At 67.3% G+C, this 57,671-nt stretch carries 46 protein-coding genes and 2 pseudogenes (1 of these 48 running past the window's edge); 18 read left to right on the top strand and 30 right to left on the bottom strand.

Annotation, left to right across the window (positions count from 1 at the left end; all coding sequences use genetic code 11):
* Nucleotides 1-238 carry the end of a glycogen/starch/alpha-glucan phosphorylase gene (locus tag AC5Y3P_RS16615; protein ID WP_500047052.1) on the top strand. The gene continues 2,198 nt to the left of window position 1, outside the view, so only the last 238 of its 2,436 coding nucleotides appear in the window; the start codon falls outside the window, past its left edge; its stop codon occupies nucleotides 236-238.
* An 18-nt stretch (nucleotides 239-256) separates the two neighbouring features.
* On the opposite strand, the gene AC5Y3P_RS16610 is transcribed toward AC5Y3P_RS16615, so the two are convergent.
* Both AC5Y3P_RS16610 and AC5Y3P_RS16605 read right to left on the bottom strand, forming a co-directional pair.
* Nucleotides 257-859 carry a hypothetical protein gene (locus AC5Y3P_RS16610; RefSeq protein ID WP_500047017.1) on the bottom strand — a complete coding sequence of 201 codons (603 nt, stop codon included), beginning with the start codon at nucleotides 857-859 and terminating at the stop codon, nucleotides 257-259.
* Nucleotides 860-967: 108 nt separating this feature from the next.
* The gene (locus tag AC5Y3P_RS16605) at nucleotides 968-2,389 is read right to left on the bottom strand and encodes a DUF2252 domain-containing protein (protein ID WP_500047016.1); all 1,422 of its coding nucleotides are present in this window, start codon (nucleotides 2,387-2,389) and stop codon (nucleotides 968-970) included.
* A gap of 412 nt (nucleotides 2,390-2,801) precedes the next feature.
* Here AC5Y3P_RS16605 and AC5Y3P_RS16600 point away from each other — a divergent pair, with 412 nt between their 5' ends.
* The 6 genes from AC5Y3P_RS16600 (at nucleotide 2,802) to AC5Y3P_RS16575 (ending at nucleotide 11,504) form a co-directional block, all read left to right on the top strand.
* Nucleotides 2,802-3,665, top strand: coding sequence for a type IV toxin-antitoxin system AbiEi family antitoxin (locus AC5Y3P_RS16600; RefSeq protein ID WP_500047015.1), 864 nt, complete (start codon nucleotides 2,802-2,804; stop codon nucleotides 3,663-3,665).
* Nucleotides 3,666-3,721: 56 nt separating this feature from the next.
* A complete protein-coding gene (locus AC5Y3P_RS16595; RefSeq protein ID WP_500047014.1) occupies nucleotides 3,722-5,137 on the top strand; it encodes an NCS2 family permease in 1,416 nt (471 codons plus the stop codon).
* A gap of 57 nt (nucleotides 5,138-5,194) precedes the next feature.
* On the top strand, nucleotides 5,195-7,102 hold the full coding sequence (locus AC5Y3P_RS16590; RefSeq protein ID WP_500047013.1) for an ABC transporter ATP-binding protein/permease: 1,908 nt from the start codon (nucleotides 5,195-5,197) through the stop codon (nucleotides 7,100-7,102).
* Nucleotides 7,103-7,385: 283 nt separating this feature from the next.
* Nucleotides 7,386-8,969: a serine/threonine-protein kinase gene (locus AC5Y3P_RS16585; protein ID WP_500047051.1), complete on the top strand. Its 1,584-nt coding sequence runs from the start codon at nucleotides 7,386-7,388 to the stop codon at nucleotides 8,967-8,969.
* 43 nt (nucleotides 8,970-9,012) lie between these two features.
* Nucleotides 9,013-10,440 carry a neutral zinc metallopeptidase gene (locus AC5Y3P_RS16580; RefSeq protein WP_500047012.1) on the top strand — a complete coding sequence of 476 codons (1,428 nt, stop codon included), beginning with the start codon at nucleotides 9,013-9,015 and terminating at the stop codon, nucleotides 10,438-10,440.
* 2 nt (nucleotides 10,441-10,442) lie between these two features.
* Entirely contained in the window at nucleotides 10,443-11,504 is a 1,062-nt protein-coding gene (locus tag AC5Y3P_RS16575; protein WP_500047011.1) for a DUF4333 domain-containing protein, read from the top strand.
* A 254-nt stretch (nucleotides 11,505-11,758) separates the two neighbouring features.
* Here the strand turns inward: AC5Y3P_RS16575 and AC5Y3P_RS16570 are convergent, their stop codons facing one another.
* Nucleotides 11,759-12,955, bottom strand: a complete 1,197-nt coding sequence (locus tag AC5Y3P_RS16570) for a cytochrome P450 (RefSeq protein WP_500047010.1) — start codon at nucleotides 12,953-12,955, stop codon at nucleotides 11,759-11,761.
* 139 nt (nucleotides 12,956-13,094) lie between these two features.
* Between AC5Y3P_RS16570 and AC5Y3P_RS16565 the strand changes: the two genes are divergently transcribed.
* Nucleotides 13,095-13,736: a TetR/AcrR family transcriptional regulator gene (locus AC5Y3P_RS16565; RefSeq protein WP_500047009.1), complete on the top strand. Its 642-nt coding sequence runs from the start codon at nucleotides 13,095-13,097 to the stop codon at nucleotides 13,734-13,736.
* A 12-nt stretch (nucleotides 13,737-13,748) separates the two neighbouring features.
* On the opposite strand, the gene AC5Y3P_RS16560 is transcribed toward AC5Y3P_RS16565, so the two are convergent.
* The 4 genes and pseudogenes from AC5Y3P_RS16560 to AC5Y3P_RS16545 all read right to left on the bottom strand — a co-directional run bounded on the left by AC5Y3P_RS16560 (nucleotide 13,749) and on the right by AC5Y3P_RS16545 (nucleotide 17,786).
* Complete coding sequence (locus AC5Y3P_RS16560; RefSeq protein WP_500047008.1) at nucleotides 13,749-15,536, bottom strand: hydantoinase B/oxoprolinase family protein; 1,788 nt, start codon at nucleotides 15,534-15,536, stop codon at nucleotides 13,749-13,751.
* Nucleotides 15,533-16,174 carry a hypothetical protein gene (locus tag AC5Y3P_RS16555; RefSeq protein ID WP_500047007.1) on the bottom strand — a complete coding sequence of 214 codons (642 nt, stop codon included), beginning with the start codon at nucleotides 16,172-16,174 and terminating at the stop codon, nucleotides 15,533-15,535. Before AC5Y3P_RS16555 ends, AC5Y3P_RS16560 begins: the two co-directional genes overlap by 4 nt.
* Nucleotides 16,175-16,238: 64 nt before the next feature.
* A pseudogene (locus AC5Y3P_RS16550) lies at nucleotides 16,239-16,460 on the bottom strand (hydantoinase/oxoprolinase N-terminal domain-containing protein); the annotation flags it as partial.
* A 57-nt stretch (nucleotides 16,461-16,517) separates the two neighbouring features.
* Nucleotides 16,518-17,786 carry a multidrug effflux MFS transporter gene (locus AC5Y3P_RS16545; protein ID WP_500047006.1) on the bottom strand — a complete coding sequence of 423 codons (1,269 nt, stop codon included), beginning with the start codon at nucleotides 17,784-17,786 and terminating at the stop codon, nucleotides 16,518-16,520.
* A gap of 125 nt (nucleotides 17,787-17,911) precedes the next feature.
* Between AC5Y3P_RS16545 and AC5Y3P_RS16540 the strand changes: the two genes are divergently transcribed.
* Nucleotides 17,912-18,397 (top strand): MarR family winged helix-turn-helix transcriptional regulator, encoded by a 486-nt coding sequence (locus AC5Y3P_RS16540; protein ID WP_500047050.1) that lies wholly within the window; start codon nucleotides 17,912-17,914, stop codon nucleotides 18,395-18,397.
* Here AC5Y3P_RS16540 and AC5Y3P_RS16535 read toward each other — a convergent pair whose 3' ends face one another.
* Nucleotides 18,398-18,946 carry a class I SAM-dependent methyltransferase gene (locus AC5Y3P_RS16535; RefSeq protein WP_500047005.1) on the bottom strand — a complete coding sequence of 183 codons (549 nt, stop codon included), beginning with the start codon at nucleotides 18,944-18,946 and terminating at the stop codon, nucleotides 18,398-18,400.
* Nucleotides 18,947-19,134: 188 nt separating this feature from the next.
* Here AC5Y3P_RS16535 and AC5Y3P_RS16530 point away from each other — a divergent pair, with 188 nt between their 5' ends.
* A complete protein-coding gene (locus AC5Y3P_RS16530) occupies nucleotides 19,135-19,755 on the top strand; it encodes a TVP38/TMEM64 family protein (RefSeq protein WP_500047049.1) in 621 nt (206 codons plus the stop codon).
* Between the two features lie 40 nt (nucleotides 19,756-19,795).
* On the opposite strand, the pseudogene AC5Y3P_RS16525 reads toward AC5Y3P_RS16530, so the two are convergent.
* The 3 genes and pseudogenes from AC5Y3P_RS16525 to AC5Y3P_RS16515 form a co-directional block, all read right to left on the bottom strand.
* Nucleotides 19,796-20,053 (bottom strand): annotated as a pseudogene (locus AC5Y3P_RS16525) (dihydrofolate reductase family protein); the annotation flags it as partial.
* A 23-nt stretch (nucleotides 20,054-20,076) separates the two neighbouring features.
* Complete coding sequence (locus AC5Y3P_RS16520; protein WP_500047004.1) at nucleotides 20,077-20,958, bottom strand: universal stress protein; 882 nt, start codon at nucleotides 20,956-20,958, stop codon at nucleotides 20,077-20,079.
* A 134-nt stretch (nucleotides 20,959-21,092) separates the two neighbouring features.
* The gene (locus AC5Y3P_RS16515; protein WP_500047048.1) at nucleotides 21,093-22,322 is read right to left on the bottom strand and encodes an alpha/beta hydrolase family protein; all 1,230 of its coding nucleotides are present in this window, start codon (nucleotides 22,320-22,322) and stop codon (nucleotides 21,093-21,095) included.
* A gap of 304 nt (nucleotides 22,323-22,626) precedes the next feature.
* On the opposite strand from AC5Y3P_RS16515, the gene AC5Y3P_RS16510 reads away from it, so the two are divergent.
* Nucleotides 22,627-23,139 (top strand): hypothetical protein, encoded by a 513-nt coding sequence (locus AC5Y3P_RS16510; protein WP_500047003.1) that lies wholly within the window; start codon nucleotides 22,627-22,629, stop codon nucleotides 23,137-23,139.
* 14 nt (nucleotides 23,140-23,153) lie between these two features.
* Nucleotides 23,154-23,816, top strand: coding sequence for a hypothetical protein (locus AC5Y3P_RS16505; protein ID WP_500047002.1), 663 nt, complete (start codon nucleotides 23,154-23,156; stop codon nucleotides 23,814-23,816).
* 5 nt (nucleotides 23,817-23,821) lie between these two features.
* On the opposite strand, the gene AC5Y3P_RS16500 is transcribed toward AC5Y3P_RS16505, so the two are convergent.
* The 4 genes from AC5Y3P_RS16500 to AC5Y3P_RS16485 form a co-directional block, all read right to left on the bottom strand.
* A complete protein-coding gene (locus tag AC5Y3P_RS16500; protein ID WP_500047001.1) occupies nucleotides 23,822-26,170 on the bottom strand; it encodes a VWA domain-containing protein in 2,349 nt (782 codons plus the stop codon).
* Between the two features lie 38 nt (nucleotides 26,171-26,208).
* Nucleotides 26,209-27,228 carry a PASTA domain-containing protein gene (locus AC5Y3P_RS16495; RefSeq protein WP_500047000.1) on the bottom strand — a complete coding sequence of 340 codons (1,020 nt, stop codon included), beginning with the start codon at nucleotides 27,226-27,228 and terminating at the stop codon, nucleotides 26,209-26,211.
* A 159-nt stretch (nucleotides 27,229-27,387) separates the two neighbouring features.
* Complete coding sequence (locus AC5Y3P_RS16490; RefSeq protein ID WP_500046999.1) at nucleotides 27,388-29,043, bottom strand: nuclease-related domain-containing DEAD/DEAH box helicase; 1,656 nt, start codon at nucleotides 29,041-29,043, stop codon at nucleotides 27,388-27,390.
* 102 nt (nucleotides 29,044-29,145) lie between these two features.
* Nucleotides 29,146-30,366, bottom strand: coding sequence for an oxygenase MpaB family protein (locus tag AC5Y3P_RS16485; RefSeq protein ID WP_500046998.1), 1,221 nt, complete (start codon nucleotides 30,364-30,366; stop codon nucleotides 29,146-29,148).
* A gap of 76 nt (nucleotides 30,367-30,442) precedes the next feature.
* Here AC5Y3P_RS16485 and AC5Y3P_RS16480 point away from each other — a divergent pair, with 76 nt between their 5' ends.
* Nucleotides 30,443-31,075: a TetR/AcrR family transcriptional regulator gene (locus tag AC5Y3P_RS16480; protein ID WP_500046997.1), complete on the top strand. Its 633-nt coding sequence runs from the start codon at nucleotides 30,443-30,445 to the stop codon at nucleotides 31,073-31,075.
* 67 nt (nucleotides 31,076-31,142) lie between these two features.
* Here the strand turns inward: AC5Y3P_RS16480 and AC5Y3P_RS16475 are convergent, their stop codons facing one another.
* From AC5Y3P_RS16475 to AC5Y3P_RS16465, 3 genes are all read right to left on the bottom strand, one after another.
* The gene (locus tag AC5Y3P_RS16475; protein WP_500046996.1) at nucleotides 31,143-31,349 is read right to left on the bottom strand and encodes an alkylphosphonate transporter; all 207 of its coding nucleotides are present in this window, start codon (nucleotides 31,347-31,349) and stop codon (nucleotides 31,143-31,145) included.
* Nucleotides 31,350-31,579: 230 nt separating this feature from the next.
* A complete protein-coding gene (locus AC5Y3P_RS16470; protein WP_500046995.1) occupies nucleotides 31,580-32,029 on the bottom strand; it encodes a PASTA domain-containing protein in 450 nt (149 codons plus the stop codon).
* An 18-nt stretch (nucleotides 32,030-32,047) separates the two neighbouring features.
* Nucleotides 32,048-33,448 carry an NAD(P)/FAD-dependent oxidoreductase gene (locus AC5Y3P_RS16465; RefSeq protein WP_500046994.1) on the bottom strand — a complete coding sequence of 467 codons (1,401 nt, stop codon included), beginning with the start codon at nucleotides 33,446-33,448 and terminating at the stop codon, nucleotides 32,048-32,050.
* An 87-nt stretch (nucleotides 33,449-33,535) separates the two neighbouring features.
* Here AC5Y3P_RS16465 and AC5Y3P_RS16460 point away from each other — a divergent pair, with 87 nt between their 5' ends.
* The 4 genes from AC5Y3P_RS16460 to AC5Y3P_RS16445 all read left to right on the top strand — a co-directional run bounded on the left by AC5Y3P_RS16460 (nucleotide 33,536) and on the right by AC5Y3P_RS16445 (nucleotide 41,111).
* Nucleotides 33,536-34,237: a TetR/AcrR family transcriptional regulator gene (locus tag AC5Y3P_RS16460; protein ID WP_500046993.1), complete on the top strand. Its 702-nt coding sequence runs from the start codon at nucleotides 33,536-33,538 to the stop codon at nucleotides 34,235-34,237.
* Between the two features lie 58 nt (nucleotides 34,238-34,295).
* Entirely contained in the window at nucleotides 34,296-35,654 is a 1,359-nt protein-coding gene (locus AC5Y3P_RS16455) for an MBL fold metallo-hydrolase RNA specificity domain-containing protein (RefSeq protein ID WP_500047047.1), read from the top strand.
* A gap of 150 nt (nucleotides 35,655-35,804) precedes the next feature.
* Complete coding sequence (locus AC5Y3P_RS16450) at nucleotides 35,805-39,011, top strand: SNF2-related protein (protein ID WP_500046992.1); 3,207 nt, start codon at nucleotides 35,805-35,807, stop codon at nucleotides 39,009-39,011.
* Nucleotides 39,012-39,134: 123 nt separating this feature from the next.
* A complete protein-coding gene (locus tag AC5Y3P_RS16445; protein WP_500046991.1) occupies nucleotides 39,135-41,111 on the top strand; it encodes an OPT family oligopeptide transporter in 1,977 nt (658 codons plus the stop codon).
* 51 nt (nucleotides 41,112-41,162) lie between these two features.
* Here the strand turns inward: AC5Y3P_RS16445 and AC5Y3P_RS16440 are convergent, their stop codons facing one another.
* From AC5Y3P_RS16440 to AC5Y3P_RS16395, 10 genes are all read right to left on the bottom strand, one after another.
* Nucleotides 41,163-41,753, bottom strand: coding sequence for a DUF2510 domain-containing protein (locus AC5Y3P_RS16440; RefSeq protein WP_500046990.1), 591 nt, complete (start codon nucleotides 41,751-41,753; stop codon nucleotides 41,163-41,165).
* 369 nt (nucleotides 41,754-42,122) lie between these two features.
* Nucleotides 42,123-42,863 (bottom strand): DUF6398 domain-containing protein, encoded by a 741-nt coding sequence (locus AC5Y3P_RS16435; RefSeq protein WP_500046989.1) that lies wholly within the window; start codon nucleotides 42,861-42,863, stop codon nucleotides 42,123-42,125.
* A gap of 108 nt (nucleotides 42,864-42,971) precedes the next feature.
* On the bottom strand, nucleotides 42,972-44,138 hold the full coding sequence (locus AC5Y3P_RS16430) for a Wadjet anti-phage system protein JetD domain-containing protein (RefSeq protein WP_500046988.1): 1,167 nt from the start codon (nucleotides 44,136-44,138) through the stop codon (nucleotides 42,972-42,974).
* 5 nt (nucleotides 44,139-44,143) lie between these two features.
* Complete coding sequence (locus tag AC5Y3P_RS16425; protein ID WP_500046987.1) at nucleotides 44,144-47,527, bottom strand: ATP-binding protein; 3,384 nt, start codon at nucleotides 47,525-47,527, stop codon at nucleotides 44,144-44,146.
* Nucleotides 47,520-48,098: a DUF4194 domain-containing protein gene (locus tag AC5Y3P_RS16420; RefSeq protein WP_500046986.1), complete on the bottom strand. Its 579-nt coding sequence runs from the start codon at nucleotides 48,096-48,098 to the stop codon at nucleotides 47,520-47,522. The genes AC5Y3P_RS16425 and AC5Y3P_RS16420 overlap by 8 nt, the downstream gene beginning before the upstream one ends.
* A complete protein-coding gene (locus tag AC5Y3P_RS16415) occupies nucleotides 48,095-49,543 on the bottom strand; it encodes a DUF3375 domain-containing protein (RefSeq protein WP_500046985.1) in 1,449 nt (482 codons plus the stop codon). The genes AC5Y3P_RS16420 and AC5Y3P_RS16415 overlap by 4 nt, the downstream gene beginning before the upstream one ends.
* A gap of 54 nt (nucleotides 49,544-49,597) precedes the next feature.
* Nucleotides 49,598-49,996 (bottom strand): TA system VapC family ribonuclease toxin, encoded by a 399-nt coding sequence (locus tag AC5Y3P_RS16410; protein WP_500046984.1) that lies wholly within the window; start codon nucleotides 49,994-49,996, stop codon nucleotides 49,598-49,600.
* On the bottom strand, nucleotides 49,993-50,223 hold the full coding sequence (locus AC5Y3P_RS16405; protein ID WP_500046983.1) for an antitoxin: 231 nt from the start codon (nucleotides 50,221-50,223) through the stop codon (nucleotides 49,993-49,995). The genes AC5Y3P_RS16410 and AC5Y3P_RS16405 overlap by 4 nt, the downstream gene beginning before the upstream one ends.
* Before the next feature lie 128 nt (nucleotides 50,224-50,351).
* On the bottom strand, nucleotides 50,352-50,630 hold the full coding sequence (locus AC5Y3P_RS16400; RefSeq protein WP_500046982.1) for a hypothetical protein: 279 nt from the start codon (nucleotides 50,628-50,630) through the stop codon (nucleotides 50,352-50,354).
* A 78-nt stretch (nucleotides 50,631-50,708) separates the two neighbouring features.
* Nucleotides 50,709-52,352, bottom strand: coding sequence for an SIR2 family protein (locus tag AC5Y3P_RS16395; RefSeq protein ID WP_500046981.1), 1,644 nt, complete (start codon nucleotides 52,350-52,352; stop codon nucleotides 50,709-50,711).
* Nucleotides 52,353-52,603: 251 nt separating this feature from the next.
* On the opposite strand from AC5Y3P_RS16395, the gene AC5Y3P_RS16390 reads away from it, so the two are divergent.
* Nucleotides 52,604-52,786 carry a hypothetical protein gene (locus tag AC5Y3P_RS16390; RefSeq protein WP_500046980.1) on the top strand — a complete coding sequence of 61 codons (183 nt, stop codon included), beginning with the start codon at nucleotides 52,604-52,606 and terminating at the stop codon, nucleotides 52,784-52,786.
* A gap of 170 nt (nucleotides 52,787-52,956) precedes the next feature.
* On the opposite strand, the gene AC5Y3P_RS16385 is transcribed toward AC5Y3P_RS16390, so the two are convergent.
* Together AC5Y3P_RS16385 and AC5Y3P_RS16380 are read right to left on the bottom strand one after the other, a co-directional pair.
* On the bottom strand, nucleotides 52,957-56,019 hold the full coding sequence (locus tag AC5Y3P_RS16385) for a DUF3427 domain-containing protein (RefSeq protein WP_500046979.1): 3,063 nt from the start codon (nucleotides 56,017-56,019) through the stop codon (nucleotides 52,957-52,959).
* A 187-nt stretch (nucleotides 56,020-56,206) separates the two neighbouring features.
* Nucleotides 56,207-57,671, bottom strand: a 1,465-nt coding sequence (locus AC5Y3P_RS16380) for a PDDEXK-like endonuclease domain-containing protein (protein ID WP_500046978.1), incomplete at its 5' end; no start/stop codon positions are given.

Raw genomic sequence — 57,671 nt, 5'->3', positions numbered from 1 at the left:
GGTGCTGCGCCCAATCGTGGACAACCTGATCCACCACGACCCGTTCCTGGTGATCGCCGACTACCGCTCCTACATCGACTGCCAGGACCGCATCAGCGAGGTGTGGACCGACGGCGACAAGTGGTCATACATGTCGATCCTGAACACCGCACGCAGCGGCAAGTTCTCGTCGGACCGCGCGATCGCCGAGTACTGCGATCAGATCTGGCAGGTCGGGCCGATGACGGCGACGTTCTAGACGCCACCGCGCAATCGGTTAGCGGCGGCTGTCCTTCTTGGCTTGCCGCCGCGCACCGGCCGCCGCGGACGAGGCCGCCCGCTTCTTGCGTACCGGCGACTTCTGCGGCGGCGCTACCTTCTTGGCGCTCACCTTCTTGGCCGGAGCCTTCTTCGCAGGGGTCTTCCTGGCCGTCGTCTTCTTGGCCGTGGTCTTCTTGGCCGGAGCCTTCTTGGCTGCCGTCTTCTTGGCTGCAGCCTTCTTGGCCGTGGTCTTCTTGGCGGCAGTCTTCTTCGCAGGAGCCTGTTTCGCAGCCGTTACCTCGCTGCGCTCCAACGCAATCCGCTCTTCCTTTAGTTCACGGGCGGCGTCCTTGGCGGCCGCGCTGAGCTGCCGGCTCACCCGCGACAACGCGTCTTCGAAGGCCTCGGCGCGAGCTGCGTTGCGCTCGTTACCGGGTCGGGCCTTGCCTCGCGCGCCCTTGGCCGCAACTCGTTTGGCGGCCTGCCGTCGGTACACACCAACATGCTTGTTGCGGGCGGTGCGGACCCGCCCATGCAGGGCCAGCAATGCATCTTCATCAAGTCCGCTCAAGGCCGCAGGAGCCGTTGCCCGGATCAACTCGTGGTCTGACTCGTTCAACGAGCTCAGCAGCTTCGGTGTAATCACACGACAGTCATATCGTGTTTTGCAGCATCTTTGGGGTCTTCGGCAAACTTCGGGTAGCGAACTCCCCAACGCCCGGCGCCGTCAGGCGCCGCGTTCGACCGGCACCCGACCCCGCTCGACGGCTTCGACCAGCACCGCGTGATCGGCCTCGGTTTGGTCGGCGTACAACCGCGCGAACACGCACATCGCATCATCGACACGCCCCGACCGGCCCAGATATCCCGCGATCATCGAGGCGCCACTGGTGCGGGCGTGCCCCTTGGCCAGCAACTGCCCCACCACCCCGGCGTAGTCGGCCAGCGCGGCTGGGTCGATGGCATCCAGTGGGACGGTGCCCTTCATGTTTCGGAACTGCCGCACGTAGTACTGCCGGCCTTCGATCGTGGTCCAGCCCAACAGCGGATCGCTGACGGTCTGCAACGCCTGCTGATACTCCACCACCCGCTGACCCTGATGTGCGTGCCAAGCGGATTCACCGTGCACGTAACGGGCCAACACCGAGCGGCGCGCCTGCTTGAGTTGCAAGAACACCACGTCCTCGGGCGAAGAGCCTTCCAGCAGAGCCACATACGCGCGCAGCCCGACGCTGCCCACACCGACCACCTTGTGCGCGACGTCGACCAGGGTGTAGCCGCCGAGCACCCGGCGCCAGTGCGTGGTCAGCGTCTCCAGATAGTCATCGAGGGCAAGGGCCAGCGCTTCGGCTTCGCGATCCGCGAGCCGGGTGATCAGCGGTGGTTCCTCGACGATGCGCCGCACACCGTCGATCTCCTGGGTGAACCGTGGCAGCGCACGGTCACTCGTGCGATAGCGGGCCCGTCGGGCCGAGCGCAGTACTTCGTTGCGCAGCGGTCCGGCGGTCTGCCCGGCCAACCGGTCCACGTCCAGGCGGGTGAACGACCGGGAGAACAGCGGCTGATCGGCCAGCCGACGCAACTCCATCCGGTAGGCGCCGACGCAGGAGCGCACCGCGTCGGCCAGTTGCTCCTCGGTGGCCCCGTTCTGCCGGCCCGCGACCCAGATCGAGGCCACCAGGCGACGCAGATCCCACTCCCAGGCCCCCGGGTGGGCTTCGTCGAAGTCGTTCAGGTCGATCACCAGATCGCGTTCGGGCGACGCGTAGAAGCCGAAGTTGCCCAGGTGTGAGTCCCCGCAAACCACCGGCGTGATACCGGTCGCCGGTAGCCGGGCGACGTCGTCGGCCATCACCACCGCGGTACCACGCAGAAAACCGTACGGGGAGGCAATCATTCGCCCCACCCGCACCGGGATCAGCCGATCGATCCGGCCGCGATGACTGGCCTCGATCAGCGACACCGGATCCGGCCGGTCCGGCCGTGGTGACCAGTCGGCCAGCGAGCGCCGCGGCACCTTGTGTCGCAGGCTACGGCCCAGCTCGTAGCGTTCGGCGCGGGTGGCCGGCCGACGCAGCAGCGAGTGGTACGGGCTGCTGTCGGCCTCGGCCAACACGGTGTGCCGCCGCGGCTTCGAACGATCCAGCATGAGCCAATCCTGACATGCACTCCCGATCCAGCGTGTCCGTCGGGTCGGTTTGCCATGAACAGAGACATGATTGCTCGGGCCGGGCCTGCGGGTCGTTGGCGAAGAGCCCCGGAGTTCTTTCCAGGAAGCTACGCGCGTGACCGACGCCGCGGTTGCGTCTGGCCCTCCCACCTACACCAGCGCAGCCCTCACGTCGGTCCCGGCGCCGCCACCAACCTGACGGCTGCGCTGATGTCGGACCCGGCCGGATTCACAACCCTGGTGACGGGCTGGGTGCTAGCAACAAATTCGCCTGCCTGGACCCCACCGCCAGCACCCCGCCATCCCCAGTTGCCCCGTCATCCACAGCTGGCGGCACCGGACCGAACCCTGGACCCCGTTGCTGTCACACCCGTCGAACAGGCTGGGCCACATGGATATCGACGATCTGCAGCGACGGCCCTTCCTCGGTTCAGAAGCGCTCGCCGCGGGCCTACTCACCCGCGGGCAACTGCGGTGGAATTTCGATTCGCTGTTTCCCGATGTGTATCTGGCGAAGGACGTGAAGCAAGGCATCTACCTCAGAACCAGGGCGGCGTGGCTCTGGACCAAGCGGCAGGGCATCATCGCCGGACGGGCCGCAGCGGCCCAGTACGGTGTGCCCAGAATCGAGGACGCGCCGCCGATCGAACTGCTCGGTGTCTGGCGTCGACCGCAACCGGGCGTGGTGATCCGCGACTGCAAGATCGAGGACGACGAGATCTGGACACTCGGCGACATGCGGGTGACCTCGCCGGCCCGCACGGCACTCGACCTGGCGCGCCATCTACCGCGCGAGACCGCCATCGGCTATCTGGACGCCCTCGTGGATGCCACCCGGGTTCCCCGTGCCGATCTGGAGGCCATCTGTGACCGCTACCGCGGTACCGTCGGCATCGGGTCGGCCCGAGACCTGGTGTCCATTGCGTCAGCGGGTGCACGCAGTGCAGAGGAAAGCAGGCTGCGGTTGCTGCTGGTCGATCACGGCCTGCCCCGGCCCACGCTCAACATCCTGGTGTCGGACGGGCTGGGCTTCGTGCGGATTCCGTTCGGCTGGCCCAGCACCCAAGTCGGCGTGGCGACCTATCAGGCCACCCCTGCCCACGGGTACGGGGTCGTCCAGACGTTGAACAGCAGCACCACCTTGCAACTCGAAGACTGGGCAGTGGTTCGCTATGCACCTGAAATCGGTGACCTCAACTTCGTCGTAAATGTGAAAAGCCTGATTCGACGTCGTCGCGAGCGCCGACACAGATGACGCGTGGTCCGCCTGTCCGCTGCCTCCGCACCGGGCGCGGCTTTAGGGTCTACCTCGTGAGCAGAGTGGACCGGTTCTTCGAGATCTCGCAGCGCGGCTCCACGGTGAGCGCCGAGGTGCGCGGCGGGGTCGTGACGTTCATCGCGATGGCCTACATCATCGTGTTGAACCCGATCATCCTGTCCGGCAGCGCCGACGTCGACGGCAGCCAGCTGGGCTTCACCCAGGTCTCGGCGGTCACCTCGCTGGCCGCCGGCGCGATGACCATCCTGTTCGGCGTAGTGGCCCGGCTGCCGTTCGCGTTCGCCGCGGGCCTGGGCATCAACTCGTTTCTGGCCAGCTCGGTGGTCGGTTCGCTGAGCTGGCCCGAGGCCATGGGCCTGGTGGTGATCAACGGGCTGATCATCGTCGCGCTGGCGGTCACCGGTTTGCGCCGACTGATCTTCGATGCGGTGCCGATGCCGTTGAAGCTGGCCATCACGGCCGGCATCGGGTTGTTCATTCTGTTCATCGGCCTGATCGACGCCGGCTTCGTCGGCTCCACCCGAATCCCCTCCCCGCCAGTGGGACTCGGCCCCACCGGTTCCGGTTCGATCGTCACGGTCCCGACCTTGGTGTTCGTGTTGACCCTGTTGGCCACCGGGGTGCTGTTGGCGCGCAAGCTGCGCGGCGCGATCCTGATCGGACTGGCCGGCGGCACCGTCGTCGCCGTCGTGATCGAAGCGATCTGGCACCTGGGTGCCGCCAGCGCGGAAAACCCGGGCGGCTGGGGGCTTTCGGTGCCCACCCTGTCCGGTTCACCGTTCGCGCTGCCGGACCTGTCGCTGGTCGGCGACGTCAGCCTGAACAGCTTCGGCCGGGTCGGCATCCTGGCCGCCGTGATGCTGGTCTTCACCCTGGTGTTCACCAACTTCTTCGACGCGATGGGCACCTTCACCGGCCTGTCGAGGCAAGCCGGCCTGGCCGACGAGCACGGCAACTTCCCGCGGTTGCAGCAGGCCCTGGTGGTCGAGGGCACCGGCGCGGTGGTCGGCGGTGCCATGTCGGCGTCGTCGAACACCGTCTTCGTCGAATCCGGCGCCGGCATCGGGGAAGGCGCGCGCACCGGACTGGCCAGCGTCGTCACCGGCATGCTGTTCCTGGCGGCGATGTTCGTCACCCCGCTGGCGGCCGTCGTGCCCTCGGAGGTGGCCGCGGCCGCGCTGGTGGTGGTCGGCGTGATGATGGCCGCGCAATTGCGCGAGATCGACCTGGCCGACTTCTCGGTGGCGCTGCCGGTGGTGCTCACGGTCGCGGTGATGCCGCTGAGCTACTCGATCGCCAACGGCATCGGGGTCGGCTTCATCTCCTGGGCGCTGACCCAGTCGGCGGTCGGCAAAGCCCGCGAGGTCAGCCCGTTGCTGTGGGTGGTGGCGTTCGGCTTCTTGCTGTTCTTCGCCCGAGACTGGATCAACACCCTGATCGGCGGCTGAGTACCCGATCGGCTCCCGACGCCGCCCAGCCGCCCGGGTTTGCGATAGCTTTCCGCGGTGGACGAAGTCAAGCCGTTCTCGCCGACCATCGACTGGAGTCACGAGTGGCTGCACTCGCTGGGCTGGATAGCGCGGACCTGGAGTATCGCCGCGCTGATCACCGTCAGTGTGCTGGCGCTGATCGTGGTGTTCACCACCTGGGGCCGGCAGTTCTGGGTGGTCACCGGCGCCTACTTCAGTGGGAGCGCCAGCATCAAGGTGTGGCTGTGGTTGGGCGCGATCCTGGCCTCGGTGATCACCAACGTGCGGTTGTCGGTGTTGTTCAGCTACCAGGGCAACGACCTGAACACCGCGATCCAACGCTTCTTCCAAGCCTCCACCGAGGAGGTCAGAGACTCTGCGGTGCGCGGCTTTTGGCTGTCCCTGGTGACGTTCTCGGTACTGGCCGCGTTGCTGGTGACCCGGGTGGTCCTGGACTTGTTCGTCACCCAACGGTTCATGCTGCGCTGGCGGGTCTGGCTGACCGACCGGCTGACCGGTGACTGGCTGGACGGCCGGGCCTACTACCGCGCCCGGTTCATCGACGCCGGCATCGACAACCCCGATCAGCGCATCCAGGCCGACATAGACGTGTTCACCGCGATCTCCGGGCCGCAGCCCAACACCCCGCACCAAACCAGCAACGGCACCCTGCTGTTCGGGGCGATCTCGGCGATCACCTCGGTGTTCTCGTTCACCGCGATCCTGTGGAACCTGTCCGGGCCGATGACGCTGCTGGGTTACACGCTGCCGCGGGCGATGTTCTGGATCATGTTGGCCTACGTCGCGTTCGCGACCGTGATCGCGTTCTGGTTGGGCCGGCCGCTGATCCGGTTGACCTTCGACAACGAGAAGTTCAACGCGGTGTTCCGCTACGCCCTGGTCCGGTTGCGCGACGCCGCCGAATCGGTCGCGTTCTACCGCGGCGAGCGCGCCGAACGGCAGGGTCTGCGTGAACGGTTCGCCCCCGTGGTGGGCAACTACAAGCGGTTCATCAACCGGACCATGATCTTCACCGGCTGGAACTATTCGATGAACCACATCATCATTCCGCTGCCGTGGCTGCTGCAGGCGCCGCGGATGTTCGCCGGGCAGATCACCCTCGGCGACGTCTACCAGTCGGTGTCGGCGTTCGGCGCGGTCCAGGATGCGTTGTCGTTCTTCCGGAATTCCTACGACGTGTTCGCCGGCTACCGGGCCTCCATCATCCGGTTGTACGGTCTGGTGACCGCCGATGCGCAAAGCCGGGAGCTGCCGGCGGTGACGGTCGCGCCGGCGGTTCCCGACGCCGTCGTCACCCTCGACGGGGTCGAGGTGCGCAGCCCAAGCGGTGAACAGTTGATCAGCGATCTGAATCTGGCGTTGGACAGCGGAGATTCGATGATCATCACCGGCAAGTCGGGTACCGGTAAGACCACGCTGCTGCGCAGCCTGGCACAGCTGTGGCCGTACGCGTCAGGCACCATGCACTGCCCGCTCGGCGACAACGAGACCATGTTCTTGTCCCAGCTGCCCTATGTGCCGCTCGGCGATCTGCGCACCGTGGTGTGCTATCCCCATGCGCCGGGCCAACTTTCCGACGAGGCGCTGAAGGACGCGCTGTTGGCGGTCGCTCTGCCGCGCTATGTGGACCGACTCTCCGAGGTGCACGACTGGGCCAAGGTGCTCTCCCCCGGCGAGCAGCAGCGGGTCGCGTTCGCGCGGGTGCTGCTCACCAAACCGAAGGCGGTATTCCTGGACGAGGCCACCTCGGCGCTGGACGAACCGCTGGAGTTCATGATCTACGGCCTGGTGCGCCGTGAGCTGCCCGACACGGTGTTCGTCTCGGTCACCCACCGTTCCACGGTCAACCAGCATCACCGTCAGCACCTCGAGTTGCTCGGCGCCGGGCAGTGGCGGTTCGGTCCGGTCGCCGCCCCCGCGTGACTTCGGCGCGTTAGGTGCGCCCACCGCCCCTGCGGGCACCGAATTCGTGGCGAAAGGCCGCGTCGGGCAAGGTAGGCTGCCAACGGACGAGCAAATACCTGGGGGAGCCGTTGTTGAGGGCGCAACGCAGTTCACTGACATACAGACCTGCGTCGCTCGCACCTTCAGCAATCTCCTCCACCGTCGCGGGGCGAGTAGGAAAACCAAGGTGACCGGGTCAGCAGGACGTGCCGGAGAGCAGTTCGGCAAATACCGGCTGATTACCCTGCTCGGCCGCGGCGGGATGGGCGAGGTGTATCAGGCCCACGACACCGAGAAGGACCGCACGATCGCGCTGAAGATCCTGCGCGCCGAGTACGCCCAGAACGAGCAGTTCCGCAGCCGATTCCTGCGGGAGTCGCACGCCGCGGCCAGCCTGCAGGAACCGCACGTCATCCCGATCCATGACTGGGGCGAGATCGACGGCAACCTCTACATCGACATGCGGTTGGTGCACGGGCAAACGCTGCACGACCTGATCACGGCCGCACCCCTGGCGCCCGAACGCGCGGTCGCGATCATCACGCAGGTGGCCGCTGCGCTGGACGCTGCGCACGCGCAGGGTTTGATCCATCGCGACGTCAAACCGCAGAACGTGATCGTCACCTCGGCCGACTTCGGCTACCTGGTGGACTTCGGCATCGCCCAAACCGTCGGGGACACCCGATTGACCATGGCGGGCACCCAGATCGGCTCGTTGGCCTACATGGCACCGGAACGGTTCAGCGACGAACCCAGTAGCCCGGCGACCGATGTGTATGCGCTGGCCTGTGTGCTCTACGAGGCGCTCACCGGCTCGACGCCGTACGGCAACGGCAGCCAGCAGTCCCAGATCGCCGCGCATCTGAACTCTCCGCCACCCCGGGTGACGCAGGCCAATCCGCAGTTGCCGGCCGCGCTGGACGCCGTGATCGCCCGCGGGATGGCCAAGGAGCCCGACGACCGTTACGGCAGCGCCGGCGCGTTGGCGCGGGCCGCGACCCGCGCCCTGCACGGCTCCACCGGACCCACCGCGGTGCCGCCGATGGTTCCCGCGCAGCCCGAAACCCTGCTTGCCTCACACTCCTATCCCAGCGCCCCGCACTACCCGAGCGCCCCGCACTACCCGAGCGGCCCGCAACCCGCGCCGATCCCGCAGTATGTCCACCCCAACCCGCAGCCTGCACAGTACGCCGCACCGGTGTCCGGCCCGGTCACCGGAACGACTGCGGCAGTGCAGAATTCGCGTAACTGGTTGATCCCGATCACGGTGCTGGCGCTGGCGGTGCTACTGGGTGCGGTCGGCGTGGTGATCGGGCTGCTGGTGTCGAACGACTCAACCGACAACGCCGATGCGACGTCCGATCCCACCGTGCGCACCTACGTGAACGGTTCGACCGTCACCCGCACGGTATCGCCGGATCCGACCAGCGCTCGAACCACCACCACGACACCGACTGATGCCGCCCTCAGCAGCACCGATCAGCTGCGCGAAATCGCAGCCGGAGACCGGTCTTTCGTCACCAGCCAGCTGGCTGATCTGTGGGTGCCACAGCTGAGCTCCAAGCGTCCCGGGGTGGTCGACGACGGTATCGTCTGGGACGACACCACCACGTTGCAGGAGCACTTGGCGTTGCGTGAGCGCTACGGCGCACGGCTGCTGTGGTCGGGTGACTGGTCGACATTCGACGCCGGGAACTTCTGGGTGACGATCGCGCCGATCACGTTCACCGGCCCCGAAGGCGCATTGGCCTGGTGCACCGCCAACGGTTTCGACGCCGACCACTGCTACGCCAAGATCGTCAGCACCACCCACCCGATCGCCGGCAGCAGCAAGTTCAACAAGTGACCGAACGTAGGGAATGGCAACGTAACGAATGGCAACGTAGGGAATGGCACTGAAGAACAGATCGATTCGGCGCTTCGGTGCCGCGGCTCTTTGTCTGCTCGTCACCGCATGCGGTTCGGCCACCACCGTGGATGGCAAGGCAGTCTCGATGCGCTTCGACCCGTACCGGGTGGCCGGCCTGCCCGCGGCGGACGGTCCCAGCGGTCCGCGCAGCCAACCCGGCTCGGCGACCGGGCGGGTGGAGAACACCGACGACGGCGAGATCGACCGGTTGGCGTTGATGGCCATCGAGGACATCGAAGACTACTGGTCCGACCACTACTCCCAGACGTTCGAGGGTGACTTCGCCCCCGTCGAAACCCTGGTGTCGATCGACCCTTCTGACCCGTCGAGTCCGACGGTGTGCGGCGCGGATGCCTCGATGTTCGAGTTCAACGCGGCCTACTGCATGAAGAGCGACGTCATGGTGTGGGACCGGGCCGATCTGCTTCCGGTGGCCAAGAAGTTCTTCGGCGACATGTCGGTCAACGGTGTGCTGGCCCATGAATACGGGCACGCCGTGCAGTGGCAGGCGCAGATCGTCGACGTCGACACCACCACGTTCGTGGCCGAGCAGCAGGCCGACTGCCTGGCCGGTTCGTATCTGCGCTGGGTGGCCGCGGGCGAATCCCCGTCGTTCACGCTCAACACCGCCGAAGGACTGGACCGGGTGATCGCCGGCGCGATCGCGATGCGCGACCCGGCCTCGGCGTTCGGCCAGTTCGTCTCGACCGACGACGGGCACGGCAGCGCGCTGGACCGAGTCAGTGCGCTGCAGAAGGGTTTTGACGTCGGCGTACCGGGCTGCGCTGTGATCGACGAGGACGAGATCCGGCAACGGCAGGCCGATCTGCCCGAGTCGTTGTTCAAGCCCGCCGCCAGCGACACCGACATCAGCGAAAGCACCTTGGAATCGTTGATGGAGGTGCTGGGCACGATCTTCGCGCCAAACTCGGCGCCGACGCTGTCGGTCGACGGCGGCGACTGCCTGCCCAGTGGGGCGGCCACCGCGTACTGCCCGGACAGCAACACGGTGGCCGTCGACCTCGACCTGCTGCAGGAGGCGGGCACCCCGGCCGACGAGAGTGAGCAAGTGCTGCTGCAGGGTGACAACACCGCGTTGTCGATGGTGACGTCGCGCTACATGCTTGCGCTGCAACAGGAACGCGGTGTCAGTCTGGAGTCGGCGGTAACCGCCATGCGCACCGCGTGCCTGACCGGGGTGGCGCAGGCCGAGATGGCCACCCAGTCGGATCTGCCGTTGACGCTCGGCGCCGGCGACCTCGACGAGGCGGTGTCCGGTCTGTTGACCAACGGTGTGGTCGCCAGCGATGTTCGCGGCGAGACGGTGCCGTCCGGGTTCACCCGGATCTCGGCGTTTCGGGCCGGCCTCGGCGGCGACGTCGACTCCTGCTATCGGAGGTTCGCGTAGTCATGAGCCGCCATTACGACGACGGGCCGGACTACCCGGGTCCGGACCGTCCAGGTGCGGACCGTTCAGGTGCGGACCGGCCCGGGGAGGACCGGCCCACCGCGGACTACCCGCGGCACCGGGTGCCGCCGCAGGGCGGTGAGCCGCCGCAGTCGGGGCATCGTCCTCCGCCGCAATCGCGTCCGGGTCCGCCGTCGCGCCCAGGTCCGCCGCGGCACGCTGCCCCGCCGCACGGCGCGGCGCACCCCGACGCAGGCGGGCGGCAGCCTGCGCCCCGGCCACCCCAAGGACGGCCACCGGCGCTGGATCCGCAGGAACTGCAAGTGCGTTCGGAACGCGAAACGCACATTCCGCGGCGGCCGGCACTCCCCCCGGAACGGCCGGCCCCTGCCGCGCCGGCCGGTCCGGCGCAGACGGGCCCTCCGGAACGGCCGTGGTGGCAGACCGTGCACCAGGACCGCAAACTGCAACCGCGCCAACAGTATCCGGCACCGCAGCAGGCCCGCTCACCGCAGGCCAGACCGCCGCAGTCAGCTCCGCAGCCGGCCGCGCAACCCTCCCGCTCGCAGCCGGCTGTGTACCCGTCCCGCCCGCAGCCCGCCGCGCAACCCGCCCCGCAGCCCGCGGCGCAACCCGCCCCACCGCCCGCATCCCGGCCCAACCCGTACGCGGCGCCCGCAGCGGCGCCAGCCCAACCACAACCGCGTCCCAGCGGTCCGCCGCCCGAGCGCTCGAAACTGCCGTTGATCCTCGCCGGGACGGCGGCCGGCGTCGTCGTGATCGCGCTCGGCGTCTGGGTGGGCCTGTCGGTGCTGGACAGCGGGACCGGCAAGGAACTCAATGTGCAACAGGCACAGAGTGATATAGCGCAGATCCTGGTCGATCCGGTCGACGGCTACGGCGTCACTGAAGTCTCGGCAGTGCGGTGCAACAACGGCAAGAATCCTGAGGTCGAGGCCGGCGCCTCGTTCACCTGCACGGTGGTCGCCGACGGCGTCGACCGCGAGGTGCTCGCAGTGTTCACCGACGACACCGGCACCTACTCGGTGGACCGCCCGCGCTGACAAACGATTTCAGTGCGTTCGGGGTGCGCTGTCAGCCTTCCCGGTCAGCGGTTTTCCTGCTGGACGGCCGTCCGGTTTGCTTCCGGCTCAACCATTTTGCTCCCGCTTATTGAATTAAATAAGCGCGAGCAAAATGGTTGAGCGCGAGCGGTGCGGGGACTGGAAACGCGAGCGGTGCGGACCGCAAACGCGAGCGATGCGGGGACTGGAAACGCAAGCCGTGCGGGGACCGAAAACGGCATGCACCGCAGGCGCTAGCCGGTCTTGACCGGTAGCCGGGCCCAGCCGCGCACACTCGAGGTGTAGCCGCGGTGCACGTTGGCGTAGTCGACCTCCCAGTCCGACCACCGCTTGAGCACCTCCTCGAACGCCACCCGGGCTTCCAGCCGGGCCAGCGCCGAGCCCAGACAGAAGTGCACGCCCTTGCCGAAGCTCAGATGGCCGGCGTTGCGGTGGATGTCGAAGCGGTCCGGGTCCGGGTACCGGGATTCGTCGCGGTTGGCAGATCCGTTGAGCAGCAACATGTGTGAGCCCTCGGGCACGGTCTGACCGTACAGCTGCACATCGCGGGCCACATAGCGGGCCTGCACCGGCGACGGGGTGTCGTAGCGCAGCGTCTCCTCGACCGCACCCGGGATCAGCGACGGGTCGGCCACCAATTCGTGCCGTTGATCCGGGTTTTCGCCCAGCCACTGCCCCATCGACCCGATCAACCGCGCGGTGGTCTCGTTGCCGGCGCCGGCGATCATCGCGGTGTAGGCCAGCACCTCGGTGCGGTCCAGTCGACGGGTGGACCCGTCGGGTTCTTCGACCTCGGCGTTCAACAGCTCGGTCATCAGATCGTCAGACGGGTGGTCGGCCCGCCACTCGATGTACTCGGCGAACATCGCGATGGTGTCCTGGAAGATGGTCGGGCTCAGATCGGTCGGGGTCTCCTCCAACGTGATCCGCTCGTCGTTGCGGTCCCGGATGCTCTCCTGTTCGGATTCCGGGATGCCGAGCAGGTAGCCGATGGTGCGCATCGGCATCATCGCACCCAGGTCGGCGACGAAGTCGAACCCGTCCCGGTCGCGCAGCGGGTCGAGTTCGCGGACGCAGAAGTCGCGCACCATGCCCTCCACGGCCTCCATCCGGCGCGGGGTGAACACCCGCGACAGCAGCCTGCGGTGCAGGTCGTGCAGCGGCGGATCCTCGAACAGCAGGATGCCGGGCGGCACCTCGATCCCGCTGCGCAGGATGTCCAGCGTGGTACCGCGGCCCGAGCGGTAGGTCTGCCAGTCCGGCAGCGTCACCACCACGTCGTCGTAGCGGCTCAGCGCCCAGAAATCGTGCTTGTCGTTGTAGTACAGCGGCGCCTCGACCCGCAGCCGCGCCCAGATCGGGTACGGATCGTCGTCGATGGCGTGGTCGAACGGGTCGTAATAGGCCGGCTCGACGGTCTGCTTGCTCACCGCTGCTCCTCTCAGGTCGCACGACCGCGGGGTCCCCACGGCCCAAGCCACGACGGAAACCCGCCCGCTATGATAGTGCGTACTACCTTAAGAGTCGATCAAAGACGACTATCGTGGCTTCGTCAACTACTGCCAGGGGGTGAATGTTCAGGTGCCGCCGACCAGCACGACCCGCCGCCCCCGCGGCGCGGCCCGCGCGCTGCTGCTCGAGGCCGCCCGCACGCTGTTCGCCCGGCAGGACTACCGCAGCACCACCACCCGGGAAATCGCCGAAGCCGCCGGCGTCACCGAACATCTGCTGTTCCGGCATTTCGGGTCCAAGGCCGGCCTGTTCCGGGAAGCCCTGGTGGTGCCGTTCACCAGCTTCGTCGACGAGTTCGGCATGACCTGGCAGACCGTGGTGCCCGAACAGACCAAGGAAGAGGACCTGGCCCGCCAGTTCGTCGGCCAGCTCTACGACGTACTGCTCGAACATCGCGGTCTGCTGTCCACGCTGGCCGCCGCCGACGGCTTGTCCGAGCAGGAGATCGAGGACGCCGGCATCGCCGACATCCGGCGCGCGCTCAACGTGCTGGGTCAGATCAGCGCCGAAGGCATGCGGTTGCGCGGCATGTCCGGCCAGGAGTCCGAGCTGCCCGCGCACTCCACGGTGTCGATGATCGTGGGCATGGTGGTGCTGCGTTCGACGTTCTACGGCAGCACCCCGCCGCCGCGCGACGCGATCGTCGACGAGCTGGTCCAGGCCACGCTGCACGGCTTCCTGCACCGGCAGCAGGCCTGAACCAGCCGGCCGTCACACCGGTTCGAAGTCGCGCAGCGGAGCATCGACGCGGGCGCGCACCTCGACCGACAGCAGCGCCCCGCAGCCCGGGCAGGCGTACCCGTCGGCGCGCAGTTCCGGATGCAGGCGCACCTTGGCGCCCAGATCCTGCGCGCTCAGCTCAGCCGAGCAGGCCTGGGTCTTCCAGTTCTCGGTGGCCGGCGCCAGCACGGTGCCGCAGTCACAGGCGAATATCGCGGTCGCACCGTCGTGCACCAGCAGCAGGTGATCGCCGACGGTACGGATGTTCTCCGGCAAGCTGATCCGCCGCAGCGGCCCGGCGCCCGACCGCGGCCAGGCTCGCCGCTCGGCGCGCGCGGCGGCCCGCGCCGCCTCGGTCGCGGCCACGTCGGCCGCACCGTCGGCGAGCACGACCCGGTAGAACTTCTCGGCCCCTTCGGGGCTGATCCGGCCGGCCCGCACCGCGGCCACGACGTCGTCGACGTCGGCGTCCAGGGCGTCGCCCCAGCCGCCGCCGCCGTGAAAGCTCCAGTCCACGACGTCGCCGGCCCGCAGCGTGAGTTCACCCGGGGATCCGGTGAACACTTCGCGTTCACCGGCCAGATCGGTTGCCCGCACCGGGTTTTCACCTTCTGCTAGCCGGGACTGCAGATCGGAGCCGCGCACGATGGTGAGCTGATGCGTCGATCCGGGTAGGCCGCCGTGCGCACCGTAGGACGACGGCATCGACATCGAATGCCCGGCCATCACCGCGTGCATGGCGTCAGTGCCGTGCAGCGTCCAGGTCGACGCCGTCGACACGCCGCCGTGCCGGCGGCCCGCGCCGCCCCCGTCGAGGCTGGCGTAGCGACCCAGGTAGAGCACCGGGAACACCGACTCCTCACCCTCGACGTTGTTGAACTGCGCGGTCAGGATCTCCCCCGGGCCGCGATAGTCCACGCCGTTGCGCCCGGAATGCGCACCGCCGCCGCCGGCCAGCACCTCGGTGATCGCGCCGCCGTACGGTTCGCCGTACTGGTTGCGCCCGGCGATGTGGCACACCAGCAACCCGCCGGTGGTACCGGCCCTGGCTTCCGGACGCAACACCTGGTCGGCGCCGGCCAACTGCGACATCGCCGCGCTGGCGGTGTTGAGCACCATCGCGGTGGCGCCCACGGTGGCCGCGCCGTAGCGGTCGACCAGCCGCAGCAGCGCCCGCTTGGCGTGTGTGTTGGCCGCGATCATGGCCTTGAGGTCCAGGCCGAGGTTGGCCGGCAGCCGGGAGGCGGCCAGGATCAGGTTCCACACGTCGTGGCGGGTGCGGCCGGCCTCGATGATCTTGGTGGGCGGCAGGATCAGGCCCTCCTGGTAGATCTCGCGGGCGGTGGGCGACCAACTGGACGGGGTCATGCCCCCGATGTCGAGCACATGCGCGCACGAACCGACCCAGCCGATCCGCTCGCCGTCGTGGAACACCGGTTCGAGCATGGTGACGTCGGGCATGTGCAACGCGCCCTTGTACGGGTCGTTGGTGATGAACACATCGCCCTCGTTGATCCCGATGGTGTCGGTGCAGTCGGCGATGATGTGGGCCACCACGGTTTCCATCGAGCCGGAGTGAAACATGTTGTGCGGCCCCATCGCCACCACTTCGCCGTTGGCCAAATAGACCCCGGTGTTGCAGTCGTTGGCCTCGGTCACCAGCGGTGAGCCGGAGACGTTCTTGAGTACCGCGGACTGCTGCGCGACGATCGCGGTGAGCCGGTTGCGCACCACTTCGTAGGTGACGACGTCGATTTCGTTGTCGATCAGGGTGTTCATGCGTGCGCCTCCTGGCTGCGGATGACGGTGTTCTCGAGTTCGTCGATGTGCGCGATCTGGTCGGGTCCGACGAAGATCGTGGTACCCGGGTGTTCGATGACGGCGGGCCCGATCAGGTGATCGCCGGGGCGCAGCGACGTGCCGCGCACCACCTCGGCCATCGCCACACCGCGCTCACGGCCCAGGTAGATCGGTCGGGCCGCCGGGTCCGGACCGCTTCCGGCACCGGCCGGCAGCACATGGTTGACCCGCGGTTTGTCCAGCGCGCCGAGCGCGGCCACCCGCAGTGAGACGATCTCCACACCGGCGCCCAGGAACAGCGCCTCTTCGCCGTACAGTTCGACGAACTGCTGCTCGAAGGCGGCCAGCAGCCGGCCGATCGAGGACGAATCCAGCTCGCCCGGTTCGACTTCCACGCCCAGGGTCTTGCTCTGCATCCGGAACCGGATGTCGGCGAAACGCGCGATGCTGATCTGGGTGGCGGCCGCACCTCCTTCCAACAACTCCTTGGTGACGGTGGCTTCCAGCTCGGCGAAGTTCGCCGTGATCCGGGCCGGGTCGAACGCGTCGACCGCACCGGTCCAGGTGGCCGAGTGCATCGGGTCGGAGATCTCCGCGGAGACGTGCAGATCGCTCATCACCGCAGAAGCCCTTGGTGGTAATGATGCCGGTCTTGACGCCCTTGCGTTCGATCAGCGCGTTGGTCGCCACGGTGGTGCCCAGACCGAAATAGTCGACCTGGCACAGGATTTCACCCGGCTCCAGACCGAGTTCGCGTTCGGCCAGCGCGAGCGCGTTGTTGACGCCCTCGGACGGGTCGTGCGGTGTGGTGGGCGTCTTGAGCAGACGCGCGGTGCCGTTGTCGTCGAGCAGGACGGCGTCGGTGAAGGTGCCACCGATGTCGACCCCTACTGAGTAGGGCATGGATTTCCTCAATCTGATTGAGCGGCTCACGGAACCCGTGAGATGGAAAAGCTAGGGTCAGCTGACGGCAACCGGTTCCGGCAGCACGTCGGCCTCGGCCGCGGGCTGATAGGCGAACGGGTCATGTCCGCGGGTCAACACCAGCAGGGTGATCGTCGCCAGGGCCGCGCAGCCGAACATCATCGCGCCCATCGGCACCGCGGTGTGCTCGCCGCCCAGACCGACCAGCGGGGAGGCCAGTGCGGCCAGGCCGTACTGGCCGAATCCCATGACGGCCGAACCGGTTCCGGCGGCGTGGCCGACCTCGCCGAGCGCCAGCGTGGTGGCGTTGGCCATCACGAAGCCCATCGAACCCATGAACCCGGCCATCAGCGCGATGGTCGCCCAGGCCACCGTCCCGCCGACGGTCACGGTCAGCAGCATCAGCGCGGTGTCGATCAGCATGGCAGCCAGGCCGAAGTGCAGCAGCCGGGGCGGCGAGACCCGCTTGACCAGACGGGCCGACAGCGCCCCGGAGACCGCGACCGCCAGCGCGCAGGCGCCGAAGGTCAGCGAGTAGGCCAGCGGGGTGAAGCCGATCACGTTCTGCAGCACGAACGGTGAAGCCGAGATGTAGGAGAACAGCGCCGAGGACACCAGCGCCAGCACCAGCGTGTAGCCGACGAAATAGCGGTTGCCGAGCACCGATTTCACGCTGCCGACGAAGGCCTGCATACCGCTGGGCAGCCGGTTCTCGACCGGCAGCGATTCCGCAGCCAGGAAGTAGGCGGCCACCAGCATCGCCAGGTTCAGCACGGCCAGCGCGACGAACACTGCGCGCCAACCGAAGCCGGTCACCACCAACCCGCCGCACACCGGCGCCAGGATGGGCGCCAGCACACCGATCACCATCATCAGCGAGAACAGCTGTGCGGCCTGGGCACCCTGGGTGCGGTCGGCGATGATCGCGCGGGCGATCACGATGCCGGCGGCGCCGGCGAAGCCCTGCACGAAGCGCAGCCCGATCAGGATCTCCACGCTGGGGCTGATCGCACACAGCAGGCTGGCGATCAAACAGACCGCGATGCCGACCAGCAACGGACCACGCCGACCCAGCCGGTCGGAGACCTGACCGATCAGCAGCTGCCCGACCGCCAGACCGATCAGGAAGGTGGTCAGGGTCAGCTGCACCATCGAGGCCGAGGTGCCGAACTCGGTCGCCATGCTCGGGAACGCCGACATGTACATGTCGACCGAGAACGGCGTCACCGCCGACAACAACGCCAACACCAGAACCAACGGAACCGAGGGCGTCGTCGTCGCCGGGCGTGCACCACCGAATGTCATAGGCCTCTTCATTCCAGTCCGCGGGGGCATTCGCGCCGCCCTGCCTGCGGGACCCCGCCGAGCCGGTCGTCCGACCGCGCCCTAAATTACCTATGTGAGTATACATATCTTCCCATAGGTATATGATGTCTTTTGTGGCCGAAATCTCACCCGCCGACGATCCCCTGCGCGAACTCGCGCTGGTGCTGCACGACGTGTCCTGGCGAGTGGCCCGGTTCGGGCCGGCGCAGGTCGGGGTGGAGCCGCTGCCGACCTCCGAGCTCACGGTGCTGCGGGCAGTGATCGAGCATCCCGACGTCAATGTGTCCGAGGTGGCCGAACGGCTCTCGATGCAGCCCAGCAATGTCAGCGCGACGGTGCGCTCGTTGCTGCAGCGCGGCCTGGTGGACAAGCGCCCGGACGAGCGGGATCGGCGGGTGTCGCTGCTGCGACCGACCGCCAAGGCGCTCGCCGAGCGCGACGCCATCGAGGACGCCATCGCGGCCACGGTGTCGGCCGCGCTGAATGAGTTGCCGGCCGATCAGCTGGCGATGCTGCAGCAGTCGGTGCCCGCGCTGTTGTCGCTGACCCGTGCGTTGACCGCCGCGACCGGCGCCGCCACCCGGGCCTGATCAGCCGTTCTTGCGCGCCAGCAGCCAGGCCAGGCCGTCCGCCTCGCCGGCCTGGATGCTCTGCAGTTCGGCAAAGGCCCGCGGCAACTCGCCGGCGGTGACCCGGAACCGGCCGGGGGCCGCGCCCACTTCGCTGAGCGCGGTGATGGCCAACAGACCACCGGGGGCCAGCCGGTCGATGATGGCGCGGTCCAGTCGCGGGTCCCGGAACCTCAGGCACAGCAGCACGTCGACCGGCGGACCGGGCGGCAGCCCGTGATCCAGGTCGGCCACCTCGAACCGGCAGCGCGGCCTCAGCTCCGTCGGGGTCGCGGCCCGGGCCTGGGCGATCGCGACCGGTGAGATGTCGATGCCCACGACGTCGAGACCGCGTCGGGCCAGCCACAGCGCGCCGCGGCCCGGCCCACAGGCCAGATCCAGCGCGCGTCCCGAGTCGGGGAACATCTGCTCGACGGCGGCGAACTCGGCCGGCGGCCCTAGCTGCGCAGGATCCAGCGGCGCGCGGTCGGCGTACTCGCCATCCCAGCGGACTTGATCATGCTCGGCCATCGGAGCGAGCTTAGGCTGGCCATGACATGAGCGAATCCGATCTGCCGGCCGAACAGTCCGACTCCCCTGCACCAGACGCTGCCGACGTCCCGGACCCCGACGTCGTCGACCTTTCTGCCGTCGCCGACGCCGAGTCGCGCCGCACCCACCTGGCCCGGTTGGGTATCTTCGCGCTGTTCTTGGTCGTGATGTTCTACCTGGTGGCGGTGCGCCGGGTGATCGACATCGAGGCGATCCGCTCCGTGGTGGCCGCGGCCGGGCCCGCGGCGCCGCTGCTGTACATCCCGGTGTCGGCCGCACTCGGCGCGATCTTCGTGCCCGGCCCGATCCTGGCCGCCGGCAGCGGCCTGCTGTTCGGCCCGATCTTGGGCACCTTCGTGACCCTGGGTGCGACCGTCGGCACCGCCGTCGTCGCCAGCCTGCTGGGCCGGCGTGCCGGACGGGAAAGCGCCCGCGGATTACTCGGTGCGCAACGCGCCGACCGGCTCGACGCCATGATCGAGCGCGGCGGGCTGTGGGCCGTGGTCGGGCAGCGTTTCGTGCCGGGCATCTCAGATGCCATGGCGTCCTATGCCTTTGGCGCATTCGGTGTGCCGTGGTGGCAGATGGCCGTCGGGGCGTTCATCGGTTCGGTGCCGCGCGCCTTCGTTTACACCGCGCTGGGCGCATCGATCGGCGACTACTCGGCGCCGTTGGCGTACACCGCGATCGGGGTGTGGTGCGTGACCGCGATCGCCGGCGCGTTCGTGGCGCGGCACGGCTATCGTCGTTGGCGCGCCGGTCATTCCAAGACCGACACGGCCCAGTGAGGACCGGGGCCGGAGCCGCGTCCGCCCGTCCGGCACCCGATCAGTCGCGGTTCGCCGCGTAGCGCAGCAGCACCGTGCCCCCCGGAAAGGTGCGGTTCTCCAACAAACGCAATGAGATCCAGGACGGCAGGGTCGGGAAGAAGGTGGTGCCACCGCCCACCGCAGTGGGGGCGATCACCATCCGGTATTCATCCACCAGCCCGGCGCGCACGACGGGTGCGGCCAACGTCGCGCCGGCCAGTTCCAGGTTGCCGTCGGTTTCGGCCTTCAGCTTGCGTACCACTTCGACCGGGTCGCCGCACCCAACCGGCCCGACACCGCTCAGGTCGGGCGGGCCACGATCACCGGGCAATGCGCGGCTTCGATGACCGCGGAACTGACCGAGCCGAGCAGCATGCCGCTGAACCCCCCGCGGCCGCGGCTGCCCACCACCACCAGTTGTGCGTTCTGCGAGTGCGTGATGAGGCGACGGGCCGGACGGTCCGGGACCACCTCGCGGCGCACCACCACATCCGGGTAGCGCTCCTGCCAGCCCGCGAGCCGCTCGGCCAGGGCCGCCGACGCCTTGGGGTGCATGTCCTCCCACTCGCCGCCGGGCAGCCCCAGGCTGACGTGATCGGACCAGGCGTGCAGCGCAATGAGTTCCACCCCGCGCCGCGATGCCTCATCGAACGCCACCGCGGTGGCGGCTTCGGAGGCTGGTGAGCCGTCGATGCCGACCACCACCGCCAGCCGCGCCATGTGCTCGGGGGTGCCGCGCTGCTCGTCGTGGATGATCGCGACCGGACACTTGCCGTGCTGCGCCAGACCGGAACTCACCGAGCCCAGCAGCCGGCGCGGGATCAGGCTCTGCCCGCGCGAACCCACCACCAGCAGGTCGGCGTCCTCGGAAATCCGCACCAGGGCGGGCACCACATCGTCGGTCAGACCCAACACCTTGAGCTCTGGCGGTGTGGCGGCCTGTTCGGCCAGCGCGCGGCTTTCGGCCAGCACCTGCTTCTGGGTGGCTTCCAGCGACCGCCACACAGCGGGTGGGCGGACGACGTTGATGCCCAGCGCCGACTTGGGTTCCGGGTTCACGTGCACCACGACCAGCGGAGCGCTGCGCAGTTCCGCGGTGCGGGCGGCCCACCCGACCGCTGCGTTCGACGACTCCGATCCGTCGACGGCGACGACGACGGCGTGCTCGGTCGAGACGGTCATGGCGGCTCCCTTCTGCCCGACTCGACCCTAGTTCGCCGGCCGGGCTGCGTCGGCAGCTCAAAGGCACCTCAGTCAGGGACCTTTGGCCACCACGCCTGGGCGTCGGCCCGAACCCGCCCAGCGGCCGCGCGGGCTCAGACCTTCTGGTCCACCAGCCCGGACTGCACGATTGCGGCGTCGATGAACCGCTGCACCGGACGCGCGGTGAAGAAACCGGCGTGTCCGCCTGGATACCAGACGATTTCGGGTTTACCCCAGTGCTCCCACAACCGCACCACCTGGTCGCGCGGATGCACCACGCGGTCGGCCACGCCGCCGTAGATGAACCGGCCTTGCGGCGGCACCTTGGGCTGCAGCGACAGCGGCGAGATCATCCGGCCCAGCGGCGCGGCCAGCGTCATGGTGGCTTGCCGCGGGTCGTCCTCCCGGAACCCGGCGTGCCGGCCCAGCACGTCGATCAGGTCGGCCACCGGCACACCGAGGATCGCGCAGGTCAGGTCCTCTTCGAGGCTGGCCACCAGGGCCGCGACATAGCCGCCCATCGAGATGCCGTTGAGACCGATCCGGGCGTCTGGGTCCTGCGCGCGGATCCAGGACAACACCTGGCGCACATCGGAGACGGCCTGGGCGGCGAAGTGCACGTCGTCGAGGATCTCCTCGCCCGGGAAGGCCTTGCCCTTGGGCAGGCCGCGACCGCGCGGCCCGTGCTGCGGCAGCACCGGCAGCAGCACGTTGAGCCCGAAGTCCTCGTGCAGATGCCAGGCCCGGAAGAGCGCGAGATCGACTCCGGCGCGGCCCATTTCGGTGCCATGCACACACACCAGCCAGGGCCGGGGTTCGCGGTGCCGCAGCATCAGACCGTAGACCTGCTGGTTGGCGGAGTAACCCTGCCAGCGTTCGGCTCCGGGCTCGTCGGGATCAGGGGCGTATCCGCTGTCGAAGACGAACCGCTCATAGCTGCGGTTGAGCTTGTGCACCTTGTGGATGGTGAGATCGGTCAGCGGTTTGGGTGGCGCGAAGAACTGCTCCGGGTCGTCGAGCCAGCCCTTCTCGCCGTAGTAGTCCAGCGCCGCGCGCACCTCGCTGTCGATCCGCTCGAACTCCTCGCCCTTGCTCAGCGGGCGGCGGGCCCGCAACCCGAGCAGCACCGCCTCGTCGCGCAGCGCATGCGCGAGCAGGGCCGGCGTCGGCCGGGTCACCGGCAACTCGCCCGGCTTGCGGTCGAGGTAGTTGCGCCAGGCCCCGGCGTAGTAGCGGCCGGTGCGGGTCAGCGGAGCCAAGGCGCCCTGCACCCGGTCGACGCCGGGCAGGCGCGGCCCGCGCGAGCGGCCCGCAGCCGAGGCTTCCTCGGCCGGGTCTTCCATGGTGTCCAGCGCATCGAGGGCATCCGCGATGGCGTCCAGGGCCTCGGCGGTGACGTCGTCGGGGTCGCGGTCGGGTTGTGCAGTCATGGCACCTCCACCTTCATTGCGTGCTGCTGTGCACATGCCCAGCATTGCCGAGGCTCCGGCGAATTACCAGGTGCCGGGCGCCGCTGTCGCGGTGATCTCACCCACGCTAGGGGGGTCATGTCGACGCCTGCACAGCAGGCCCCGGTTTCCGGTCCGAAACCCGATCTCAGCACGGGTTGAGCGGTAGCGTGCGACCAGGAGAAACGGGGGGAATTCGATGACACGACCCAGCACTGCCCTGGCGGCCGCGTTCCTGGTTTTGGGCCTGGCCGCAGCCGGCTGCAGCACCGGCACCGAGGACTCCGATACAACGACGTTGCCGGCCGCCACCCCGCCGGCGGCCAGTCCGGCCACCACCGGCCAGGCCACCACGGCGAACCCACCCGACCGGGAGGCCCTGCAGGGTTTGATCCCGACGCCGGCGGACACCCAGCAGACGCACGGCCCGGATGACATCTCCGATGCCGGCATCCACCTGCACTACCAGGTCAGCGGCGCTCCCACCGAGGTGATGGACGCCTACAAGTCCGCGTTGCAGGGTCAAGGTTGGGTTGTCACCACGATCATCCGCTCCGGCGGTGAACGCGGTGGCGGGGCCACCTACACCGGCACCCATGGCCAGGCCTACGGCGTGTTCGACGGCGGTGGCTACGACCAGAACACCTACCTGGATGTGTGCGCCTGGCCCACCAAGCCGGCCGAACCGGATTGCCAGCGCAGCGACCGCTGACCGAAGATACGTGCGTGCCGTTCCACCCGCCACCCAACTGGCCCACTCCGCCGCCGGGCTGGGAGCCCGGACCCGACTGGACACCTGATCCATCCTGGCCGCCGGCCCCGCCGGGCTGGCAGTTCTGGAGCGACGCCAAACCGGTGGACACTGCGGCAACCGCGCAGATCCGCCTCCGTGCGCCCGGACTCGACGCCGACCCCGCCGCGACCACCCGGATCCCGCGGTCCGCTGCCGACCCGTCGGCCACCGCACGCATCATCCGGCCCCCCGTGCACCCGGCGGAGCCGTCGGCGACTGCCCGGATCGCCGCGCCACCGCCACCCGCCGGCCCGTCGGCCGCCATACCGTCGGCACCAGTTCTACCGCCGTTGCAGCCGCACCCGGTCGCGGCGGGACCGACGTCCTGGCAGCGCGGCACGGCACGGGCCGCAACACTGATCAACCCGATCCGGCTGGGCTACTCCGCAGCCGCAGTGCTGGGCGGGACCCTGTTCTGCTGGCTGTTCGCCCTACTGCGGTTCACGCCGCAATGGAACTACCAAGGCTGGTTGTGGAACGGCGGATGGCCGGTGGCCGGGATGATCGCCGCGCTGACGATCGCCGTCATCGGCGCGATCGGTGTGCGGCGCTGGGATCACCAGCGCTGGCACCGGCGCCGCGCGGCCTCTAGCTGACCGGCTCAGTTCTTACCAATCCGGTTGCGCCGCATACCGATCAGGCTCAGGCCCACCGCGATGAAACCGACGAGAATGCCGATCAAGGCGCCGAAGGTGTGTGACGGCAACAGCCGCACCGGAGTGCTGATGTCACGGAACGAACCATCCGGGGCCATGCCCAGAACGTGCAAATGGTGCGTACCTGCCCGGATGTCGCCCGGTAGCGGCACGGCACTTTGAATCGACCCGTCTTCGCCGACCGTGGCACTGCCGAGTACCCGCGGTGTGGAGTCCAGCCGGAACACCACCGTCGATGACGGCGCAAAACCGTCGGCGTCGATCCGCGCTTGGCCGCCAACCAGATACAGGTCCAGCGGACTCAGCGTGGCGTTGGCCACCATCGTGGTGAACGGGTCGAGCTTCTTGGCGTCGATCGCGACCCAGGTGTCAGCGGTCGGATCGGGCAGCATCACCTGATTGGCCGCCCACACCGAAATCGCCCGCTTCATCGCGGCGTGACCTTCGGCATTCGGATGCAACTGCTCCGGATTCAAGACGTCAAGCGCGTCTTTGTTGTAGGTGGCGTAGTTGTCCGGCACATCACAGATGGTGTGGTTGGGCTGAAAGGCCGGGATCACATCGGAGGCCACATAGATCGGAATGTCTTGCGAGCGCAGGTTTCCCACCGCGGCCATGATCTCCAGGTTCAGCATGTCGAGGAAGTCGTTGAAGAACGCAACTTCATTGGCGTTGATGCCGATCTGGCAGCCACCGCCGGCGGCCGCACCGGACTGCGTCGCCGGCAAGATCCGCGGATAGGGCACCACGACGATCGGCGCGAAGCGGCCGTCCCGCTTGGCCCGAGCGATCGGATCGTTGACCGCACGGTTGACGTCGCGGTAGACCCGGCGCAGGCTGTCGGCGATCCCAGCCACTCGGGCGGCCGCGCCTTCGCGCATCTTCGCTTCTTCGACCGCGCCGTCCCAGGTGCAGGTTTGGCCGGCCATCCCAAGGGTGCACATTGCCACGTAGTCACCGAATCCTGCGTCGTTACCGCCGATGCTGAGCAGCACCGCATCCGGTGAATCATTGGAGACCGCCACCCGCCTCAGCTCCTTGAGTTGCGGCGCCATCTTCTGGCTTCCGGAGTGCTGCTGCTCATAGAAGTGCGCGGTGACCGCACCGGAACACGCGATCAACTCAGCGTCGGCGAGCAGCTTCTTACCGTAGGCAGCCGCGGAGCGGTGGCACTTGTTGCCGTTCGGCTCATCCTTGGTACCGGACAGGTAGTTCCCGATGCCTTCACCCGACGAGTACGAGTCGCCGAGTACCACCAACTGCTGCACCCCGGACAACAGCCCGTCCAGGGTCGGCTCCACCGTTTGGGTCACCGCGTCCCGGTACGCTGGTTTGGCATTGGTTGCCGTCGCTGCAGCGACCACGGTGAACTTCTTGCCCAGCTGGCCGGCGTCGGGTCGCACCGTGATCTCGACCCGACGGGACTGCTTGGGTTCGAGGTTGCCCAGGAACCGGACCGGCCTGGGCACCAACAACGCACCCGGCCGCTTGTCCTCGTAGCCGCGGAAGTCCAGCGACACCCGAACATCGGTGGCGGTGCGTCGGCCCTCGTTGGCGACCGTCAGCACCACCTTGGGCCCATCGGCGCCGGTCCCGCTCACTACCGGGAGCCGCTGCGGCACAGCAGCATCCAAGGTCAGTCGTGCCCCGCTTTGCTCTTCGATGACGTCTTCGAGCTCGTCGCTGTCGTCGGCGTCCACGTAACGGCCACCAGTGGCGTTGGACACGCAGGTCAGTTCGGCGGCGCCTTCCTCGCTGATCTGGAACCCGACGGTGTTGACCCGGATCTCGATGCCCTGTCCGGACAGCTCCTTGGCCACCTCGCAGACATCGGTGTCACCGCAGTTGGATTCGCCGTCACTGACCAGCACGACGGTGCCACGCTGGGTGGCGCTGCCCTGGATCAGCCGGGCGGCGTGCCGTAGCGCCGGCCCGGTCGGGGTCTGTCCATCGGGTGTCAGGCGACGCACCGCCGCAGCCGCGGTGGCCTGATCCAACGGTCCGAGTTTCACCTCGGTCTTGCCCTCGGAGCAGCCGTTGACCTGGCGGGCACCGTTGCCCGGATAGGCGATCAGCGCGAACTGACTCTGCGGCGGCAGCGCGTCGACCAAGCCGAGCACCGCGGCGCGGGCACCCACGATGCGCGGGGTGCCCGACGAGTCCCGCTCGGACATCGAATCGGAGGTGTCGAGGACGACGATGGTCGGGTTGTAGGCATCGTTGGCCGACACTGGACCCGGTTCGGCAGCCGCCGGAGCCATCAGCCATCCGGGGGCACCTGCCAGTTGCAACACCAGGCCCAACGTAAGCGCCAGGCACCACGACCGCCGCATCATTGCGCCGCGATCGCATCAAGGCCTTCGGGCAAGCCGAGCAGCTTGGCGTCACCGAGGACCACCGTCGGGTTCTGCTTGGTATCTGCGGTGGTGACTTCGATGCGCATCCGCATCACGCCGTTGAGGTCGGCACGGATCGGCGCCGACTGGCCCAACCACACGTCGGCCGCGGCCAATTCGCGACCATCGCCGAACACCACGACCCGCGCCGCCCCGGTCCGGCCGCGGTCATCGGTGCCGACCAGCGCCTCGAAGGCCGCAGCGTTACGGGCCAGCGCGTACTCCGCGAACGCCACCTTGGAACCCGAGCTGCACGCGATGCTGTCACCGACGACGGTGCCGTTGACGCTGACCCCATCGGTGGTGCGGCAGTTGGAGTCGTCCACCGAGTCCACCGCAGCCAACGTCAACGCGTCGCCGGGATCACCAACCACCACCGACACCACGGTGGGCACCGTCTCACCGGGTTTCGGCGTCACATCGGTGATCTGATTCTTGGGCACCGACGGGTTGAACTGCGGAACGATCTCCACCACCGCTCCCAGCTGCTCGAGTTCGGTGCGTGCGTCGTTGAGCGGCTTGCCGATCACATCAGGCATTGGCGCTGCGGTGGATATCGTCAACTCGATGGACTCCACAGGAGCGGTTCCCGCCGAAGGGCTCTGGCCCACCACCATCGCTGTCGGCCCGGCCGCGGGCTGTTCCTTGAAGGTCACCTGCAGCGCGCCGAGCCCGGCGTCGGACAGCGCCGTCTGGGCGACATCGCGGTTCAGCCCGAGCACCGAGGGCATCGGCTGGGCTTCCCGGTCCTGGGCCGCGAGCACCTCGGCCGGGTCGACGGTGATGGCTTGCTCGGCGACGATCGTCGGCGGCACCAACAGGTAGGTGAGCCCTCCGCCCAGCAACAGCAGACCGATCACCAGCGCGGGCCAGCGCAACCGGACCAGCCAGGAGCGCTGCACCGGCCGGGCCGGGGCGTCAGCGGGACGCCCGGTATGCGCACCGGGTGGCGGCACCGGTGCTCCGGTCCCCTCATACTCACCCGAACTTGCCCATCGATCACTGCCAGCGCCCACGCGAACCCTCCCCAACTCCCGGTACAGCGCGATGGAAGCAAGCTATACCAACGCCACGGGTTAGTTGCAGGCACACTAGGCGGCACACGGCCCGCTGCTCTAATCGGCGATGTTGAGCCGGCGGGCCAGGTCCGGGCCGCCGACCTCGCGCAGGAACTGCGGGTCCCCGCACACCACGAGTTGGTCGCGCGCGCGGGACAATCCGACGTAGAGCCGTTCCCGGGACCGATCGAAGGCCGAGGTCTCGTTGACCACCAGCACCACCGCGCGTCGTTCCAATCCCTTGAACCCCAACACATGTCCATAGAACACCTGCTCGGCATCCCAAAAACTGTCCCAGTACGACGCGTTTCCGGCGGCTTGCCGTTCGCGTTGTTCGGGATGGCGGCTGCCGGTGGTCAACAACGCGACGTCTTCGGGACGCCAGCCCTGCTCCAGCAGCAGCTCGATCTCGTCGTCACCGGCTTCCAAGGCCTGCTCGGGTGTGCACGGCACATACTTGACCGCTGGGCCTTCGCCGCCGAGGAAGCGCATCGGTTGGCCGACCAGCGGCTGGAACGCATTGGCGATCTGGCGGGTGTTGCGCACGTTGTGGTCGAGCACCAGCGGAACCAGCGGCACCGGCGGTGAGCCGTGCCGGTTGAACACCCGTTGGCCTTCGTCGGTGAAGACGTACAGCCCGCCGGTCTCCTCGTCCTTGAGCGCGCTCAGCAGCGGATCCCACCAGGCGTCGGCGAAGTCCTGAGCTTCGTCCACCACGATCGAGTCGAAGCGCTGACCGGGCTCCAATTGCGCTGCCAGATTGGCCATCTGGGAGGGCAGGTCGTGTTCCCAAAACTGCACGGTTTGCTCGGTGCGCAACGATTCGTCCGGGCCTTCCGGGGCGCCCCACTTCATGCCGAGGTCGTGGAACTCGCCGACGTAGGCCGGGCGTTGGCTGCGGTTCCAGGTCCCGGTGACCCGTTCCAGGAACGAGGCCAGACCGTGCGAATAACAGACCAATGCCACCCGTTGGCCTTGCCGGGCCAGCCGGCGGGCCTGCTCGGTGGCCAGGAAGGTCTTACCGCTGCCGGCACCGCCGCGGATCTCCACCCGGTTCAGCATCCGGATGGCGTCCAGGATCACCGACTGGTGTTCGGTGAGGATGTCTGCGGCATCTTCGTTTTCCAGCGCGCGGGCCACCACGCTGCGCTGCGGCAGGCCGCGGCCGCTCAACGCGACGTCGAGTTCGCCGATCCCGTCCTTGGTCAGCAACGGCCGGTCGAGTTCTTGGCGGATCAGGATGTAGCGCAGTTTGGCGGCGATCTCGGAGAGATCGTCGCGGTCGATCACCTTCCAGCGCGGGCAGTCCGGCAGGGCGAACTCGTCGGCCAGGTCGGTGTTCGGCAACACCACGACGTGGTCCCAACGCAGCCGGCCCTGGCTCCAGCTCGGGTCGGCCTCGATGAAGCTGCGCAGTGCATAACAGGCTTCGCGGGCTTGCCGCACCGGGTCCATCCTGCGTTCGCTGCCGCGCCCGCGCTGCCACCAGCTTTCACCGTCGTGCCAGACCTCACCGCCCTTGACCTCGACGCAGACGATGCCCGCACCCTCGATGGCCACGAAGAAGTCCACCTCGTGGTCCTTGAGGTGATCGGTGACCCGCTTGCCGGGAATCACCAGATCACCCGGCTCGAGCTGGTCGATCAGCGCCTGCCAGACCTTGCGTTCAGCGCCGTTGGCCAGTCGCGGTGTTTCGTTGACCGTGATGCTCACTTCGGCGCCGCCCGGTGTGCGGTCGGGCCAAGCGTGAACGCGCGCTGCATGTTTGAGTCCCCCTCGGTTGGCTCATCCGAGGGTAGCGTGTCGCCCTGACAGTCAGGCGACGCTGCTCATGTGCGCGGCCGCGGCGCCGATCTGGGCGTCGTCGTCGCCAATCATGGTGCGCAGCAGCGCGCGTTGTTGGCGCGCACCCCGCTCGGCTGCGCGGTCGGCGCCGTCGGCGCGCAGCATCGCGACCACGCTGCGCGCGGCGTTGACCGGGATCCGCAGCACCGGATACCACGGCGGCACGTATGGCGGCAGGCCCAGGGTGCGCATCGCGCGCGGCCCGAGGAAGGCCGCGGTGACCGACAGGTGCTGCGCCCAGGCCAGTCGGCGGCGCACTCCGGGCAGCCGGTCGTAATGCCAGGCCAGCGGGTCGGCCGCCATCGGCACCGACAGTTGCCGGGTGGACTCGTCGGGCGTCGAGAGTGCGGCCGAGGTGTGGTACAGCAGCCGCACCGAATCGCGGAAGCTGCGCGGCAACCATTCGTCGCGGACCCCGATCAGCCAACCCACGTACCGGGTCAGGTGCGCCATCGCGTCGAGTTCGCCGGGCGCCGGCAGGATGCCCATCGCCAGCGCGCCCACCGGCGGTGCGATCAGGGCACCGACCAGGGTCGCGGCCATGTCGGTCTGGTTGACCGGCACACCCCATTCGTCGTTGCTCCAGTCCGGCATCGCCATGACGTGCCGACGCACCAGCGAGTGGATCATCCGGACCCGGACGGTGGATTGGTAGCCGATGCCGCGCGGGTCCAGGCCGCCTTCGGAGATGACGTCCATCGCCCACTGCATCGTCTCGGCGAAGCGGGCGTTGGAGCCCTTCTCCAATGCACCGGTGCGCAGCAGCGTCTTGTTGAAGCCGGCGAACTGGTAGCCGCCCAGCAATGCGACGTCACGCGCGATGTACATGCCGTCGGCGCCACCCTTGCGCATGGCACGCTGCCCGACCGCCAGCTTGTCGAAGTCGACCCAGTCCGGCGGGGTCTCGATGGCGGTGAAGAACTCGCGCAGCGGTGGCGGCGCGTCCGGCACGCTGTCGATGCCCTGCACCAGCGCGCGGTCGAACAGCGGCCGGGTGGCCTTCAGACCGGTGTCGCACATCCAGGTCACCAGCGCATCCATCGGTTCGTCGCCGACCATGAGTTGTTCGCCCAGCGTGCGCCACTGTTGGTGGTCGGGGCCGCGCACCGCCAGCAGCTTGGCGAATGCTTGGATACCGGCGGGCACCGAGACGGGCCGCTCGGGATGACGTGCCGGAATGGCAGGTGACATCGGGTGTCCTCGCGTTTCAGGGTCCCTTTGGATCACGTATGTGTTCCAAATTAGGGTCCAGGGTAGGCTGCCGTCAATGAGACGCGCAAAAGTGGTGCGCGATTACGGCGGGATCAGCGCCGTCGACCGGCGCGCCGAGCGCCGCCGCAAGTTGCTGGCCGCCGCGCGCCAAACCTGGGGGGAATCCGGGGTCACCGAGGTGACCGTGCGCGGCGTGTGCAGCGCCGCCGGGTTGACCACGCGCTACTTCTACGAGCAGTTCCCCAACCGCGAGGCGCTGCTGTTCGCGGTCTACGACGAGGTGCGGGACGAGTTGCTGCAGGCCACCCTGGCGGCCGGCGTCGGCGATCCGGGCAGCCTGACCGACAAGCTGCGCGCCGCGCTGCAAGCCTTCTTGGACATCATCGCCGCCGACCCGCACGTGCACCGGATCACCACCGGTGATGTCGGCAGCGTGCCCGGCCTGACCCAGCACCGCGCACACATCCTGGACATGATCGCCGACCTGGTGATGCAGCAGGCCCCCAATGTGCTCGACGACAGCAAGCTGGGCCCCGGGGAGTTGCGCCGCGGCGCGTTGTTCATCGTCGGTGGGGTGAACCAACTCATCGTCGACTGGCTGGCCGATCCGACCCGGCCCACCGCCGAGGTGGCCGCCGATGCCGCGGAACTGTGCGCGGCCCTGGTACGCGGCAGCGGTTTGGCCTGACGCCGTCACCGCGAGACCCTTCGTGGCCGAGCGGGCAGCTGCACGCACTTCCACGCGATGTCACCTGTTACGACCATCGTCTCCAGCACACCGAGCAATGCCAGTTCGGGTCCGCCACACAGCATCCGGCGAAATAGATCCACGGTGGACTGGACCGCGGGAATGCGGGCATGCCGTAGGCCACCTGCTGGGTGCGTCGGCTGTCACAGCCCGGGCACTGCGGGTTCTGCGCGAACTTGAATTCCAGGAACGAGTCGAAGTTCTTGGTGTGCATCGAATCTCGACATTCTCGGCAGATCACCGCCGGCCAGTCCGTGGCCCGCTCCCGCAAGGACAGGGCCGGGGCGGGTCTCGCCGAAGGCATAGCGCCAGGGCCGATACACCGACTCCGGCTCCAGCAGGGTGATGATGCCGGCTTTCCAGTCGGCTGCCTCCAGAACGTGGAGACGGCGATGAATCGTTTGCGCCATGAGTCACGGCTCTGCTGGTTAGTTGCCAGGCCGTCTAAGGGCAGCTTTCGGTGTCGATGCGCACCACGCCGAAGTCGATCGAAGTGTCGGCGGTGAAGGTCTCCCCCGCCGCCGGTGTGGACGTGCACACCTGCCAGTTGCGGTCCAGGATCTGGTTGCGGCCCTGTCCGGTCAGGTCGGTAGAGCCGCTGAAGAACACCTTGTCGTTGGTGAGCAGTTGGATGGCGTCCTGGGCGTCCTGCAGGTTCTTGCCGATCAGGTTCGGCATGGTCCAAGATTCGGCCGCCGGGGCGGCGGTGGACGTAGCAGGCGACGACGGTGCCGACGACGACGTAGCCGGCGACGACGTAGCCGGCGACGACGGCGCCGGAGTCTCGGTGACGGTTTCACGCACGGTCACCGTCGACGGCGACTCGGTCTCGGCGGGACTACAGGCCGTCAGGGCCAGCGCGGATGCGGCGACGACGAATGCGGCGCGTTTCATGATTCTCCCCCAGGTTGATCAGTGTGAGCTGAGGCTAGCGCGCCGCTGTGACAAGTCCGGGTTGACCGCCGGCATCGCCCGCGCCGAGGCCGCCCGTCGCCGCGTGAACATCCGCGCCTCGACCTGACGGGCCGCCTCCCGTTTGATGTCGCGGCGCAGCGTGCGCCACAGCGCCCGGTTGTCGACCGCAGGATCGCGCACCGCGGCGGCCACCCAGCGCACCAGCCGGGCCGGGGTGAACACCTCGGTGGGTTGGCGTTTGCGGCTGAACACGTCGACCAATTCGGTGGCGTGCGCGGGATCGGAGGCAAACCAGCGATAGGCCGCGAACTCGATGGGCGAGATCTCGTCGCCCAAGCCCAAACCGTTGGCCCACTGATACATCGCCACGCACTGGTCGTCGCGGTCGAGCTCCCACGCTTGCAGCGCGGCACCCAACGCAACGGGGTCGTCGAGGCACGGTGCGGCGGCCTCACCGAGCAGCCGGCCGAACCGCAGTGCATCCCGAATACCTTGTGCGGTAACCGGATCCTTGAAATGTCCGGCGTCTCCGGCCAGCGCCCAGCCCGGTCCGTGCGAATGCCGGAAGTAGGACGGGTGCGATACCGAGATGTGGATCGCGCCCTCCCGAGTGCAGCCGTCCAGCCGCGCCGCGAACGGCAGGATCCGCTCGATCGCGGCGGCGAACGCGGCTTCGGCGTCGGCGCGGAACTCCTCGGCGCGCCGTACCGGGGGCATCAACAGCGCGACGAGTTGTTCACCGTCACAAGGGAACACCGTGACCAGGTCATCGCCGGTGCGCCACTGCATGGCGAGTGTGCGCTGGTCGGCGTGCGCGTCGTGGTAGTAGGCGTAGGCCATCATCCGGCCGTTGTCCCAATGGTGGTGCTCGCGGGCGCCGACCAGTCGGGCCACCGTGGAATTGCGCCCGTCGGCGCCGATCACCAGTTTGGCGGTGATGCTGTCCGCGTCGCCGTGCCGCGGCTTGACCCGCACCCCGACGACGCGGCCGTCGTCGTCGTGCAACAGGCCGGTGACCCGGGTGCGTTCCCGGATTTCGGCGCCGGCCGCGCGGGCGGCGTCGACCAGGATCTGGTCCAGGCCGGGGCGGCGTACACAGGAGCCGTAGTCCAGACCCTCGTAGGGGTTGTAGCGGCCGATGATCTGCACGCCCGGCGCGCCGACGCCGCCGTGGGTGTGCAGTGGCGGGCCGAGTTCGGCGATCACCCGCTGCCGCACGCCGAGGCGTTCCAGTTCGGCCCAGTGCGGCGGGAACAGCAGGTGCGTCGAGAGAGTGTCGGACGGGAACTGCGCGCTGTCCACGGCAATCACGGAACGGCCGCGGCGGGCCAGGGCGATGGCGGCTGCCGTGCCGGCCAACCGGCTCCCGACGATGACCACCTCGGCGTCTGCGGGCATTTACGGATCGTTGCAGACCAGCGGGCATGTTGTAAATAGATTCAGAAAATGAACGGACTTCTAATCTGCGAGTTCTATGCTGGCTCGATGACCGTCGATGACACCGCCGTCGGTACCCGTGCCGAGCGCCGACGCGCCCGCACCAGCAGCCAGATCCTGGACGCCGCCGAGGTCGAATTCAGCCGGCACGGTTACGACGGCGCCCGCATCGAGGACATCGCCGAGCTGGCCGACGTGTCGGTCGGCACCATCTACACCCACTTCGACGGCAAACGCGGGGTGTACCTGCATCTGGTCGACCGCGCGCTGCAACTGTTCTCCGAGTACATGGCGCGCAGCGAAGCCCCTGACCTCAGCCCACTGCAGCGGGTGCTGGCCGGCGGCGACGCCTATCTGCGGTTCCACCTCGAGCATCCGGGCGCGTTTCACTTCCTGGCCAACCGCAGCCCGGGTACCCAGCCGCTGTCGGCCGACGTCGACACCGAGGCCCGGATCCGCGATCAGGTCGGCGGGCTGCTGGAGCGCTTCGCCGCCCAGATCGACGCGGCGGTCGCGGCCGGCGAAGCCCGCCCGGTGGACTCGATGCGTTTGACGCACTACCTGTGGGGCGCCTGGAACGGCGTGATCTCGCTGGGCTTGCAGCCCGATGGCTTACGGATCTCCGACGACGAAATCGCCGAGACGTTGGAGCTGGCCCGCTGGCTGCTGCGCGAAGGTTTGGCCGCCCCGAAGCTGCGTGATGCGAAAGGTGAAGTCGGTGAACGAGTCCCACTCCCCCACATCCGGTGATTTCGGTGCGCCAGGGGGCGCTGAACGCCCCGAAACGCACCGAAATCACCCAACCGACCTGACGCTGACCCCACTGGGCGGGGCCAGCACGGTCACCGGGTCCAAGCATCTGCTGGAAGCCGGCGGTCAGCGAATCCTGGTGGACTGCGGGCTGTTCCAGGGTGTGAAGAACCTGCGCGAGCAGAATTGGAAGCGGCTACCGGTTGATGCGGACAGCGTCGACGCCGTCGTGCTCACGCACGCCCATCTCGACCACTCCGGGTATCTGCCCCGGCTGGTGCGCGACGGCTTCCGCGGGCCGATCATCGCGACCGCGGCCACCGCGGCGGTCGCCGACATCATCTTGCGCGACAGCGCTTTCCTGCAGGAACGCGAGGCCGCGCTGCTCAACAAGTACAAGGCCACCAAGCACTCCCCGGCGCTGCCGCTCTACGACGCCCAGGACGCCGACCGTGCGCTGCAGCTGTTCACCACCCGCCCGTTCGGCAAGCAGTTCCGCATCCCCGGCATGGAGGCCGCGGTCACCTTCCGGCGGGCCGGGCACATTCTGGGTGCGGCGACAGTAGACGTGGCGTGGCAGGGCCGGCGCATCGTGTTCAGCGGGGACCTGGGCCGCTACGACGACCCGTTGATGTTGCCGCCCGATCCGGTTCCGGCCGCCGACTACGTGGTGCTGGAATCCACCTACGGCGACCGCGTGCACGAGCGCAGCGATCCGGCCGCCGCCCTGCAGGCTGTCATCACCGCGACGGTGGCTCGCGGCGGCACCGTGGTGATCCCGGCGTTCGCGGTGGGCCGCGCCCAGACCCTGCTCTACTACCTGTGGCAACTGCGCGGCGCAGGACGGATCCCGGACATCCCGATCTATTTGGACAGCCCGATGGCGATCAACGCCAGCAACCTGCTGCACAGCCATCAGAGCGATCACCGGCTGCCGCCGCATGTCTGCGCCGACATGTGCGACATCGCGACCTATATCCGCGATCCCGAGGAGTCCAAACAGATTTCAGCCAACCGCGACCCCAAGATCGTGATCTCGGCGTCCGGCATGGCCACCGGCGGACGGGTCCTGCACCACCTGGCGGCGTTCGCACCGGATCCGCGCAACACCGTGATGGTGACCGGCTATCAGGCGCCCGGCACCCGCGGGCGGGCGATCGCGGCCGGTGAGCGGCAGATCAAGATCCACGGCGAGTGGGTGCCGATCAACGCCGACGTCGCCAACCTGCGGATGCTCTCGGCGCACGCCGACGCCGACGAGTTGCTGCGCTGGGCTGCCGAGTTCGGTGCACCCCCGCAGCGGGCGTTCATCGTGCACGGCGAGCCGCAACCCGCGGACACCCTGCGGGTCCGGTTGGGTCGCGAATTGGGCTGGCAGGCAACCGTTCCGCTGCAGAATCAGGTGTTCGATCTGTAGTCAGGCTCCGCCCACCGAGACGTTGGTGATGTCGGCGCCGCACCGCTGCGGTGCTGTTGTCGAGGTCGGGGTGTCGCCACGGCCCCGCCGAGCGGGCCGTAGGTCGGCGGCTGGTCCGCGGCTGTCGGTGGTCAGTCCTACTGTCCCAACATGGACGCGAAGTACCCGTCGCTGAACCTGACCGACAGCCTGGCTCGGTTGCCCCGCGGTAGCTTCGAGCGCGGCGTTGCCGATGCGCTCGCAGGGCGGGTGCTGAACTGCGACTGGGTTCAGGACAGCGGCTTGTTGCTGGCTTCGCTGGTGGGCGCTGACGGCAGCCGCTTCAGCACGGTCATCGAGTTGACCGATCTCGGTGGCGGGGCGTGGCGGCTGCGCGACGGGCGATGCAGCTGCCGCATCCGACAGTCCTGCCAGCACGTCGCGGCCGTGCTGATCATGGTCGACTCCGCCGGGCAGGGCATGCTCGCAGCGCGTGGCAGCGAACCCGAGTGGCAGCGCACCCTGGGCTCGCTGCTGCGCTGCGCCGACGAGGACGGCGCAGCGACCCGGATCGGGATCGAACTCAGCACCCGCGGCGACGACGGCGTACTGGTCGACGCCGCATTGGTGCGGCCCGGGGTGCGCGGCGGCTGGGTCAACGGCGGGCTGTGCTGGAGCAACCTGGTGGCGCTCGACCAGTACGGATTCCACCGACCCCACGTCGAGGGGCTACGTACGTTGTATGCGCTGTACCAGGCCAGCCGCAGTGCTGCCATGCCGAGCTACGGTCAGGTCAGCTCGATCGTGCTGTCGCAGTTCGGATCCACGCAGCTGTGGCCGCTGCTGCGCGAGCTGCACGACGACGGGGTCGCGCTGATCCACGCACACACCGGCGCCGAGATCCCGGCGCCCGGCGTCGGGCACGTCGACCTGGATGTCACGGTCGACCGCGGCGGTGATCTCATGGTGACGCCCACGCTGCGCGTCGACGGGGTGGCGCGGGCAGTGGCCGGGTTCGTCGGGGTGCGCGGGCATGGCGTGACGTACTTCGATGACGGCGCGCTGCGGTTGGCAGGGTTGGACAACCCCGTGCCGAAACCGGTGCGGGACATGCTGCTGCAGCGTGCACCGCTGGTGATCCCGGCCGCCGATGCGGAGGCCTTTGCCTACGACTTCTATCCGCAGCTGCGGGCGGTGTGCCCGGTGGTCTCGAGTGACGAGTCGTTCGCGGCGCCGGTGATCAGCGGCCCGCAGCTGGTGCTGCAGGCCGACTACCGCGACAACCACGAGGTGGAGCTGACCTGGCTGTGGGCCTATCAGGTCGGTGAGCGGCAGCTGCGCGGGCGCATCGACGCCCCAGGCGGGGACGGCCACCGCGACCGCGACGCCGAACGCGCGCTGCTGGCCGGCATCGACGCGCCGCTGGCCCGGTTCGGGCTGTGCGATCTGGGTGGAACACTGCTGGCCCGGCGCAGCCTGACCGGGTTGAGCACCATGCACTTCACCTGCGAATTGCTGCCGCTGCTCAAAGATTTGGACGACGTCATCGTCGAGATCACCGGCGAGCAGGCCGATTACCGCGAGGTCGGCCAATCGTTGGTGATCGCGGTGAGTGCGGCCGAGGCCGCCGAGCAGACCGACTGGTTCGACCTGGATGTCACGGTCAGCGTGGAAGGCAACCGGATCGACTTCCGCACCCTGTTCACCGCGCTGGCCGCCGGCATCGACTGCCTGCTGCTGCCCGACGGTGCCTACTTCTCACTGGACAAACCCGAGTTGCTGCGACTGCGGGAACTGATCGAGGAGGCCCGCGCGCTCAGCGACACCGAGGAGCGGCCGCGGATCACCCGCTTTCAGGTCAACCTGTTCGACGAACTGGCCGAACTGGGCATCGTCGCGCATCAGGCCGCGCAGTGGCGCACCCAGGTCGCTGGGCTGCGGGCGCTCAACGCGGTGGAGCCGGTGCCGGTGCCGGCGGGGCTGCACGCCGAGCTGCGGCCCTACCAGCGCGACGGGTTCTCCTGGCTGGCCACCCTGTACCAACACGGGCTGGGCGGCATCCTGGCCGACGACATGGGGTTGGGCAAGACCCTGCAAACCCTGGCGTTGATCTGCCATGTGCGCCACCAGCATCCGGACGGACCACCGTTCCTGGTGGTGGCACCGGCCAGCGTGATGAGCAACTGGGCGGCCGAAGCCGCCCGGTTTGCCCCCGACCTGAAGGTGGTTGTGCTCAACTCGACGGTGGCCAAATCCGGTACCGGGTTCGACGAGCGGGTGGCCGGCGCGGACATCGTGATCACCTCCTACACGCTGTTCCGGCTGGACTTCGCCGAACACGATCAGCGGACCTGGGCCGGGCTGATCCTCGATGAGGCGCAGTACGTGAAGAACCGACACGCCAAGACCTATCAGTGCGCGCGGGTGCTCGGTGCGCCGGTGAAGATCGCGATCACCGGCACACCGATGGAGAACAACCTGATGGAGTTCTGGTCGCTGCTGTCGATCACCGCTCCCGGGCTGTTCGCCAGCCCGAAACGGTTCGCCGACTTCTACGCCAAGCACATTGAAAAGCAATCCGACGCCGATCGTCTGGACCTGTTTCGGCGTCGGATCAAACCGGTGGTGCTGCGCCGCACCAAGGAGCTGGTGGCCCCGGAGTTGCCGGTCAAGCAGGAGCAGATCCTGGAGTTGGAGCTGTCCGGTCGGCACCGCGCGCTGTATGACAAGCGGTTGCAGCGTGAGCGACAGAAGGTGCTCGGTCTGCTCGACGACATGGACCGCAACCGGATCACCATCCTCAAGTCGCTGACCATGCTACGGCAGATGGCGCTGCATCCGGGCCTGGTCGAGCCGGCCGGCCTGACGGTGCCGAGCGCGAAGATCGACGTGCTGATCGAGCAGATGCTCGACGTGGTCCGCGGTGGGCATCGGGCGCTGATCTTCAGCCAGTTCACCCGGTTCTTGACCTGTGTGCGGGAACGCCTCGACGACGAAGGCATCGGCTACAGCTATCTGGATGGCAGCACCCGAGATCGGGCCGCGGCGATCACGGCGTTCAAAGACGGTGACGCACCGGCGTTTCTGATCAGCCTCAAGGCTGGCGGGTTCGGACTCAACCTCACCGAGGCCGACTACTGCTTCCTGCTCGACCCGTGGTGGAACCCGGCGGTGGAGGCCCAGGCCGTGGACCGCACGCACCGGATCGGGCAGACCCGCAACGTGATGGTGTACCGGCTGATCGCCCGCGACACCATCGAGGAGAAGGTGGTGGCGCTCAATGCACGCAAAGCCAAGCTGTTCGCGTCAGTGCTTGATGACGGGAATACGTTCGGGTCCTCGCTGAGCGCGGAGGATATTCGAGAGTTGTTGAGCTGAGGGGGTGACACGACCGCGTGGAACCCCACCCGCCACCACGAGCAAACCCTTAACGTGTAAGCACCCAGATCGCCGTGCAGTCGTTCGCCGGCCCTGCTGAGCTGCAACCGAGAGGATGCCGAAGTGGCCGTCGAGACCCCCGCCACCCCCACGCTGCGCGAACTCACGCTGCGCGGCATCCTGCTCGGCGGCGCGATCACCTTGGTGTTCACCGCCGCCAACGTCTACCTGGGTCTGAAGGTCGGTCTGACCTTCGCCACCGCGATCCCGGCCGCGGTGATCTCGATGGCGATCCTGCGCAACTTCGCCAACCACTCCGTGGTGGAGAACAACATCGTGCAGACCCTCGCCTCGGCGGCCGGCACGCTCTCGGCGATCATCTTCGTGCTGCCCGGCCTGGTGATGATCGGCTGGTGGACCGGTTTCCCGTACTGGATCACCGTGGCGGTGTGCGCGGTCGGCGGCATCCTCGGCGTGATGTACTCCATCCCGCTGCGCCGGGCCCTGGTGACCGGCTCCGATCTGCCCTATCCGGAGGGCGTGGCCGCCGCCGAAGTGCTCAAGGTCGGCGACAGTTCACACGGCGCCGAAGACAACCGAATGGGGTTGCGCACCATCGCACTCGGCGCGGTCGTGGCCGCCGGTTTCACGGTGCTGGCCAACCTGAAGGTGCTGGCGAACTATGTGGTGAGCTACGCCCGGATCGGCCCGGGCGGCACCATGTTCGGCGCGAACCTGTCGCTGGCGCTGATCGGCGTTGGGCATCTGGTCGGGATGAAGGTCGGCATCGCGATGCTGGTCGGGTTGGTCATCTCCTACGGGCTGCTGCTGCCGATCCGCACCGTCGGGATGTTCGACGGTGGTGAACCGATCGGCGACGTCATCGACGCCATCTTCGTCTCCGAGGTCCGGTTCATCGGCGCCGGCGCGATCGCGATCGCCGCGGTGTGGACGCTGCTGAAGATCCTGCGCCCGATCATCAAGGGCATCAACGAGGCACTGGCCTCGGCGCGCAACCGCCGCGCGGGCCAGCTGGTCGACCTGACCGAACGCGACATCCCGTTCCCGATCGTCGTCGCGACGGTGGTCGCGATGCTGGTCCCGATCGGCGCGCTGCTGTGGAATTTCAGCCGCGGCACCGCATTACAGGGCAGCTCGACCGGGATCATCGCGGCCAGTTTGGTGTTCATCTTCCTCATCGGTCTGGTGATCGCGGCGGTGTGCGGCTACATGGCCGGTCTGATCGGCTCGTCGAACAGCCCGATCTCCGGGGTCGGGATCCTGGTGGTGCTGATCGCCGCGGTGCTGATCAAGGTCGTGTTCGGCGCCGCCGACGACGATCAGGGCCTGGCGCTGGTGGCGTTCACGTTGTTCGCCGCGGCGATCACGTTCGGGGTGGCGACCATCTCGAACGACAACCTGCAGGACCTCAAGACCGGTCAGCTGGTCGGCGCCACCCCGTGGAAACAGCAGGTGGCGTTGGTGATTGGGGTGCTGTTCGGATCGGTGATCATCCCGCCGGTGCTCAACCTGATGCAGACCGCGTTCGGTTTCCTGGGTGCCCCCGGCGCCAGCCCGCAGGCCTTGGCGGCCCCGCAGGCCGCACTGATCTCCTCGCTGGCCAAGGGCGTGTTCGGCGGATCACTGAACTGGGCGCTGATCGGGCTCGGTGTCCTGATCGGCATCGGGGTGATCGTCGTCGACGAAATCCTCAGTCGCCGCGGCCGGTTGGCGCTGCCTCCGCTGGCGGTCGGGATGGGCATGTATCTACCGATGAGCCTGACCGTGATCATCCCGCTGGGTGCGCTGATGGGGCACTTCTACAACCGGTGGGCCACGGGCTCGGGTGGCGACGTGGAACGCAAGAAGCGACTGGGCGTGCTGCTGGCGACCGGGTTGATCGTCGGGGAAAGCCTCTACGGCGTGGTGTTCGCCGGGATGGTCGCCGGCACCGGGCGGGAGGATCCGCTGGCGGTGTTCACCGGCAACGACGGCGTCTTCGCGATGGTCCTCGGCGCGGCGCTGTTCGTCGGGGTGATCCTGTGGCTGTACCGGTGGACCCGCGGGGTGGCCGACCGCGCTGAGCAGCCCACGGTGTGATTCCCGTTCGGCTGCACCGACTCGTCCCCTACCACGCCGACTGCGCTGCCCTCACGGTGACTCGGGAGGCAGGTACCGCCCGTGGGTTCCCCGCGGGTCACCCTGCTGATACAGCTGGTCCTCATAGTCGGCGCGCTGGGCGATCATGTCGCGGTCGAACTGTTCCCGGCGCAGTTGTTCATCGCGCTGCTGCGCGGACTTGACCAACCAGACCCCGATGCCGGCGATCACCCCGATCAGCGCGAACACCGCGAGCAGCCACGGATGTTGGCCCACCAGGCCCAGGAGGAAGATCCCACCGATGACGGCGGCGACCACCAAAGGCCGGCCGTTCGGTGTGCGCACCAGTTGCCCGCCGCTGACCGCGACGGCCGACGAGGACCCACCGGCGAAGATCGCCACCAAGATCCAGATCGGCAGCCACAGACCACAGGTCACCATGGTCAGCACCGCGTGCAGGCCGTGGCTGGGACCGCCACCGTTGGCCACCGCCACCGCCATCGCCGGAGCAGGCTGGGCGGTCGGGGCGGGCGGCGGCGGGTACGGCGTGAAATGCGTTGTCCAGGTGCGGCCGTCGTGGTAGCGCCGACCGGGTTGCCCGCCCGGGTCTGGATACCAACCGGGTGCAGGGCTTTCCATCATGGTTCGCTCCTTGTCGTAGTGCTGCTTCAGGTGAGCCGGTCAGAATGACAGAGGGCACCGACAAGTTCGCAGCAGCAGAATGATTCGGAGGCCTCATCGCCGTTCGACATGATGGTGAACGGCGGACGCACCCGGGTGCGAGACGTCAAGTCACCATTCAGCCGACGATCGGGCACGTCGGGAAACCTCGGCCGCGAAACGGATGGCCGATCACGCTGATGCGCGGCAGCACAGGCTAATCGTCAGCGGTGGGCGCTTGCGGGTTGAAGGGCTGGTACCACGACCGGTCAGCGCGTGCGCCGGTCGGCGCGGGATAGGGCGGGACGTCGGGCGGCCGGTGACCTCCAGGTGCTTTCGCGCAAGCGTCACTTACCAACCGAGCACGACTCGCAGCGCATCCCGACGGCTGATCATGTGCGCTCGGCGTGCGGCGATCAGGTAATCCGGTGAACCCAGGACGCCAAACCAACCGCCGCGCATGCCGCGGGCCCGTACCAGGGCCGGCACCCGCTGTGCGGGACTGCACTTGACGCCGATCTGCCGGGCGATGTCGGAGCCCTTCAAGCGTCCGCTCCCCCGGTGGTCGAAACGGCCATTCGCCTCGCAGACCACCCAGACGAGTGCTGCCGCAGCGGTGCCGGCCTGTCCTCTGCGCCGCAACACCGCGGGGTCGGTGCTGGCGATCCGGGCCAGCAGCCGTCGGCAGGCCGTGCGGTATTCGACGTCGAGCAGTGCGTCACAGCAGGCGTCGGTGTGCTCGAGCACCTCGGTTACCTTGGCGACGACGTCGTCGGGCACCCCGGACCAATCGAACGGTTCATCGGGCAGCGGCGCGGTATCGAGGTGGTGCAACTGTTCATCGCCACCCGCTTCTTCGCAAAGCACGTACCACTCCATCTCCTCTTGCCAGGTTGGGTCCTCGGATGCGCATGGGCGGCCGAACTCTTCGTCGTTGACGCTGCCAAAGTCATCGAAGTCGGCGGCGTCGAAGCTGTTCCATCGGTCCAGATCGACGACTGGGGCGTCGATCTGGATTCCGGGGTCCTGTTGATCAGATGGGTGGATCGCCGGCGCAGTGGTCGCGGGATCATGTGGGTTTGACTGGTACATGTAGGCACGGTACGTCGGTGCACCGACAACAACGGGCCATGATCAGTCCGCTGATCTACCGTGCGCTCCGCGCACCAATACAGTTCCGCTGATCAGGTTGGGGTTCCACTACCCAGGACACTGAATGAGGCTGTCTTGCAGCCGGTCCCGTGCCCAACCCCAATCGACGCGCTCCTGTTCGAGACGAACGCGATCACCCAACGCGTCCTCCACCAGATCGGTGTAGAGCTGCTGCTCGTCGCGGGTGAGTCGGGTGAGGGCCGATTTCGCCGGCCGGTCTTCGGTCACCCACCGGTCACTGTGGGCTAGCAGCGTGGCGCGGTCCATCAATACCGATCGCGCATTCGGCAGCCAGGCCCGCAGCCGGTCCAGGATGGCGAATCCGTGGGTGTCGATGTCGCCCCAGTACACGACCTCGGCACCCGCCAGCCAGGGCAGCCGTCCCACGTGATCGACGTCGAAGCCCTTTCCCCAGATCACTACCCCGCGGTCGGGCACGTCGGCGCTCAGATAGCTGATCTCGTTCTCGATGATGACCGCAACGCGGGGTTCGACCCTCAGCTGCGCGAGTTCTTCGGCCCGCACCGCCAGTTCGGTGAGCGGGGCGGGCAGGCCCAACGACGCCGCCGGTCGCAGCCGGACCAGGCTGGGTTTGGACCGCAAGCCCAGTTCAGCCAGGAAACCCGGCGCCGACGGCGAAACACCCAGCATGCCGGCCAGATCCGTCCGATGCCGCTCGGCGAACTTGGTGTCCACGCCGGGCGCGCTGATCTCGCGCAGGTAGCGGCTGGAGTGCCGGTGGCCGTCGAGCCAGTCGTAGGCGGCGATCAACTGCGGCATGTGTGGGGCCAGCGCGAGTGCGCGGTGCGGTTGCGCGACGATCCATTCCCGGATCCGCGGATGCTGGGGCACCAGATCCAACAGGCCGTCGAAACGGTCGACCACCGCTGCCACGCCCAGCAACGCCCAGGCCTGCTGATAGGAGCAGACCTTGGCGCGGACGGGCACCGAGTTTCGGCCAATCTGCCTGCCGCCGATGGACTTCCACTCCAAGGTGTAGCGCGTGTCGTCGCGACGCCCGGCGTCCAGAGCGGCCACCCAGGCGCGGGCTGCGGCGATGTCGTCGCCGATCTGCGCTGGTTTGGGCGCGCGCAGCGCCAGCTCGATCGGCGCGAAGGGTTCACCGGTGGCGTAGCCGCGCAGCAACGATCCGTTGTCCCACCGGCGCCGAACCTTGGCGGCGATGTCCTCCGGTCTGGTCCATCCGGTGTTCACCGGGCTCACGGTCGAGGTCCGTCGCGGCGGGTCCGGTACTCCTCGATGGTCATGGTCTGCAGCCGCGAGTACGTTCCGGTGGGGTTGTCCACCAGGCCGATCGCTTTCACATACGGCTCGATGACGTGCACCTTCTGCAGCGGCGTGACGATCAGCAATTGCAGACCGAGCGTCGCGAACAGATCCAACGCGTAGCGGGTCGAGACGTCCGAGCCGCGCCCGAACGCCTCGTCGATGACGGCGAACCGGAAGTCCCGCGACTTCTCGACACCCCATTCCAGCCCGAACTGATACGCCAGGGACGCGGCCAGGATCGTGTAGGCCAGCTTCTCCTTCTGGCCGCCAGATTTGCCGTCGGAGTCGCTGTAGTGCTCCCACTCGACATCGGTGTCGACGTCACGTTCGGAGGCCGAGAACACGAACCAGTTGCGCACATCGGTGACCCGGCGGGTCCAGTTCTTGTCCGACTCCGCGTAGCCGTCGCGGCCCCGGAAGCGTTCGATGATCCGCTTGACATCCAGGAAGCGCTGCTCGGAGTACTGATCACCGTCGACGGCCAGAGTGTCATTGGTCAGGTTGCGCAAATCCGAACGGAACTGCGCGACATCCTGATTGGTGGTGGGTTCCTTCTCCAGCCGAATGAACCGACCCGGGTTGTAGGGCACCGCACCCAGCGCCTCGTTGATCCGGTCGACGCGCTCGTCGATGGCCGTGGCCTGCCGGCCCAGCCAATTGTTGAACCCGGCCAGTTCCTGGATGGCGTTCTTGTTGAGCTGCTCCTTGAACTCGGTTTCGAACCGCGGCAGGTCGTCGGTCGCGACCCGCTCGCGTAACGCCAGGAAGTCACCGCGAGCGTCGACGCTGGCGTCCATGTCCGCCCGCAGCTCCGGCCAGCGGTTCAAGAACGTGGTCATGTACTGGCCCAGGTTCAGGGCGTGGCCGTTGAGTTGGCCCGAGAGTCGCTCGATGCGCCGGTGCAGGTCCTCGGACAGCGCCGCCTCGGTGTCGGCGCAGTCCGCCGCGCGCTGCGGCCGGCGCCTGCCCAGCCGTTGCTCCAGGGCCGGGTAGGAGGCACGCGCGGTGTCGAGCTGTTCACCGCTGCGCGCGGCGACGAACTCGTCGTCGCGGGCACGTTCCTGTTGCGCACGCTGCACCGCGGCCTGGGTGGTGGCCAGCTCTCCGGTGAGTTTCTTCATCAGTTCGGCTGCGGCGGCGGATTCTTCGGCGTTGCGCGCCAACTCGCCGGCGATCTCCTCCAGCCGTGACGAGCCGGCCTCGAGCCGGATGCGTTCGGCATCGTGGGCGGCGGCGCGCGCGTGGGCCTCGTCGACGTCGAGATCGGTCCAGGACCGGAAGCCCTCCACCCGCAAGAACGCGTCCAGCCGGCGCTGCAGGGCTTCCCGCTGCTCCCCCAGTGCGGTCGCCAACGCGGCGGCCTGATCCCGCTCGTGCTCCAGCTCGGTGAGCTCGGTGCGCAGCGCGGCGATCTTGCGTTCGTTCACCCAACCGAGCACCCAACGACGAGGGTCGTCGACGCGATACCGGTCATCCTTCTCGTGTCGACCGCCCGACCGCACCTGGCCCTCCCGGGTGACCGCCTTGCGCTCCGCACGGAACTCGTCGAGGTCTGCCGCACAGCGGAAGTCGGCTCGGCGCATCAATTCGTTGCGCAGGTAGTCCTCGAAGGGTCCCTCGCGGACTTCGATGCAGTCGGCGAGCAGCAGCCCGTCGGAGGCCGTCGGCTGCAGCCGAACCTGATGTTGTGGCACCCGTTCGTAGACCAGCTTGGCACCGCGGCCGGCCACGGTGAGCCGGCGCGCGTTGACCCATGCGGCGACGGCCTCGTAATGCGGCTGGGCCACCAGCAGTGACAGGGCGAACCCGCGCAGCACACGTTCGGCGGCGCCCCGCCACTGCGAGTGCTCTTCGTACACGTCGAGCAGCTCACCGGCATAGGGCAGATCCTGCGGGGTCAACCCCAGCGCGGCACACAACTCGGCGCGCACCACCACCTGCTCGCGCGGCAGGTTGTCGGTGCGTTCCACCAGGCTCGCGATCTCCCCGGCGAGCACCTCGCACTCGCGTTGACGCTCGCGCTCCCGGCCGATCGCGTCGACGGTGGCCGCATCGAGGTCGCGTTTCTCGGCCGCCAGCCGCGGGCGCTCGGCGGCGACGAGTGCGGACAGCGCCGTGAAAGCCTCCTGATCGGCGACCGGGGCCAATCCGGCTTCGCCGACCGCGGCGTCGAACAACGCCCTTGCCTCCCTGCGGGTCTCGGCCTGCGCACGCGCTGACTCCACCAGTCGTTCGAGTTCGCCGATGCGGTCGCCACCGGCCCGGGCGCGCTCTTCGATCAGGGCGTCGCGTTCGCGGCCGAGCCGTTGCTGCTCGGCGTCGGCCGCGTCCTGCTGCCCCAACAGGGCCGCGCCGTCGGCTTCGAGTCGGAGGATCTCGTCGGCCAGGAGTACCGAACGCAGTTCGGCGATGAACAGCCGTACCGCCGAGCGTTCGAGTTCCAGGCCGTCGCGTTCGGCGAAGGCGGCGTCGTACTTGGCGGCGGTGTCGACGATCGGTTGCAGGGTTTCGAGTTGCTCGCGGGCGCGTTTGACGGCGTCGTAGGCCTTGGTCAGATCGTCGAAATGTCCGATGATGTCGCGGACCCGGTCGGTCGAGTCGCTCGGCTCGAGCATGTGGTCGCGCACGAAATCGTTGAGGTTGCCCACGGATTTCATCGACACGGTCTGGTGGAACAGTTCCAGCGCCTGCTCCGAACGGATACCGAGCAGACGGCGCAGCGAGGTGGCGTACTTGGGGAACTCGTCGAAGATCTCGGCGCCGTTGGCACGCAACTGCCTACGCAGGTCGCGCAGTTCGGTGCCGAAGCCGCCGAAGTCCGCCGCGATGGAAAGTTCTTTGGTGGCGGTGACGAAGAACCGGTAGGGCTGGCCGGTCTTCTCGCGCTGTTGGAACACCTGCGCGAGTGTCACCGTTTCGTCGTGGCCGTGATTGCGGAACACCCCGAGGATCACCGAGTAGGTGCGTTTGTTCTCCCGCAAGCCCTTCGGGCGGGACTTGCCGGTCGATTCGTTGCGCTCGGACTTGTAGTAGCCCTCGACGTAGGACCGCAGGGTGCGTTCCTTGGCCTCGGCGCCGGCGGCCTTGTTGTAGGCCGCCTTGTGCGACGGCACCAACAGAGTGGTGAGCGCATCGACGAGGGTCGATTTACCCGAACCGATGTCCCCGGTCAGCAGCGCGGTGTCGGTGCCGGGGGCGAATCTCCAGGCATGGTCATCGAACGTGCCCCAGTTGTAGACCTCGGCGCACTGCAGCCGGTAGCCTGCTCGCCGATCCTGACCGAGTTCTGTTGCGCTGAACAGGGTTTCACTCATCGTCGGGTGCCCTCCCCGCGTATTCGCGCAGCTTGGCCGAGAAGTCGGACAGGGTCTGGGCGTCGACGTAGGCCTTGAGGATGCGCCGCACCTCCCATTCGCCGCGCTGGCCGCGCAGCTGGCGCAAGAAACCCAGCTCGGCGGCCTTCTTGATGGTGGTCTCGGCTTGGTCGACGACGCGGGCGTCGTTGGTGGAATCGGCCTGGAACAACCGCAGCATCTCGACGATCTGGTCGGTGCTCAGCACCAGCCGTCCCTCGCCGCCGCCGGTTTCGAATTCGACGAGTCGTTTGCGCAGCAGCACCAGCAACAGGCTGACGTTGTAGGTCAGAGCTCGCCGGCGCACCAGACGTGGCAAGGCTTCTTCGCCCTCTTCCTCCGGCCGGGAGCGCAGATAGGCGTAGCCCTCGGCGTCGTCGACCACCACGTCGACCCCGAGCGTGCCGAAGTGGTCGCGCACGCCGGCGCCCCACCGTTCCAGCGTCTGCCAAGTGTCCTCGTCGGAGGTGCGGTAGACGACGCCCTGCATCAATCGGATGATGGCGGCCGCGACGGCACGGTCGTTGCTCATCGGCGATGCACCGCCTGCCGTCGCACGGTGACCTTCGGCAGCCGCGCGCGTTTGGTGACCTCGGGGTTGGCGGGATCCGAATAGTCCAGGACGGTCTCGTCGGTGTCGTCCATGTCGATTCGCACGTCGTCGTCGTTGAGTGCGAGGTAACCGACGATCTCCGCCGCCCCCTGTTCGATCGGGTGCACCGCGATGACGTCGGACAGCAGCGCCGAGGAGTTCTCCGGCAGGACGGCCCGGATGGTGGCGGCCAGCCGCGCCTGGTCGATGTAGGTCTGGGTGAACAGCATCTCGGCGTCGACCTCTTCGGTGGACGCCGAGATCTCACTGTCGACGGCCGCCGCCACCGGCACCTGGTAGAGCGGGCGCTCGAACGGTAGGGCGATGTCGATGCCGGGCTCGTCGACCTCGAGACCGAACGACGGTGGGTTGGCGCGGACGTCGAGTGCCGCGACCTCCACCGCGCGGACCAGGTCCAGGACGCGGCGGTTCTCCAACCAGACCTGATCGTCGAGGAAGCGGCGCAGTTGTTCGGAGATCTGGCGGATGGTGCGCTGGGCCCGGTCGGCGGCCTCCGACCAGTCGTGGTGGATGCCTTTCACGCTGTGGCCGCGGTGATCGTCGTCGACGACGGCGAGGGCGGACACCTTGGACAGCAGGTCGGCGAGCTCGGCTTGTCGCTGGTCGGAGAGCAGGAAGTCGTAGAACGCCTGGAAGCTGCGGCCCTGGTCGGAGCCGGCGATCTCCGAGCGGCTGCCGACCAACTCGGCGAGCAGTTCTCCCTTGGAGCCGTCCCAGGCGGCGATCTTTTCTCGGGCGGCCCGATCCAACAGCCGGAAGTTCTCTTCGACCTCACGGAAGTCCGACAGCAGCTCCCGGGCCGTGGTGGATAGTTGCTGGTAGCGGTCGCGCACGCCGGTGGCGTCGAGGACTGCAACGTCGCCGGCCTGCACCGCGGCGATCTCGGCGTCGAGTTCGTCGCGGCGTCGGTGCAACTCTGCCAGCCGGACTTCCGCGTTGACTTCGGTGCCGTGCACGATCTGGCGCAGCAATTCCACGACGGTGTGCAGCCGGGACTCGGTGCCGACAAAGGACCTGCCCCGCAGCGCCGTCACCCAGGCGTAGGCCTTCTCGAAGGCGGGCGTCACCTCGTAGTGCACCTCGTCGTCGCCGACCGGGTAGAACCGGCGCAGATAGCCGGCATCGGTGGCCGCCCAGTCCTCCAGGTAGGCGCGCGGCTCCTTGGGATAGCGGTCGTCCTCGGCGTTGAGAGCGTAGAGGTGGTCATCCAGGGCGTCGGCGACCACGCTGGCCGCGCATGCCCCGCGATTGCCCTGCACGAAGAATTCGCCCAGGAAGGACAGGATCAGGGTCGCGTTGCTGGCGCGCAGCAGCCGCCAGGCGGGGTGCCGCTCCCGCAGTGCGTTGATCGCCGCGTAATCCACGGCTCAGAGCGTAGGCGTACCGGCCGACATGTTCGCGCAAGAGACCTGCGTCAGTCAGGCCGCTGAGATCAATACCGCCACATCCTGGTGCAGAGCCGCCAAGCCGGTGTCGAGCGTCGCCAGTTGCGCGCTGTGGTGTCGCGCCAGTTGAGCGAGGTACGCATCTGTCACCTGGCGATGGCCGACGACGCCGTCCAGCCGCACGTCGGTGAAAGGCACGGTATCCGACCAAAATTCGTGATGCTTGGCAGTGGCCACCGCACCCACCACATCGCGCGCGGCCGCTGCCGGATACCCGGACCGCACGAGAAACCGGACGAGGCTGCCCTGCGTTATCGGGCACGTCGCAAACCCGGCGTCGAAACCGGAGAGCCACTCCGCCGCCACGTCGTGATGCACATGCTCTGCAACGACCAACGCGATCAACACGTTGGAGTCGAGCAGTACCGTCATTCCTCGTCCTCCAACGCCCGCACGTCTTCGGACGTCACGATGGTGCCGACGCTCACGACCGGCAGCCCGGTGCGGGGATCGGTCGAGTGCGCCGCTCCGGCGCTACCGGCGCGGAGGCCTTTGCGCATGAGGTCGGCGACCGCCTCACTCAAGGTCCGCCCGGTATCCCGCGCTATCGCCTGGGCCTGTTTATGCAGGTCATCGGGGAGATCAATGGTGGTACGCATGGCTCATCATAGCATCAACGCCTCATGATGCGCCGATGAGAAGTGCCGCTCGTTCTGTCTGGGACGGGTTGTGATAGCTCTGTGGAAAACGGCGTTGCTACGGCCTCATGGGTGGTGGCGCCCGAAGGTCAATGAATTCGCTTGATTTCGGTGCGTAGTCCGCTGACTCCAAGTAGTTCGCGGAACTTCTCGGGTTCCATCGCATCCAGCTGAGCCGGTGAATACCCGGCGGACTCCAGCAGGCCGTAGGTGTAACCGGTACGGAGGTAGGAGATAGCGTCTTCGTACGAGTCGTGACGGGTGAAGCTCAAATGGTCGCCATGGTCGACGAGCAACTCCACCGAAGTATCTGCGATTGGGCCGGCTTCCGGCCTTTCGTCTGGGTCGGCCGCGCTGACGTCTGCCATGAATCTCCTCGCACTCGTATCGGTTGCAGCCCGGTCGGGGCCGATGACCATCGCTTCCAATTGCCCCGGTCCCGGCGGTCACTGCCTGCCAGCGCCCAGTGTCGCCAGGAAGGTCTTGACCTCATATCTGACCGATCCGATTTCGGCGTCTTCGGTCGATTCCACCAGCTTCAGCAGGGTTTGCCGAAGCTCCTCCTCACGATCATCGGTGACCAGCTCTCGGTAAGTGTCATCCAGGAAGAACGCCGAGCAAGTCGTAGCGAGATGGCCGAGCAGGTCCAGGAACAACTCCAGCTGCCGGGCCGCGTACTCGACGGTTATTCCTGCGTCGTCAGGCACGTTGACCATGGAAACGACATCCAGGTCGTTGCTCCACAATTCTTCGTCAAGATCATCATGAAACAACGTGAGTACGGTTCCGCGGCCGTCGGTGTCCCCACGCGCCTCCCGGACCTCGTAGATGAGCTCCTGAAAATCTTCGTCCTGCAGTGAATACCCGACGAACATCATGTGCCGCATCAGCAGCAGTCCCTGCACAAGCCCAAGAAGGGCACCGTACTGGCGTGGCATATCCAGGAAGTCTGAACGAGTCAGGACGATCGGCTTCTGACCACCGATGCTGCCGTGCATCTTGAGTAGCCACCGTCCACCGGCATCACTCGGATCTTGCGGCAGCACAGCAAGTTTGCGATTCCCGGTCTGCGCGGCCGCCTCGAACAGGGTGTCGAAGTTGGTCGTGACGGCCTCGTTGCTAGGCAGCGAGGCCAACAATCCGTGCTGCAGCGAGTAGTACTCGCCGGCGAGCTCAGCGGCGATCTGATCACGAAAGTCGATCCCCTTGTCGATCATCCGACGCTCGATCAATGTCGCATAGTCACGCGCATCCTTCTTCCTCAACCGCGCCCGCGCGTCTTCACTCAACCCTGCCGTTTCAGCGAGGCCATCCAACAGTTGCGTCCATGTCGGCAATCCGGCACCGGCACTGATCCCCGATCCCAGAAAGAGCACCAGGTGGCGTTCGATCGCTGTGTTCGCGAGAACCTGCGCCTTGGCGATCAACGCGGGGTGGTCGAAGCGCCACACGGCAGCGATGTCGGAATCACGGAGGGACTCGGTCCGCGCGCGCTGGGCGGCGGCATACGCCTTGTCTCGCGCGGTGACCAGAACGATATCGACATCGTTCTCCTCAGCGAGCAGCTGCAGCGTCCGCACCAGGCCTTTGAGCAAGTCACCACGGCGGGCATTGCCGCCACCGGCCCGGGATCCCACCACCGGAAGCGCAAGGCGCGGCTTCGGCCACGGATACAAACGCTCACTGCCGGAGCTGACCGCGTCTTTGGCGGCCATGGCGTACTCACGGATCTTGGATTCGTAAGCAGCGAAACCGGATTGGTCCCCGGCAAGACCGATATTGCCCAGCCACACCGCAACCTTGTCACTGTCCGGAGAGTCCGTGCGAAACTCCGCAGGAAGCCTCATCACCGATTCTGTTCCCCACTCGAGCGGCAGACGGTCGCGTGCCACAACGCGGCGCCAGTACGGCTCGATCCGAAACTCCTCGTCGGTCGGGATCAAGATGGCGTCGCAGGCGAGTTGGGTGAGGTCGCCGTTGATGATGAACAGATGCCCGCCTGCACTGCGGGTCTCGGTTCCGGGTGCCGGCGGCACGTCTTCGGCTCCTGCAGCGGGATGCACAGGGATCGGGTCCATGATGTCCTCCAATTCCGGAACTCCTCGAGGCCAGGCCGGTAGCCGCGCGGGTGCCGCTGCGCCCGCACGAATGCTCAGCCGCGAAGCGTATCGACACTCGCATCGACAGGTATCACGCGCTGGCCTGGATGGTGCCCGGCGAGCGGGAGCAGGCAAGGAGTGAGCCGCGGGCTGATCAGAGCTTCCAAGGCCGAATCAGGTGGACGACGCCGCCCGTGAAATTGCCGTCATCAACGTCCCCGGCAACGTCGGATGATGGACCAGTGACCGTCGTCGTCATGGGGACCGTAGTGCTCGGCAGCCTGCTGGCTGCGCGCTACCTGCTGCGTACCCCCTCGGCACGCGCGAGCTATGCCGCCACGGTGAAGGCCATCCGGTGGTGGATGTGGCCGCTGGCGCTGGTGACTGCGCTCACATGGCGCGGTGACGCCGAGACAATTCGATGACGTCGGTACGGTCTTCGGCGCGCTGCTCGATGAGATCAGTTCAATGCGGTCTCGTTGGAAGAACTCGCGGTGCCCTTCAGTCAGGAAATCTGCACGCATCTGCAGGCCGTAAACGACCGCGTGATGGGTCGGTGAGCCCAGTGAATTGTTGCGCGAATCAGCTTGCGAACTCATGCCACCGCGGCAGCGAACGACTGGTACAGATCGCCCGAGAGCGGCGTGTTTAGTTCCCAGGTGATGGCCATTGGCTTCTCTCCGACGTGGCCGCGGTAGGTGGCTGGCCCGAGGAACCAGAAGGCGCGGTCATCGGCGCGAAGTCGGCTGAACAGCATGATCGACCGGCCGTCGCGTTCGTGGTTTCGGTAGCGCAGACCGGTGTCGCTGTCGGCGCGAGTGATCGACTGGCTTTCCCAATGGATCAGGGACGGGCTGATGGCGTAATCGCGGTAGCGGGTCGTTGGCGAGAACGCGCCGCTGCTCTTGTCGAGGGTGAAGGCAAACAGCTCGGTGTTGGCGTCCCTAGCCTCGTACACGCCGGTCTGCCAAGGAGCGACCTTGGCAGCGTCACCGATACCGAAGGCCGCCAGGATCTCGAGCCGCGAGTAGCGGGCATGCACCTGCAGCGGCACGTCGGGGTGATGATCGAGTGCACCGTGCAGGTGGTCGATCCGATCATCGAGTTCGCGCAGCAGCTGCGACAGCTCAACGCGTACCTGCGGATGCGCCCAAAGAAGGCTGACCGCGTCCTGCAGCGAGGTGTCCTTAGTCAGGACCTGGTCACCCAGACTTGCAACGAGCATCCGGATGAGGCGCCGCTGGCGTTCCGGGAGTCCGGAAACGTCGACCGGAGTGGGAGATTCGAGAAGGGCCCGATAAGTGGCGATTCGTTCGTCATCATCGATATGCAGCAGCCGGCCGAGCGCCTTGCGCAAAGGCTTTTCGTGCTGCCCCGGCCGTTCTGTCGGTACGCCGGCCGCCTCGCACAAGTCCGACCATCCCCGCGAGCCGTCGTAGACGTCGGGCAGGTCTAGGCCGGACTCGGCGAGATATGTCGAGAGGGTGACGTCGGGATACTTCGCGTGGATCACCCGAAGCTCCTCGACGCGTGCGGGCCAGCGGGTGGGAATGGCTTCCCGCAGGCTGCGGAGCACGATCTCGGAGGCCTTGTCGTCGAGCTGCATGTAGCACCCGGCCGGCAGGAAGGGGAATCCCTGCTGGACTGCGCGTTCGATGTCGCGGCGGGTACCCCCGAGCAGTGCGCGGTAGCGGCGGTCAAAGCGGAACTCGCGACGATGGGTGCCGACAAAGTCAAGGACCGTGCAGAAGGCCTTGCCCGCCGAACGCCGCAACCCGCGCCCGAGTTGCTGCAGGAACAGCGTGGCGCTCTCGGTGGGTCGCATCATGAGCACGGTGTCCACGGCGGGAACATCGACGCCTTCGTTGAAGAGATCCACCGAAAAGACGACGCGAATATCGCCGGCGGCAAGTCTTTGCAGCGCCGCTTTTCGCTCTACTTGCGGGCTATCACCCCACACCGCGACGGCCGGCACCCCTGCCTTATTGAAGTGCCCCGCCATGAACTTCGCGTGGTCGATGCTGACGCAGAAGCCCAAGGCACGCATGGCTTTGTGATCGGCAGCGAGGCGTACCACCTCTTGTAGTACGGTACGGGCCCAGGCGTCGGTGCTGGTGTAGAGACTGCTCAAGGCTTCAAGGTCATAACCTTGGCCTCGACGCCACGGAATCTCGGTGAGGTCCAAGCCGTCATGGATGCCGAAATACATGAACGGCGAAAGTCGCTGCTGGTCAATCGCATCCCACAATCGCAGCTCGGCGGCAATGCGGTCATCGAACCAATGCAGGATCGAAAGGTCGTCGCTGCGTTCGGGTGTGGCGGTGAGACCGAGCAACTCGACGGGCTTGAGGTGATCGAGGAGCTTGCGGTACGAGGGGGCTGCGGCGTGATGAAACTCGTCGACGATGACGACGTCGAAATGATCGGGTGCCAAGTCCTTGAGGTCGGCGGCGTTGAGGCTCTGCACGGAGGCAAAGACATGGTCGAAGCGTTGGGGGCGCGATCCGCCGATCCACTTCTCGCCGAACGAGGCGTCACGCAGCGCATAGCGGAAGGTCGCGAGGCTCTGGTCGAGGATTTCGTTGCGGTGCGCAACGAACAGCAGACGTGCGCGTGGCAGCCGTTCACGTAAGCGCGCGTAGTCAACGGCGGCCATGACGGTCTTGCCGGTGCCCGTGGCCGCGACGAGCAGGTTGCGGTGATAGCCGCGCGCGCGAGAGAGTTCGATCTGCTCGAGGAGGCGTTCTTGAAAGGGCTCAGGGCGAAGCTCGATGGGGCTAAGGATGACGGTGGGTCCGGTGTCGGTGCGCCCGGCCCGTTCTAGCGCCTCGTCGAACTGGGTTGGGTTGTACGGAATGAAGTCAATGCTCTGCCAGTAACTTTCGAATACCGCCTCAAACTTGGAGAGGATGTCGGGGTTCCGCGCCGACGAGGCACGAACGTTCCATTCCAGCCCGGTCACCTGGGCGGAGTGGGTCAGATTTGACGAGCCGACGTAGGCCGTGGAGAAGCCGGAGCGGCGGTGAAAAATCCAGGACTTGGCGTGCAGCCGAGTGGTGCTGAGGTCGTAGGAGATCTGCACGTCGGCGCCGAGTCCGACGAGCTGGTCGAGGGCAGCGCGTTCGGTGGAGCCGGTGTAGGTCGTGGTGAGGACGCGCAGCGGCCTACCGCGCTCACAGTGCCGGCGCAATGATCCCAGGAGCGGGTTGATGCCACTGCGCCGAATGAATGCCATCACTACGTCGATCGCGTCCGCGGAGTCGATTTCGGCATCCAGCTGATTCAGCAGGCCCGGCTCGCCGGGGGCATTGGTCAGCAACGTGGTGTCCAGGAGAGGAATCAGCGGTTCCGCGATGGGACGCGAGGTTCCATCCGGTCGCCGCTCGAGGATCGCGTGCAGGACTTCACCCGGGTCGATGGGCGTCTCTGCGGTGTCGACGGTGATGATCTCGGCGAGCCGCGCGATGAGAGCCTTCGCGACTTCGATGCCGACGTCCACCCGGGCGTCGTCACTGACCGCAGCGAGGGACTGCTCGATTTGCCGACCTAGATGCAGGGCGATCCGGTCCGCCGCTTCGGCTTTGCGCAGAGGCCGTGTCTTGCGAGCCGAACTCTCGAACGGAGCGAGTTGTGTGTGCAGCGCCTCGGTGAGGAGCATCTCGTAGAGTCCAGGGTTTAAGTCCGCCACGAATTCACCTTAGGAGACAAGTCTGACGAAGTGGACCGCAGCGCCGCCGGGCTCGGAACATCTTCGAATCGGTCCTATCAGGAACGCGCAAGTTGATCGATGCGATTCCAGGCGCTGACGTCTGGTTCTACATTCGCCTCGGCCTCAGATGAGCTGCCTACATCTCCTCCGAGACCGATACCGACTGCGCGTCTTCGATGTTGGACAGCGCGCCGTCCACAACAGCAACCTTCGTACCGTGGCGCCAACCGTCAACCAGGTCCCGACTGAGGTCCAGGCCATCGTCGCCGAAATCACTATACATACCAGTGAATTCGATCTTGGTGCCATCCAAGTCATGAGTAACCGGCAGCGGATCCTCGTCAGCTAACCCCGTATCCGGCACGACATCAGCGAGCTCATCGGACCCAGGCTCCACCCAATCGGCAGTATGGATCCCGAGCTCATCAAGCCGGTCCCAGAGTTGCCTCAACGTTCCTGGCATATCGGCATAGAACACAGACTCCCTGATCCGGAAGAAGCGCCAGCCACACCGTTCCAGCTCGCGTTGACGTGCCATGTCGGCCGCGTAGGCGTCCGGACCATGCCAGAAGTCGCCGTCGCATTCGATCGCCAATCGTCCCGTAGCCCCGGTGATCACCATGTCGATCCGATACCCCATCACTTCGACCTGCGGCACCACGGTGTAGCCCCGGTCGACGATACGGTTGAAGACCCGTTGTTCGAACAGCGAGTCGAACGGCTCAACCTGTGCATCCTCGGGAACGTTCGTGCTGACGACACCGTTCGGGTCGGTCTGAATGCGATTGACCACCCCGTAGCAGTAGTCCAGCAATTGATAACGCATGTCCTCGGGATTGGTCAGCGCCTCGCGCGGCATCGAGTGGTAGACCCACATCTGATCTTTCGCGCGCGATCCGGCGACGTTGTAGCGCTGGACGTACTGGGCCATGGTCAGTGCAGCCATCCGCTTGCCCTCTTCAGGAGCCTTGACCATCGACAGGAACATGATGTCGCGCTCGGAACCTTGGAAATCCGAGGCGTCACCGCACCGCAGCTCCCGCTCAGCCCATTGCTCCGGCGAGACCGCGTCCATCAGCTTGGACTCGATGAGCCTGGCCTGCTCCTTGCCCAGCAGCGAGATTACCCCGAAGGTCGATCCGTCATAGCGCGGATCGTCCAAGCATTCACAGATCTGGCTGACGATCGCGTCGGCTTCGACCGGGTTGGTCTTGTTCGGCGCCTCATAACCTTCCGCCAGGTAGACGGCCTTGATCGGATCTAGGCGTTCGGCGCCGAACTGGCGCACCGGCACCAGCCGGATCCCTTCCGGCTCATAGGCGATCCGGTTGGAGAAGCCGATGATCTCCGGTACGCAGCGTCGATGTTCGGTCAGCGTGATTCGCCCGCCGAAGCGCATGATGGCTGCGTCGAAGTAACTGCACTTGGGATCCAGCCACGATTCGCGGTAGGGGTCCTCGAACAGATACATCGCTGCCAGGTCCCGCAGCTTCTGCTGGTCCACTCCCACGGCCGACGGCGAGACCTGCTTGTCGTCTGTCAATGGACATCGGGAACTGCCCGTGGGCGGACATGAGGACTGCCCGTAGGTGGCCAATAAT

It is taken from the genome of Mycobacterium sp. NGS45 (assembly GCF_059812645.1).
Note: the sequence above shows the minus strand (reverse complement) of the source record. Positions and strands in the feature narration are given on the sequence as shown.

What these genes read in the sequence shown, in the direction of transcription:
- AC5Y3P_RS16405 (WP_500046983.1), bottom strand. Translation starts at nt 50,223, where the DNA reads ATGCGTACCACCATTGATCTCCCCGATGACCTGCATAAACAGGCCCAG.
- AC5Y3P_RS16435 (WP_500046989.1), bottom strand. Translation starts at nt 42,863, where the DNA reads ATGTACCAGTCAAACCCACATGATCCCGCGACCACTGCGCCGGCGATC.
- AC5Y3P_RS16580 (WP_500047012.1), top strand. Translation starts at nt 9,013, where the DNA reads ATGGCACTGAAGAACAGATCGATTCGGCGCTTCGGTGCCGCGGCTCTT.
- AC5Y3P_RS16510 (WP_500047003.1), top strand. Translation starts at nt 22,627, where the DNA reads ATGACACGACCCAGCACTGCCCTGGCGGCCGCGTTCCTGGTTTTGGGC.
- AC5Y3P_RS16520 (WP_500047004.1), bottom strand. Translation starts at nt 20,958, where the DNA reads ATGACCGTCTCGACCGAGCACGCCGTCGTCGTCGCCGTCGACGGATCG.
- AC5Y3P_RS16560 (WP_500047008.1), bottom strand. Translation starts at nt 15,536, where the DNA reads ATGAACACCCTGATCGACAACGAAATCGACGTCGTCACCTACGAAGTG.
- AC5Y3P_RS16425 (WP_500046987.1), bottom strand. Translation starts at nt 47,527, where the DNA reads ATGAGTGAAACCCTGTTCAGCGCAACAGAACTCGGTCAGGATCGGCGA.
- AC5Y3P_RS16385 (WP_500046979.1), bottom strand. Translation starts at nt 56,019, where the DNA reads ATGCTCCTCACCGAGGCGCTGCACACACAACTCGCTCCGTTCGAGAGT.
- AC5Y3P_RS16540 (WP_500047050.1), top strand. Translation starts at nt 17,912, where the DNA reads ATGTCTTTTGTGGCCGAAATCTCACCCGCCGACGATCCCCTGCGCGAA.
- AC5Y3P_RS16600 (WP_500047015.1), top strand. Translation starts at nt 2,802, where the DNA reads ATGGATATCGACGATCTGCAGCGACGGCCCTTCCTCGGTTCAGAAGCG.
- AC5Y3P_RS16575 (WP_500047011.1), top strand. Translation starts at nt 10,443, where the DNA reads ATGAGCCGCCATTACGACGACGGGCCGGACTACCCGGGTCCGGACCGT.
- AC5Y3P_RS16530 (WP_500047049.1), top strand. Translation starts at nt 19,135, where the DNA reads ATGTTCTACCTGGTGGCGGTGCGCCGGGTGATCGACATCGAGGCGATC.
- AC5Y3P_RS16485 (WP_500046998.1), bottom strand. Translation starts at nt 30,366, where the DNA reads ATGTCACCTGCCATTCCGGCACGTCATCCCGAGCGGCCCGTCTCGGTG.
- AC5Y3P_RS16605 (WP_500047016.1), bottom strand. Translation starts at nt 2,389, where the DNA reads ATGCTGGATCGTTCGAAGCCGCGGCGGCACACCGTGTTGGCCGAGGCC.
- AC5Y3P_RS16555 (WP_500047007.1), bottom strand. Translation starts at nt 16,174, where the DNA reads ATGAGCGATCTGCACGTCTCCGCGGAGATCTCCGACCCGATGCACTCG.
- AC5Y3P_RS16460 (WP_500046993.1), top strand. Translation starts at nt 33,536, where the DNA reads ATGACCGTCGATGACACCGCCGTCGGTACCCGTGCCGAGCGCCGACGC.
- AC5Y3P_RS16410 (WP_500046984.1), bottom strand. Translation starts at nt 49,996, where the DNA reads ATGACGGTACTGCTCGACTCCAACGTGTTGATCGCGTTGGTCGTTGCA.
- AC5Y3P_RS16470 (WP_500046995.1), bottom strand. Translation starts at nt 32,029, where the DNA reads ATGAAACGCGCCGCATTCGTCGTCGCCGCATCCGCGCTGGCCCTGACG.
- AC5Y3P_RS16450 (WP_500046992.1), top strand. Translation starts at nt 35,805, where the DNA reads ATGGACGCGAAGTACCCGTCGCTGAACCTGACCGACAGCCTGGCTCGG.
- AC5Y3P_RS16535 (WP_500047005.1), bottom strand. Translation starts at nt 18,946, where the DNA reads ATGGCCGAGCATGATCAAGTCCGCTGGGATGGCGAGTACGCCGACCGC.
- AC5Y3P_RS16480 (WP_500046997.1), top strand. Translation starts at nt 30,443, where the DNA reads ATGAGACGCGCAAAAGTGGTGCGCGATTACGGCGGGATCAGCGCCGTC.
- AC5Y3P_RS16465 (WP_500046994.1), bottom strand. Translation starts at nt 33,448, where the DNA reads ATGCCCGCAGACGCCGAGGTGGTCATCGTCGGGAGCCGGTTGGCCGGC.
- AC5Y3P_RS16545 (WP_500047006.1), bottom strand. Translation starts at nt 17,786, where the DNA reads ATGACATTCGGTGGTGCACGCCCGGCGACGACGACGCCCTCGGTTCCG.
- AC5Y3P_RS16515 (WP_500047048.1), bottom strand. Translation starts at nt 22,322, where the DNA reads ATGGAAGACCCGGCCGAGGAAGCCTCGGCTGCGGGCCGCTCGCGCGGG.
- AC5Y3P_RS16585 (WP_500047051.1), top strand. Translation starts at nt 7,386, where the DNA reads ATGGGCGAGGTGTATCAGGCCCACGACACCGAGAAGGACCGCACGATC.
- AC5Y3P_RS16420 (WP_500046986.1), bottom strand. Translation starts at nt 48,098, where the DNA reads ATGAGCAACGACCGTGCCGTCGCGGCCGCCATCATCCGATTGATGCAG.
- AC5Y3P_RS16400 (WP_500046982.1), bottom strand. Translation starts at nt 50,630, where the DNA reads ATGGCAGACGTCAGCGCGGCCGACCCAGACGAAAGGCCGGAAGCCGGC.
- AC5Y3P_RS16440 (WP_500046990.1), bottom strand. Translation starts at nt 41,753, where the DNA reads ATGATGGAAAGCCCTGCACCCGGTTGGTATCCAGACCCGGGCGGGCAA.
- AC5Y3P_RS16475 (WP_500046996.1), bottom strand. Translation starts at nt 31,349, where the DNA reads ATGCACACCAAGAACTTCGACTCGTTCCTGGAATTCAAGTTCGCGCAG.